Here is a 43,934-nt window from a genome sequence, read left to right on the forward strand (position 1 = left end):
GTGGCGTCGGTGGCGTCGGACCCGGCAGAGCTGTCGGAACTGTAGGAGCTGCCGTCCCGGTGCGACGACGGGGCGGCAGCGGCGACGGACGTCGTCGACCGCCCCTCGCTCCCCCACGCACCGGTCCCCACACCGACCGCGCACACCGTCACGAACACCAGCCCCAGCGTCAGCTGGAGCCGTAGCACGCGACGAGTTGGTGACATGGACGAAGAGTCTAGAGGCGAAGGCTCCGGCGACATGCCCGAAGACGACGAAAAGCCCCGGACGCAGTACGCGTTCCGGGGCTTGTCGTACGGTTTGATCAGCGGAGTTATCCGTGAGTTGTCGCTCCGTCAGACCTTCAGGTACTTCTGCAGGGTGAGGAAGGCAGCCAGCGAGGACATGCCGACACCGATCACCAGAAGCAGTGGCATGACCTGGACCACAGGCCCCCAACCGATGAAGCTGATCAGCGTGATCTGCTTCTTCAGCACCATGTCGATCAGCACGTACTTGCCGATCGCCAGCATGCCGGAGGCAAGGACCGCGCCCACCACGGCGGCGAAGGCCGCCTCGGCGATGAACGGCATCTGCACGTAGTAGTTGGAGGCGCCGACCAGTCGCATGATGCCGGTCTCGCGCTTACGGCTGAACGCCGACACACGAACGGTGTTGACGATCAGCAGCAGCGTCACGCCGAGCATGACGACCATCACCACGACCGCGACCCACTGGCCGGTGTCCATCAGGTTGAACAGCGGCTTCAGCACGGCGCTCTGGTCGTCGACCGAGGCCACGCCGGGCTGGCCCGCGACCAGACCGGCGATCTGGTCGTAGTCCTGGGGGTTGGTCAGCTTCACGCGCAGCGCGTTGTTGAACGCGTCGGCGGTGATGTACGGGGCGAGCGGCGAATCCGGGAACTGGGCCTTGAAGTTGACCAACGCCTGCTGCGGCGTCTCCGTGTAGACCGTCTCCACCAGGGAGTTCTTGTCCAGGTTCGCGTGGACCTGGTTGATCTCCGCCTGGGTCGCCACGCCGGAGGCGCAGTTGGGCGTCTTCCCCAGGTTGGTCGTGTCGTTCTTGTTGCAGAAGTAGATCGACACCTCGACCTTGTCGCCCCAGTACCCCTTCATCTGGCTGACCTGGGAGTTCAATAGCATGGCCGCGCCGGCGAGGGTGAGCGACAGGGCCACACTCACGATCACGGCGATGGTCATCGTCAGGTTGCGTCGGAGACCGATCCAGATCTCCGACATGACGAATTGGGCTCGCATGGACAGGTCCTCTAATCAGTGCTGGTAGCCGTAGACGCCGCGGGACTGGTCGCGGACCAGGTGTCCTTGGTCCAGCTCGATGACGCGCTTGCGCATCTGGTCGACGATCGCCTGGTCGTGGGTCGCCATCAGCACGGTGGTGCCGGTCCGGTTGATCCGGTCCAGCAGCTTCATGATGCCGACGGAGTTCTGCGGGTCGAGGTTTCCGGTCGGCTCGTCCGCGATCAGGAGCATCGGTCGGTTCACGAAGGCGCGGGCGATGGCCACACGCTGCTGCTCACCACCGGAGAGCTCACCAGGCATGCGGTCCTGCTTGCCGGCCAGGCCGACCAGTTCGAGGACCTCGGGGACGACCTTCTTGATGGTCCCGCGCGGCTTGCCGATGACTTCGAGGGCGAAGGCGACGTTCTGGCCGACGGTCTTGTTGGGGAGAAGGCGGAAGTCCTGGAACACGGTGCCCAACTGCCGCCGCATGTGCGGCACCTTCCAGTTGGACAGCTTGGACAGGTCCTTTCCGAGCACGTGCACACTTCCGGTGCTCGGACGCTCCTCACGCAGAATCAGGCGCAGGAAGGTCGACTTTCCCGAGCCGGAGGAACCGACGAGGAAGACGAACTCACCCTTCTCGATCTCGAGCGAGACATTGTCCAGCGCGGGACGGTTCTGCTTCGGATAGGTCTTGGATACGTTGTCGAATCGGATCACGGCTGCATCACGGTGGGCAGTGTAGGCGGACAGGGCTCGGCCGACCTTACGCGAAGCTCATGCGGACCCGCAGGTTCACGCCGCGAAAGGTGGGGGAGTTCACGGACAGTAGCGGACATTCCTGGACAATCCGTCAGGCAAAATCGGCCTACGCAGTCGGTCGATCACGGACGGCTACCAGGGGAAAGACCGGAATCACGCTGGATCGTGCGTGACGTGGCACAGTGGAGGGAACCACCCGGACCAGGTGGTGCGTTGTGCACATCGGAGGAGGAGATCGCGATGACGCTCGACCGTCTGGTGTGTGCCAACTGCTCGGGTCCCGTGAGCGAGGGCCGTTGCCCGACCTGCCGGGCGAGCCGACAGCGCATGATGCAGCAGCAGGGGCTGTTCGCCTCCCTGTCCCCCGCCGCCGTGATCGCCCTGGTGGCGGCACTGGTGGCCTGCGTGCTGATAGCACGGCACGCCTTCGCCTGAGGCAATAGACACCCGGAGGGCCCGGGTTCCGACCGACGGTCGGAACCCGGGCCCTCCGCGTTCGTGCGGGTGCTGCCCGCTCAGTGCTTGCGGGCGTTCGCCGCACGCGGGCCGAAGCGGAAGACGACGCCGCCCAGCACGAAGGTGAGGCCACCGACCAGGATCAGCGTGGTGTCCGCGCCGCCACCGGTCTCCGCGAGCTGGGTCCGCGGCGGGGCCTGGGTCGGCGCCGCGTAGCTCGGGGCCGCGCTGCCGCTCGCACTGTCCGAGGCCGAGGCCGACGCGGACGCGGAGCCCGAGGGCGAGGCGGAGGCCGATCCCGTGGCGGACGTCGAGCCGGAGGGCGTGCCGCTGTCGGACGGCGTCGCACTGGCGCTGCCGCCGAGGCCGCCGTCGTCACCGCCGCTGCCGCCCCCGAGGAGCCCGCCGAGGAGGCCCCCGTTGCTCGTCGCGGACGGGGCCGCGGTCGGAACGGGAGACGGGGTCGTGGCCGCGTTGGCAGCCCCCGCCACTGTCAGCCCCGCCCCCGCAAGCGCGAGCGCGACGCCCGCGACACGTATACCGCCGCTCTTTCTCCGGTGTCCCCGACCCACGTCCGCCCCTTCCGTACTTCGTGCGGCTTTCGCACAAAAGGCTCACTTAAGGCTCTGCCGCGCGACAGCATGGTGCGACGAGGGCCCGGCGGTCAACTTACGACCGCCGGGCCCCTTCTGACTCTCTGAACACCCCGTGGAGGGCTTGTCGGGGGCCCATGAAGGCCCCGTGAAGGGCGTTACGACGCTGCCTTCTCCTGCGCCTTGCGCCAGCGGATGCCGGCCTCGATGCTGTGCCGGTCGTTCATCTCGGCCGGCATCTACGAAGCAGCCTTCTCCTGCGCCTTGCGCCACCGGATGCCGGCCTCGATGAAGCCATCCAGCTCGCCGTCCAGCACCTGCTGCGGGTTGCCCACCTCGTACTCGGTGCGCAGGTCCTTGACCATCTGGTACGGGTGCAGCACGTACGAGCGCATCTGGTTGCCCCAGGAACTGCCGCCGTCCTTGAGGGCGTCCATCGCGGCGCGCTCCTCCTGGCGGCGGCGCTCCAGCAGCTTGGCCTGGAGGACGTTCATCGCCGAGGCCTTGTTCTGGATCTGCGAGCGCTCGTTCTGGCAGGAGACCACGATGCCGGTGGGGAGGTGGGTGATGCGCACCGCCGAGTCGGTGGTGTTGACGCCCTGGCCGCCGGGGCCGGAGGAGCGGTAGACGTCGACGCGGAGTTCCTTCTCGTCGATGTCGACATGGTCGCTGGACTCGACGACCGGCAGCACCTCGACGCCAGCGAACGACGTCTGACGGCGGCCCTGGTTGTCGAAGGGCGAGATGCGCACCAGGCGGTGGGTGCCCTGCTCGACCGAGAGGGTGCCGTAGGCGTAGGGCGCCTTGACCGCGAAGGTCGCGGACTTGATGCCCGCCTCCTCCGCGTAGGACGTGTCGTAGACCTCGGTCGGGTAGCCGTGGCGCTCGGCCCAGCGCATGTACATACGCATCAGCTGCTCGGCGAAGTCCGCCGCGTCGATGCCACCGGCCTCGGCGCGGATGTTGACCAGCGCCTCACGGGAGTCGTACTCACCGGCCAGGAGGGTGCGGACCTCCATCTCCTGGACGGACTTGCGGACCGACTCCAGCTCGCCCTCGGCCTCGCCGCGCGCGTCGGCGTCGCCCTCGGCCTCGGCCAGCTCGAAGAGGACCTCCAGGTCCTCGATCCGGCTGCGCAGGTTCTCGATCTTGCGCAGCTCGCCCTGGAGGTAGGAGAGCTTGGAGGTGACCTTCTGGGCATGGTCGACGTCGTCCCACAGGTCCGGTGCGGCGGCCTGCTCCTCGAAGACCGCGATGTCGGCCCGGAGCTTGTCCAGGTCGACGACTGCCTCGATCGACTGCATGGTCGATTCGAGGGACTTGAGCTCTTCGGAAGGATCAATGGCTGCCACAGGCCAAGCGTAATGCAGAGCGGGACGGGCTCTCCGTGCTTAACGGCCGTGGGTGAACTGGAGGCCGCCCGTGGGGGTCACCCGGAACAGCAGCAAACCGCCCGTGTCCGCGCAGGCGGCCGGTGCGAACGGGGAGTCCGGCGCGCCGGGCAGGGAGGCCCCGATCCAGGACTGCCCGGCCGCGTTGGACGCCGCGTAGTCGGTGCCGGTCGAGAAGACGAACAGCCCGCCCGAGGCGTCCTGCACCGCCTCCGCACGCTCGGCCGCCGTCACACCGGTGACCGTGCGGGCCAGGTGCCAGAGCCCACCGGAGAGCAGCGTGTGCTGGACCGTGCCCGAGGCCGTGCTGACGAAGGCGTCGACCCGGCCGCCGCTCTCCCCTATCAGCGTGGGCGTGCCGCTGACCGCGCCCACCGTGGAGACCGCCGCCCAGGCGGTCCACGCGCCGTTGACGTAGGAGGTGGTGGCCAGCCCGTTGCCGACCCGGGCGACCAGGTCGATCCGGGAGCCGGTGGCGACCGCCGCCGGGGGCGCGTCGACGTGCATCTGGCCGTCGAGCTGGCTCCACGGCGTCCAGGTGCCGCCGGGGGTGAGGTCGCGCAGGTAGATCAGGCCGTCGGTGCCGCGCGCGAACAGCCGCAGCGTCCCGTCGGACAGCGCCACCGGCGCGGGTTCACCGCTGACGTGTATGCCCGTCAGCTTGCCCCAGGGGCCGAAGGACTGGCCGCTGCGGGTGAGGTAGCGGACCGCGCCGGTCGCGTCGGTGCCGAAGACGAAGACGGTGCCGGTGGCGCCGAGCCGCAGCGCGCGGATGCCGCTGACCAGCGGGGCCGGCGGCGTGGGCGCGTCGGACCAGGAGGCCCAGCTCGGGAGGTGGGCGGTGCCGCCGGCGTCGGTGGCGTCGCTCTGGCCCGCGACCGGCGCCTGCGGCAGCCCGGCCGACCGCCCGTGGTGGGCGCTGGGCGAGGCGGCGTCGCCGGGGTTGTCCCGGTTCCCGTCGCCGGAGCCGGACAGCGCGGCGTAGCCGCCGAGCAGGGTGACCGCACAGACGACCACGGCTGCCGCGGCCAGCAGTCGGCGACGACGCCGGACCGCCGCACCGCCCACGCCGCTGCGCTGGGATCCGCCGGGGACGCGCTCCCGGCCGCCCAGGCTGTTGCCCAGCCCGTTGCCGAGCGCGCCGAGGCCGCCGAGCGCTCCGCCCAGTCCGCCGCGGGCGCTGCGCTGGGCCTCGGAGGCCTCGGCCAGCGCGGCCAGGTCCTCGGGGCGCGGGCGGCGCAGGTTGGTGTGGGTCTCGCGGGTCGAGTCGGGCGCGCTGCTGGGCACCAGCGGCACGGCCGCGCCCCGGCGACGGCGCTGCCCGGAGCCGCGGTGGGCGCCGTCGCCGGCGGGCCGGCCGTAGGCGTCCCGGCCGTCCCGGTGGTTCCGCTCGTCCCGGTCGTCCCGATCAGCCCGGTCGGTCCGGCCTGTCCGATCAGCCCGGTCGTCGTAGTCGTCGTCCTCGTCGTAGTCGCCCGGGACGTCGGGGTCGTAGCCGGGCAGCGGGGGGACGTCCGGGGCGTCGGGGTGGGCGACGCGCAGCACGGGCAGTCCGGCCAGGCCGGGCAGCAGGTCGCGCAGCGCGCCCGCGAGCTCGGTGGCGCGCAGGCGCGAGGCGGGTGCCTTGGCGAGGCACTGGGTCAGCACCTTCGACAGCGGCTCCGGCAGTCCGGGCAGCGGCGGCACGGTCTCGGTGACGTGGCGGCGCAGCACCGCGCCCGTGTGGCCGCCGCCGAAGGGGGTGAACCCGGCGAGCAGCTCGTACAGGACGGTGGCCAGCGCGTAGATGTCCACCGCGGCGCGCGGCTCCAGCCCCTCGATGATCTCCGGGGCCAGGTAGTCGGGCGTGCCGATGATCCGGGTGTTCCGGGTGCGGCGGGGCGCGTCGACCAGGCGGGCGATGCCGAAGTCGGAGAGCTTGGCGCGCGGCACTCCGCCGGGGCCGGGGCTGGAGGCCTGGTCGAGCAGGATGTTCTCGGGCTTCACGTCCCGGTGGATGATCCCGGCCGCGTGCGCGGCGGCCAGCCCCTCGGCGACGTCGGCGGCGACCGAGACGGCGGCCTGCGGGGTGAACGGGCCCTCCCGTTCGAGGCGTGAGCGCAGGTCGCTGCCGTGGACGAGTTCCATCACCAGGGCCAGGTCGTCACCGTCGACGACCAGGTCGTGGACGCCGACCACCCGGGGGTGGTCCAGGCTGGTGAGTGCGGTGCGCTCCTGCACGAACCGGCCGACCAGGACCTGGTCGGAGGCGAGGTCCTCGCGCAGGATCTTGATGGCGACCGGACCCTCCGGACCCTCGCCGAGCCAGACGGTGCCCGCCGAGCCACGGCCGATCACCGTGTGCGCGGTGTACCGGCTACCGATCTTGCGTGCCAAGGCTGCTCCGTGCGCGATCTGGGGCTGTCGGGACCGACGCACGCCGATAGGGACGACGGCTGCCGGTCGCCCGGCGTCGGTGTCAGCGACCAAAGTACGCGGCTTGGAGCCGTTTGGGGGAAAGCAGGGGGTGGACGGGCCGTCAGGTGTCGACAAATCGTCAAACCTGCTGCTCGGACCGGCCCTGCAACCCCTCGGGGTGGCGACAGCACTCCACCCGCCAGGCGGCTCCGACGCGGCGTCAGCCGCCGTTGCTGCCCGCGCCGGGGATCTGGTTGACGGTGTGCTTGACCTTGTTGGCCGTGTTGGTGATCTGCTGGAACCAGTTGGAGACCTGGTGCCACCAGCCCTCGACGGTGGCCACGATGTGGTCGATCCAGCCGTGCAGCGGCGAGAACTCCCAGATCAGGAACCCGGCGACGATCAGGACCAGCAGGAACTTGAGGCAGCCGCTGCCCGGGATGTGGTGCCGCCTCCGGGGCGCACGCTCACGCCGGGGTGCGGGCTCCGGCTCGCGTTCCCGCTCGCGCTCGGGCGCACGCTCGGGCGCGCGCTCTGCCATGCGGCGCGCGGGCTGGGGGGCGGGCTCCGGCTCGGGCCGGTAGACGGGCGGCGCGACCTGCGGCCGGCCACGCTGGGCCTGTGCCGCCTGCGGTGGCTGCGCCTGGGCTCGGGCCTGCTGCTGCCGGTAGGGCGCGGGCGCGACCTGCGGCGGCGCGGCGAACGGGTCGACCTCGAACTCGCCCAGCTGACCGAGCTGGGTCTGCTCGTTCCGGCTCCGGGCCGCGCGCAGCTGCGACTCCCACGGGTGCGGGCCGTCCAGCTGACCCTGCGGCAGCACGGCGGTGGGGTCCGCGGGTTGCCCGAGGCCGCGCCCCTGGTGTCCGGCAGGGCCCATGCCCTGACTCTGCGGCAGCAGCGCCGTCGGGTCGCCCGCCCCGTGCGCGGGCAGCACCTGGGTCGGGTCCGCGGCGGGGGCCGCGAAGCCGGCCAGCGTCGCCGCATTCGCAGCGTTCATCGCGCTCGCCGCGCCCGCCGCCTGGCCGTAGCCACCCTGCGGCAGCACCTCGGTCGGCGCGGAGGGCGACCAGCCGTCGGCGGAGGACGGGACGCCGCGCGGCAGCGTCGGGTCCTCCGAACCTGCCGGAGTGGGCTGGGGCGGCGGCGTGAGCAGCATGGCCACCGCGTTGGCCGCCTCGATCTCGGCGACCGAGGCGTGGACGCCGATGCCCGCCGCCACCGTGCGCAGCGCGGTCGCCAGCGCGACGGCGGAGGGGCGGCGTGCGGGATCCTTCTCCAGGCAGCGCTCGATCACGGTCCACAGCGGCTCGGGCATCGTCCGCGGGCGCTCCGGACGCTGCGACAGGTGCGCCTGCAGGATCTGCAGCGCGCCGTCGCCCTGGAACGGGGGCTGTCCGGTGAGCAGCTCGTAGAGCATGATCCCCGCGCCGTAGACGTCGACCGCGGCGGTCTGCGGCCGACCCTCGGCCGTCTCGGGCGCGACGTACGCGGGCGTGCCGACGAACTCGGCCGTGCGGGTGATGCCGGGCGAATCGGCGAGCCTGGCGATGCCGAAGTCGGTGAGCAGCGGGTGCATGGTGCCGCCGTCCGGTCCGTCGACCGAGGCCAGCAGCACGTTGGCGGGCTTGAGGTCGCGGTGCACGACGCCGTCGGCGTGGCTGGCCGCCAGCGCGTCGGCGATCTGCGCCATCAGCAGCGCGCCCGCCACCGGGCTCAGCGGGCCGTTGGCACGCAGGTAGCGGTGCAGGTCGGGACCGTCGACCAGGTCCATGACCAGGGCCAGCAGCTCCCCCTCGACCACCAGGTCGCGGACCCGGACCACGTTCGGGTGGACCAGGCGCAGCAGCACGGCGCGTTCGCGCAGGAAGCGCATGACCACGTCCGGGTCGGTGGCCAGCTCCTCCTTGAGGACCTTGATGGCCACGGCGGCACCAGGGATCACGCCCAGGGTGTGACCGTCGCCACTCGCCCTGGCGTCGAGGTCCTCGCGGACCCGCGCACGCCAGACCGTCCCGGTGGCGCCGCGTCCCAGCGGCTCCTCCAGCAGGTACTTACTGCCAACCGGCCGCACCGTGCGCTCCTCGTCGTGCCATTCGTCCCGCGCCGTGAGTGGCCGGTCCCCCCGGCCCCATGGGGGCTGCTCGCGTTTTCGGCAACTCTAACGGCGTTCGAAGCCGCCGTCGTGCCGTGACGGCGGCGATCCGGCCGAGATCCTGACACGGACCTGGCAGAACGCGCCGAGGGGACGACGACAGGGAGGTCGCCGAAGGGCGTTCCGCGTGCAAGGACGCCCGGAGCGCGCTGATACGTTCCGAAGATCATCCGATCGGGTGCTGTGCGCGAACTGTCGGTGGCGGATGGGAGGATGCATCCGACACCGTGGCGACGACCATCGCGTGCGGGCGGGAAGGGGCAGGGCGCATGCAGATCCGGCTGACCGTGCTTGGGCCGCGCGAGAGCGGCTCGCCGTCGCAGACGGCACACACGTCGCACCCGCATGCCGCAACAGCCCGCCACTCCGGCGGCGGCCCCTCCGCCCCTGCGGCGGACGTACTGGTCAGCGCCCCGGTGGGCACCACGCTCGGCGCGGTCGCGGGGGCGCTCGCGGGCGCCGTGGGGGCGCGCCCCGGCGGACGCGCCGGTCGCGCGGCCACGCACATCCATCTCTACGCCCAGGGCCGCCGCCTCGACGAGCACACCGTGCTCGGACACCCGCCGCTGGTCGACGGCGCGGTGCTGCGCCTGGACGCTCCCGACCCGGACGACGCGGCCGAGCCCGGCGGCACCACCACGGCCCTGCACGTGGTCGGCGGCCCCGACGCGGGCGGCATCCACCTGCTGCACCCGGGCCGGGTGGTCGTCGGCCGCTCCTCCGACGCCGACGTCCCGCTGGACGATCCGGACGTCTCCCGCTTCCACCTGGCGCTGGAGGTCGGCGCCGACGGGCGGGTCACTGTCGCCGACACCGGCTCCACCAACGGCACCGAGCTCGACGGCCGTACGGTCGGGTCGGAGCCGCGTCCGGTGCCGCCGGGCGCGCTGATCTCGCTGGGCGAGAGCGCGCTGCGGGTCGTCCCCGCCTCGCCGGACCGGGCCGAGGTCCTGCCCGACGGCCACGGCACGGTCCAAGTCCCCACCCGCGGCGGGGCGTTCGCGTCGGGCGGCGGTGCGGGCGGTCAAGGAGCCGGAGGCGGTTCAGGCAGTCAAGGCGGTCCGACGGGGCGCACCGCGTCCGGCACGGGCATGCTGCCGCCGGTTTCCGAGGCCGGCTCACCGCGCCCCCACAGTCCCGCTCCGCAGCGCCCCTCCGGGGCCTCGGCGGCCTCCGCGTCCGACGCCCCGTCAGGGCACCCCGTGGGTGGCTCTTCTGACAACCGACCGCAGCTGACACACGGGCGCGGCTTCCGGATCGGTCTCGGCCTGCGCCGTCCCGCGCAGCCCGCCGCCGTCGTCCCCGCACAGGCCCCGCCGCGCGACTCCGGCCGCTGGCCCGACCCGGCGGAGATGCTGCTCACCGCGATCGGCCCGGGCCCCCGGCTCTGGGAGCGCACGCTCGACCATCCCGACGCCCTGGTGCTCCGCCTCGGCACCCGCGCGCACACCCCCGTCACCCTCGACCTGCGCGCGGCAGGCAGCCTCGGCCTCACCGGCCCGCGTCCCCGGCTGACCGGCCTGGTCCGGGCGCTGCTGGCGCAGCTCGCGGTGCTGCACGCGCCGTCCGCGCTGGAGCTGGTGCTGATCTCGGCCGACGAGTCCCGTCCACTGGACGACCGTACGGACGCCTGGTCCTGGCTGCCCTGGCTGCCGCATCTGCGCCCCACCCACGGTCAGCCCTGCCGCGCCCTGACGGCCTTCGACTCCCAGCAGGCCCTGGCCCGGCTCGCCGAACTGGCCCCTGGTTGGGGCGAGGACGCCCAGGCGGGCGGTGCGGCCGGTCACGTGTCTAGCTCGGCGTCGGGTCACGGTCATCCGAGCCCGCGGGGCCGGGCCACCGTGGTCGTCATCGACGGCGACCCGGGCAGCGAGGACGCCCGCGAGGCCATCGCCGAACTGCTGGCCCACGGCCCCGCCCGCGGCATCCACGTGCTCCACCTCGACGAGTACCCGGAGGCGCTGCCGCAGGGCTGCGGGGCCGTCGTCCAGATCTCCGGCGAGGTCGGCACTCTGCTGGACATGGAGCGTCCGGTCCCCTCGGCCGGTTCAGCCGCGCGCGGCGCGGCCGGTCAGCACCGTGCCGCGCCGGAGCGGGAGTTGGTGGCCGGCGTCGCCCTGGACGCGGTCGGCGCCGCGTGGGCCGGCCGTCTGGCCCGCGCCCTCGCTCCCCTGCGCGAGCAGGACGCGGCCCGCCGTCCGGGCAGTGCCCGCACCGCCCTGCCCGAGGCCGCCCGCCTGCTCGACCTGCTCGGTCTCGACCTGGTCACCCCCGCCAAGATCTCCGCCCGCTGGGCCGACCTGCGGATCAGCTCCGGCGACGTGCCGACCGCGACGGTCGGCGTCGCCCGGGACGGCGGCTACTCCTTCGACCTGACCGACCACCTGCTGATCGGCGGCGCCCCTCAGTCGGGCCGTACCGAGCTGCTCCGCTCGCTGCTCGCGTCACTCGCCGTGGCGGAACGCCCCGACCGGCTGGGCCTGCTGCTGATCGAGGGCCGTCCACCGCAGGATCCGGCCCACGGCCTCGCCCCCGCCGTCGAACTCCCGCACGTCATCGGCCATGTGGCCACCACCGACGGCCCCTTGCTGCGCGACGCCGCGCAGGCGCTGAGCGCCGAACTGGACCGCCGCGCCTCGCTGTTGCAGGGCCGCTCGTTCGCCGCGTGGCACGCCGAGCGCGCGCTCGCGCGGCTGGCCCCGCCGCGCCGCCCCGCCGACGACTACCCGCAGCAGGCACCCCAGGGCACCCAGGGTGCGCAGGGCGCCGTCGCTGTCGAGGCGGAGCCGCTCCCCCACCTGATCGTGGCCGTCGACGACTGGGACGCGCTGCTCGGCTCCCCGCTGGCCCACGTCCTGGAGGACGTCGCCCAGCGCGGCCCCCGACTCGGCGTGCGCCTCGCCGTCACCACCGCTCACCCCGAGCGGGGCGCTGGCACGGCGGTCGACGAGGCCGCGCAGCTGCGGGTCGCCCTGCGGATCGACTCCCCGGTCGCCTCCGCCCTGCTGATCCACGTCGAGGACGCCGCGGCCCTCACCGACGACCAGCCCGGCCGCGGCCTGGCCCGCCACCCGGACGGCGGCGTCACCGCGTTCCAGTCCGCGCGCATCACCGGCCGCATTCCGCGTACCGCGACGCTGCGGCCGACGGTCACCCCGCTGGACTGGACGACCCTCGGCGAACCCCCGACCCAACGCCCGGTCCGCGAACTGGGCAACGGCCCAACGGATCTCGCGCTCCTCGCCAGCGCGCTGCAGCGCGCGGCGGAGTCGCTGGGGGCTCCGCCGATACCGCGGTTGCTGTAGGTGCGCTGCGGCTCCGCCGCAGGGGCGCGACAAGCCACCCTGTGCGGTGAGCCCCCCGAACGAGCAGGGCCATCCGCACAGGGTGGCTTGTCGCGCAGTTCCCCGCGCCCCTAGATAGTGCAACTCGCTCTATTGCACGAGCGAAGCGCGTCAGCCGCCGAAGCCGAGCGCCTTGTTCGCCGCGACCACGTACTGGTTGGTGTACGTGCCGGGGATGCTGACGCCGCTGAGGTTGTCGCCCTCGATCTTCGCCGTGGTCTGGACGGTCGCGGGGCCGTTGGACGGCATCATGCCGTCCGGGAGGAACTGGCCCAGGTCCTCCTGCAGCGTCGCGATGTAGTCCGACTTGGAGGTCAGACCGTTGCTCACGTAGGACTGCGGCAGCGCGTTGGCGATGTCCGCGGCCGTGTGGGTGTGGATCCAGTGCATCGTCGCGACCAGCGCGTCGACCACCTTCTGCACCGTGGCCTGGTTGTTCTTGACCCAGTCCGACTGCGCCAGCACCGCCGCGGCGGGCCAGGTGCCGCCCAGCCACTTGGTGGCGCCCTGCGGGCTGGAGAGGTCGAGGACGGAGACGCCGGCCCCGGCCTTCTCGACCGCGTTGACAGTCGGCTGGGTGGTGATGGCGCAGGCCACCCGGCCCTGCTGCAGCGAGGAGAGCAGGGTCGCGCCGTCGCCCACGCCAACCCGGTGGTACTCGCTGGTGTTGAGGCCGTAGTGCGAGGCCAGCTGCTGGATCAGGTCGTCGGTGCCGGAGCCGAGGTCCGTGACGCCGATGCTCTTGCCCTTGAAGTCGGCGGGGGTGGTGACGCCCGAGTTCTTGGAGCACATCACGCGCTCGCCGGGGGCGGCGCTCAACTGGGCGACGGAGATGACGTCCTTGCCCTTGGACTGGAAGTCGAAGGTGTGGACGTACCAGGCACCGGCGAAGTCGACCTGGCCGGAGGCCATCGCGTCCTCGGCACCGATACCGCCCTGGGTCTCGGTGCTGAGCTGCATGTTGACGCCGTACTTCTTGTAGAAGCCCAGGTTCTGGGCCAGCTCGTACGGCAGGTAGATCTGCTTGTCGATGCCGCCGACCATCATGGTGACCGTCGGCATGCCGTTGACCACCGGCGCGGAGCCGCTGCCGGAGGAGGAACCACAGGCCGAGAGGCCGAGGGTGGCGAGCAGAGTACCGGCGGCGGCCAGGGCGACGTTGCGGCGGGATCTGACGGAGAACTTCTTGGTGGACATCTTTGTCACTGCCTTTCGGGTGGGGATGCCGGGTGGGGAGGCGAACCGAAGGGGTCTTACGAACCGGCAGAGGCTCACGAACTGACGGAGCCTGCGAACTGACGGAGGCTTGCGCGTGCGGCCCGACGCGGGCTCACATGCCGGCCGTCTCCTGACGGGAGGCCGGGCGCCAGGCGAGCAGCTTCTTCTCCGCGAAGCTGATGCCGAACTCGGCGGTCAGCGCGATGGCGCCGATGATCACCATCGCGGCGAAGACGCCGTTGGGGTCGAAGTGGCCCTGAGCGCTGGAGATCACCAGGCCCAGGCCCTGCTGGGCCCCGAGGAACTCGCCGACGATCGCGCCGATGACGGCGAAGCCGAAGGCGACGTGGAGGCTGGCGGTGATCCAGGTGAGCGCCGAGGGGAGCACCACGTGGCGGATGATCTGCAGCCGGGAGGCGCCGAGGACCTTGGCGTTGTTCAGGAAGACGACGTCCACCTCGCGCACGCCCTGGAAGGCGTTGAAGAACACCACGAAGAACACCAGGACGGAGGCCAGCAGGACCTTGGCGGGGGTCCCGAGACCCAGCCAGACCACGAAGAGCGAGCCGAGCACGATGCGCGGGACCGCGTTCACGATCTTGATGTAGGGACCGATCACGTCGGCGAGGAACTTGAACTGGCCGAGTACGACGCCGAGTACCACGCCCGCCAGGACGCCGTAGACGAAGCCCAGCAGGGCCTCCTCCATCGTGACGCCGATCTGCGTCCAGATGGAGCCGAACTCGGTGCCGTGCTGGAACCAGTCGACCAGCTGCGAGACGACGCCCGTGGGGGTGCCGAAGAAGAACGGGTCGATGACCTTGTCGGTGGCGAGGATCTGCCAGCCGCCCAGGATCACGACGCCCAGCAGGAGTTGGGACACCCGGACCTTGATCTTGCGCATCCGGACCTGGCGCACGGCCCTGGCCTTGACCGCCGCCTCGTCGTTGGCGATCTCCGAGCGGAGCGCGGACCGGACCTGCTCGGACGACTGGACGGCACGTTCGCCGTCCCGGGGCGTTGCGAGGCTCTCGCCGTCTGCCTGCGATGTGTTGTTCATGAGGGCCATCTCCTTACGTCCTTACGCGGCAGACTCGGCGGCATGGCCGGAACGGGCGTGGGCGCGCTCCACCTCGTCCTTGAGGGACTCCCAGATCTGGTGGTGGAGTTCGAGGAAGCGCGGCTCGAAGCGGATCTCCTGGACTGCGCCGCGCGGACGGGGGAGATCGATGTCGTAGATCCCCTTGATCGTTCCGGGGCTGGAGGTCATGACGACCACGCGGTCGGCGAGCGCGACCGCCTCCTCCAGGTCGTGGGTGATGAAGAGGACGGAGGGCTTGAGCTCCTCCCACAGACCCAGCAGCTCGTTCGACATCATCGCCTTGGTCTGCACGTCCAGGGCGCCGAAGGGCTCGTCCATCAGCAGGATCGACGGCTCGTTGATGAGCGCGGCAGCCATGGCGACGCGCTTGCGCATGCCGCCGGACAGCTGGTGCGGGTGGTGGTCCTCGAAGCCCTTCAGGCCCACCCGGCGCAGCCAGTCGCGGGCGGCGGCCTGCGCCTGCTTCTTGCCCACGCCGCGGAAGACCGGGCCGAGGGCCACGTTGTCGAGCACCGTCTTCCACGGCAGCAGGGCGTCCTGCTGGAACATGAAGCTGACACCCGAGGTGATCCCGTCGACCTCTTTGCCGTCCACCCGCACCGAGCCGACGCTGGGCTTGTCCAGACCGGCGACCATGCCCAGCGTCGTCGACTTGCCACAGCCCGACGGGCCTACCACGGCGCAGAACTGCCCCGGTTCCACGGTGAAGTTCACATCGCGGATCGCCGTGAACACTTTGCCGGTCGGCGACGTGAAGCGCCTTGTCACATTGGCGAGTTCAATTCCCGCTGCCATCGCGCCCCGCTCCTTTCGTCCTCGCCATCGTTCTGAGAGCTATGACGCTAAGGCTGCGAGCAGGTGACATCCATGTTTCGCGATTAAGTCGGCGCAGTGCGCATAACTCGGCTTTCTGCGCATTCTGCTCAGTCCCGAAAGCCGTCGGGGAGCGGACCAGAGGCAGGCCGAAAACGCAGGTGGGGCCCGCGGCGAATCGCCGCGGGCCCCACCTGTTCACAGACTCAGCGCATCGACCCGGTCCGCAGCAGCGTGCGGATGACCCGCATCGCGACGCTGAGGTTGGCCAGGTCGTACGACTCCGACGTCCTTATGTCGTCGAGCGTCGTACGGGCGCGGTTGACCAGCGTGGCGTTGGCCTCGGACCAGGCCTGGAAGCGCTGCTCCGGGGTCGCGCCGGGCTCGCCATGGGCCAGCAGGTCCGCGGTGAGGGTGGCGTGGGCCGCGAAGAGGTCCTCGCGGATCGCCGCGCGGGCCATCGACTGCCACCGGTCCGTGCGCGGCAGTTCGACGATCCGGTCCAGCAGTTCGGCGATCTGCAGGCGCGAGCCGAGGTCGTAGTAGATCGCCGCGACGTCCAGGACGTCGGCGCCGGTGCGGTCCGCCGTCTCGATGATGTCGAGCGTCGGAAAGGCCGAGGAGAGACCGGCGATCTTGATCGCCAGCTCCTCCGGGACGCCCGACTCCAGCAGCTCGTCGCGCACCCGCTCGAACCACTCGCGGTCCGAACCCTGGAGCAGCTCGGGCAGCTTGCCCCAGACCAGGCGCACCCGCTCGCGGAAGACGTCGATGGTCTCCTGGATGTCGAGCGGCTGACGCCGGTTGTTGAGCAGCCAGCGGGTGGCGCGCTCGACCAGGCGGCGGGTGTGCAGGCGCATCCGCGTCTGGACATCCGCCGGGACCTGGTTGTCCAGGGCCTCGATGGCCTGCCAGATGCCCTTCAGGTCGAAGATCGCGCGGGCCGCGGTGTGCGAACGGACGATCTCCTCGAAGGTCGCGCCCGTCTCCTCACGGAGGCGGAAGGCGAAGGTCATGCCGCCGCGGTTGATGGTCTCGTTGACCACGACCGTGGTGATGATCTCCCGGCGCAGCGCGTGCGCGTCGATCTGGCTCTCGAACTCGTGCTGCAGCTGCGGCGGGAAGTAGCGGTGCAGCTTGCCGCGCAGGTACGGGTCGTCCGGCAGGTCGGAGGCCAGGATCTCGTCGGCCAGGGTGATCTTCTGGTAGGCGAGCAGGACCGCCAGCTCCGGCTGGGTCAGGCCGCGCCCGGCCGCCGCGCGCTCACGGATCTGCGGGCCGGACGGCAGGAACTCCAGCTCCCGGTTGAGGTGGCCCTCGCTGGCGAGCTTGCGCATCAGGCGCTGGTGGACGTTGAGCATGCTCGGCGCCTGCGCCACCGCGTTGGCCAGGGCCACGTTCTGGGCGTAGTTGTTCGTCAGCACGTGCTCGCCGACCTCGTCGGTCATCTCGGCCAGCAGCGCGTTGCGCTGCTTGACCGTCATGTCACCGTCGTTGACGACCTGGTTGAGCAGGATCTTGATATTGACCTCGTGGTCCGAGGTGTCCACGCCCGCCGAGTTGTCGATGGCGTCGGTGTTGACCTTGCCGCCCTCGCCGTTGTTGCCCAGCGTCGCGAACTCGATGCGGCCGAGCTGGGTCGCGCCCAGGTTGCCGCCCTCGCCGAGGACCTTGACCCGCAGGTCGCCGCCGTTGACGCGGATGGCGTCGTTGGCCTTGTCGCCGACCTCGGCGTTGTTCTCGGCCCTGGCCTTGACGTAGGTGCCGATGCCGCCGTTCCACAGCAGGTCGACCGGGGCGAGCAGGATCGCCTTCATCAGCTCGGCCGGGGTCATCCGGGAGACGCCCGCCTCGATGCCCAGCGCCTGGCGCATCTGCGGGGTGATGTTGATCGACTTGGCCCGGCGCGAGAAGACGCCGCCACCGGCCGAGATCAGCTCGGCGTTGTAGTCCTCCCAGGAGCTGCGCGGCAGGTCGAACATCCGCTTGCGCTCGGAGAAGGAGGTCGCCGAGTCCGGGTTCGGGTCGATGAAGATGTGGCGGTGGTCGAACGCGGCCACCAGCCGGATGTGCTCGCTGAGCAGCATGCCGTTGCCGAACACGTCGCCGGACATGTCGCCGACGCCGACGACGGTGAAGTCCTCCGCCTGGGTGTCGTGGCCCAGCTCGCGGAAGTGGCGCTTGACCGACTCCCAGGCGCCGCGGGCGGTGATGCCCATGCCCTTGTGGTCGTAGCCGGCCGAACCGCCGGAGGCGAACGCGTCGCCCAGCCAGAAGCCGTACTCGCCCGCGACGCCGTTGGCGATGTCCGAGAAGGTCGCGGTGCCCTTGTCGGCGGCGACGACCAGGTAGGTGTCGTCGGCGTCGTGGCGGACCACGTCCTTGGGCGGGACGACCTCGCCCGCGACCAGGTTGTCGGTGATGTCGAGCAGACCGGAGATGAAGGTCTTGTAGGAGGAGATGCCCTCCTCCATCCAGGCCTGACGGTCGACGGTCGGGTCGGGAAGCTGCTTGGCGAAGAAGCCGCCCTTGGAACCGACCGGCACGATGACGGTGTTCTTCACCATCTGCGCCTTGACCAGGCCGAGGACCTCGGTGCGGAAGTCCTCACGGCGGTCGGACCAGCGCAGACCGCCTCGGGCGACCTTGCCGAAGCGCAGGTGCACACCCTCGACCTGCGGCGAGTAGACCCAGATCTCGAAAGCGGGCCGCGGGGCCGGCAGGTCCGGGATGGCCTGCGGGTCGAACTTCATCGACATGTAGGCGTGCGGCGCGCCGCTCTCGTCGCGCTGGAAGAAGTTGGTGCGCAGGGTGGCCTTGATCAGCGAGAGGAAGGAGCGCAGGATGCGGTCCTCGTCCAGGCTGACGACCTGGTCCAGGGCGCCGGCCAGCTCCTCCAGGATGCCCTCGGTCAGCTCGGCCGCGCTGTGCGTGTGGGCCGGGGAGAGCCGGGCCTCGAAGAGGTTCACCAGCAGGCGGGTGACGTGGACGTTGTTGAGGAGCGCGTCCTCCATGTAGTCCTGCGAGAAGGCGACACCGGCCTGGCGCAGGTACTTGGCGTAGGAGCGCAGCACCATCGCCTGACGCCAGCTCAGACCGGCGCGCAGGACGAGGGAGTTGAAGCCGTCGTTCTCGGCCTTGCCGGTCCAGACGGCGGCGAAGGCCTCCTGGAACCGCTCGCGGCTCTCGTCGGTGATGGTGTCGGCGACCTCGGGACGCAGCCTCAGGCCGAAGTCGTAGACCCAGGCCAGCGTGCCGTCGGTGCGGCGCAGTTCGTACGGGTGCTCGTCGAGCACCTCGACGCCCAGGCGGGACAGGACCGGCAGCACCTCGGTCAGCGAGACCGAGCCGCCCTCCCAGTAGATCTTGAAGCGGCGCTCGTCGCCCTCGGCGTCGACCGGCTGGTAGAGGTTGAGCCGGAAGTCGCCCGGACCGGTCAGCGACTCCAGCTGGCGCAGGTCGGCGACGCCGGTGGCCGGGGTGAAGTCGGCGCGGTAGCCGTCGGGGAAGGCGTTGTTGTAGCGGCGCGCGGCCTCGGCGGCACGCTCCTCGCCGCACTCGCGGACCAGCACCTCGTTGAAGCCGTCCGCCCAGGAGCGGGCGGTCTCGGCCAGCTTGGCCTCCAGCCGCTCGATGTCGGCGTCGGTCAGGTGCGGCAGCTCGCTGCCGGTGGGCACGCGGATGACGAAGTGGAGCCGGGCCAGGACCGACTCGGTGTTCCAGGCCGTGTAGTCGATGGCCGAGCCGCCGAGCTCCTGCATCAGCTGGTCCATCAGACGCAGCCGGACGCGGGTGGTGTACCGGTCACGCGGCAGGTAGACCAGCGCGGAGAAGTAGCGGCCGTACTCGTCCTGGCGCAGGAAGAGCCGGAGCTTGCGGCGCTCCTGCAGGTACAGCACCGAGTGGGCGATGGAGAGCAGTTCGGTGACCGGGGTCTGGAACAGCTCGTCGCGCGGGTAGGTCTCCAGGATCTGCAGCAGGTCGCGGCCGTCGTGGCTCTCGGGGCTGAAGCCCGACTCGGCCAGCACCTCCTTCACCTTGCGGCGGGCCACCGGGACCCGGTTGACCGAGTCGGTGTAGGCGGCGGCGGACAGCAGACCGAGGAAGCGGCGCTCGCCGACCACGTTGCCCTCGGCGTCGAACTTCTTGACGCCGACGTAGTCGAGGTAGGACGGACGGTGCACGGTGGCGCGGCTGTTGGCCTTGGTCAGCACCAGCAGCTTCTTCTCGCGGGCCTTGGCGCGGGCCGGAGCGGTCAGGCGGCCGAAGGAGGAGGAGTCGCCGGCCTTCGGGTCGGAGCGCAGGATGCCGAGGCCGGTGCCGGCGACCGCGTGCAGCGCGTCCTCGCCGTCCGGGGTCTGCACCAGGTCGTACTCGCGGTAGCCGAGGAAGGTGAAGTGGTCGTCGGCCAGCCAGCGCAGCAGGTCCCAGGTCTCGGCGACCTCCTGCTCGCCCAGGCCGGCCGGCGGGGTCTGCTGGAGCTCGTCGGAGAGGCGCAGCGCGGACTCGCGCATCTTGCCCCAGTCCTCGACGACCTCGCGGACGTCGCCGAGGACGCGGCGCAGGTCGGTCTCGATGGCGTGCAGGTCGTCACGGTCGGTCTCACGGTCGATCTCGACGTGCATCCAGGACTCGACCAGCGCGTCGGCCGGGCGCTCGGCCGTTCCGCAGGCGTCGGCGTCGAGGACCTCGATCAGCTTGCCGGTGATGTCACGACGGACCAGCAGCTGCGGGTGGATCACGGTGTGGATGCCGCGGTCCTGGCGGGTCAGCTCCTGGGTGACCGAGTCGACCAGGAACGGCATGTCGTCGGTGACGATCTCGACCACGGTGTGACCGCAGGACCAGCTGTTCTCCTCGACGGTCGGGGTGTAGACCCGGACCTCGACGGCGCCCTGAGGGCGCTTGGCTGCCAGACGGTAGTGGGAGGCCGCCGCCCCGTAGACGTCGTTCGGGTCGCGGTCGAGCAGGTCCTCGGGGGCCGTGTGCAGGTAGTAGTGCTTCAGGTAGGAGGCAAGGGCGCCGTTGCCGAGCGCCTCTCCCTGAGCCGCCTTGCTGAGCAGTTCGGCCTTCGCTGCATCCAGCTGGGTCTGCATGACTATTTGGCTCCTGTCGCGCGCCGTTGCGTGACTCGGTGGGTGGCACGGTACGGATGGTGCGGTTTGTTCATGATCCACCGGGTCTGTCCCTATCTTCCCCCATCGGACGGGATGGTCGGGCAAGCCTTGGTGGTTCCGCTCGAGCCTAACTGGGGTAAGAGACACTGTCAGGGGCCGGATCGGTGCACTACGTCACGATCTTTGGTACTCGCTGTACGACTTGTCCAAGGTCAGAATCGCGAAGGTTCACCCCATGTGCGGATAGCGGTGATCGGTGGGCGGCACGAAGGTCTCCTTGACGGACCGGGTGGACGTCCAGCGGAGCAGGTTCTGCGCCGCGCCCGCCTTGTCGTTGGTGCCCGACGCCCTTCCTCCGCCGAAGGGCTGCTGGCCGACGACGGCTCCGGTCGGCTTGTCGTTGACGTAGAAGTTCCCGGCGGTGAACCGGAGTCGGGCGGTCGCGCGGGCGATCGCGGCCCGGTCCTGGGCGATCACCGAGCCGGTCAGCGCGTAGGGCGCGGCAGCGTCGACCAGGTCCATCGTCTGCTCCCAGCGCGAGTCCTCGTAGACGTGGACAGCGAGGATCGGCCCGAAGTACTCGGTCGCGAAGATCTCGTGGCGCGGGTCCGACGACGTGATCACGGTCGGGCTGACGAACCAGCCGATGGCGTCGTCGTGGTGGCCGCCGACGACGACGTCGAGGCTGTGGTCGTCGCGGGCCCGGGTGATCGCACCGGCGTTCTTGGCGTAGGCGCGGTCGTCGATCAGCGCCCCCATGAAGTTGGACAGGTCGGACACATCGCCTGCTGTGAGGGACCGCACCTCGTCGAGCAGGTCGTCCTTGATCGCCCGCCAGACGCTCCGAGGCAGGTAGGCGCGGGAGGCGGCCGAGCACTTCTGCCCCTGGTACTCGAAGGCTCCCCGGACCAGTGCGGTCCGGAGCACGGCGAGGTCGGCGCTGGGGTGGGCGAGGACGAAGTCCTTGCCGCCGGTCTCGCCGACCAGCCGCGGGTAGGCGGCGTAGCCGGCGATGTTCCGGCCGACCTGCTGCCACAGCCGCTGGAAGGTCCCGGTCGAGCCGGTGAAGTGGATCCCCGCCAGCGCCCGGTGGGCCAGCGCCACCTCGGAGACCGCCTGGCCGTCTCCCGTCACCATGTTGATCACACCGGGCGGCAGCCCCGCCGCCTCCAGCGCCCGCATCACGTACCAGGCGGAGAGCGTCTGCGTCGGCGAGGGCTTCCAGACCACGGTGTTACCCATCAGCGCGGGCGCGGTCGGCAGGTTGCCCGCGATCGCCGTGAAGTTGAACGGCGTGATCGCGCAGACGAAGCCCTCAAGCGGCCGGTGGTCCGCCCGGTTCCACACACCGGGCGAGGAGACCGGCTGCTCGGCCAGCACCTGCCGGGCGAAGTGGACGTTCCAGCGCCAGAAGTCCACCAGCTCGCAGGGTGCGTCGATCTCGGCCTGCTGCGCCGTCTTCGACTGCCCCAGCATCGTCGCCGCGGCGACCGTCTCCCGCCACGGGCCGGCCAACAGGTCGGCGGCCTTGAGGAAGACCGCCGCCCGGTCGTCGAAGGAGAGCGCCCGCCAGGCGGGAGCCGCCTTCAACGCGGCGTCCACCGCCCGTCCGACGTCCTCTGTCGTCGCGTTGCCCAACACCCCCAGGCGCGCGGAGTGGTGGTGGGGCTGCACCACGTCGATCCGCTCGCCACCGCCAAGCCGCTGGTCCCCGCCGATCGTCATGGTCAGCGGGGTGTCCGTGGCCGCGGCGAGCTCGTCCAGCTTCGCCACCAGGCGGGCCCGCTCGGGGCTGCCCGGCGCGTAGCCGTGCACCGGCTCGTTCAGCGGCGCGGGGACCCGGGTGATGCCGTCGAAGCCGGAATGGCCCGCAAGGGGGCTGTTTGCATACATATCTGACATGCGGTCATCATGCGCACAGCGCCTCCGCCCGAGCCACAGCCTCGGCCAGAGTGTCGGCGACCGGCACCCCCACGCGCGACAGCTCGCGCCGGGAACTCGCCCCGCCGGTGAACAGCACGGCCTTGATGCCGGCCTCGGCGGCGGCCGCAGCGTCGTCCGGAACGTCCCCGATGAGGACGGTCCGCGCCAGGTCCAGCGACGCCGACTCGGCAGCCAGCGCGGAGAGATGGCGGACCAGGTACTGCCCCTTGCCGGTAGTGCCGGACGTGCCGTCGCGGCCGTCCACCCGGCGGAAGTGGCCCTCGATCCCGAAGCTCCGCACCAGCGGCACGAGTTCGGTGTGCCCGTACATCGACAGCAGCGACTGCGACGGCCGGGCACGAAGTATCTCCAGCGCACCGGTGGCCAGCCCGCAGGCATCCCTGCGGGCCGTGTAGTGCTCGTGGAAGACCGCGTCCATCCGCTCCCACTCCGCCTGGGAGGGCATCCGGCCGAGCCGGTCGGCGTAGCACTCGATCACCGGGATCCGGTACCACTCCCGGTACTCGGCCACGCTCAACGGCGGCAACGCCTCGAGCTCCGCGAAGGCGGCGTTGCTCGCCCCGACGACGGCGTCGATGTCGTCGAAGAGGGTTCCGTTCCAGTCCCACACGATGTGTGCCTGCTGTGCGTGCATGCTCCGCACCGTATCTCCCCCCACTGACAGACGTCCGCTCCGGCCGCCCGACCGCTCAGGACAGCAGCCCCGGGATCTCCTGCGTCGCGTACCAGAGCAGCTCGTGGTCCTCGGCGCCGTCGACGGTGAACCGGGCGTCCTCGTCCCCTGTGTCCGCCGCCGCGAGCGCTGCGGCAGCGGCGGCGACGTCCTCGACCACCTCGGCATCGTCGTCGTCAGCGTGCACCGACGCGGCCTTCACCAACGCCAGCGGCTCGCCCAGCAGCACCGCGCCGAGGGCGGCCGCGTCCTCGTGCTCCGCCTGGACCTGCAGCGTCACGGTCGCGTCCGGCACGTCCGCGGCGACCACGACCCGACGCCGCGGCGCGCTGTCGTCCGCGGCCACCAGCCGCAGCGAGGCCTGCGCGGCGCGGACCAGCGCGGCGTACTCCAACTCCTCGATGTCGTCGCTGAGGTACCACTCGCGCAGCGCCGGGGTGACCGCGTAGGCCCGCAGCGGGGCGGGGGCGACGACGCCGTCGGCGTGCGCCTGCGCGAGTCCGTTCAGGGTGAGAGGCACGTACACGCGCATCGCTGGCGCTCCGGATCCGGGAGGAGGAGAGAGATCTGAGGTCAGGATAAGCGGTCAACGGGACGCCGCGGCAGCGGTCGCGCAGCGTCACCGATCGAGTGGCTTTTGATCGCGTTCCGTGACCGGCCCTTAGCTCGACGCGCACCCGTCGTTGCAGGTCAGAGGGGGTAAATCACTCGGATAAGTGAATTTTCCCGAGGCCCTCTCGGGGTCGCGGGCCTGCTTGTCCCTGTCAGTACCCGGCACTAGCACTGGTCCCGAGTTCCCCGCCCGCCACGCCACGGAGGTGCCCCATGACGACCGCCACGCCCGCGACACCCCACCACGCGACGACCGCCGCCCCGACGGTCCGCCTCGGCAGGATCCACAGCCTGAGCGCGACCCGCGCGTCCCATGCGGCCGGCCGGCCCCCGGTCCCGGGGACCACCCCGCACCATCGCCTGGCGGCGGCGTACGCACAACGCCTGCTCGAAGTGGTCACAGGGCGCCGCCCGCTGGAGCAGCTGCTCGCCTTCGCGACGGAGGACGTCTACGACCGTGTCCGCACGCTGCGCGCGCTCGGCGCGCTCCGCGGCGAGGGCGCCGTCCCCGTCCTCCAGCGCGTCTTCGACTCCGCGCCGCGCAGAGACGCCCTCGAAGTCACCGCCCTGGTCCGCATCGGCGACCGCACCGAGACCCTCGCCTTCCGCCTCGAATGCCGCGCCCTCACCCGCAGCCAACTCGCCACCTGGCGCTTCACCGCCCTGGAGTCCCGGTGGTGACCACCACCCGCACGCAGACAGGCAGTTGCAACAATCGCTTTGCTGCCGCAGGCAGTTGCAACACCAAAGGGCGCGAGGAACTGCGCGACAAGCCACCCACGCAGGTGGTTCGCCGAACGAGCAGGGCCATCCGCACCGGGTGGTTGCTCGCACAGTTCCTCGCGCCCCTCAAAAGCAAGAGCGCCGTGCAACTACTTCTTGCGGCGACGGCCGCCCTTCGCGGCCTTGCGGCGCTCGGCGCGGGTGAGGCCGTCGCCGGCCTCGGTCTCGTCGTCGACGTCGGTCTCGATGTCCGTCTCGACCACGCCGTCCGCCGTGTCCATCGTCGGCGCCTTGTAGTGCAGGCGGTCCGGACGCTGCGGAGCGTCCAGGCCCTTCGCGCGGATCTCGACGTGCTGCCGCGCATCGGCGACACCCGCCGCCACCGCGTCGACCGGCGCGGCCGCCTCGACCGGGACCTCCTCGACCTGCTGCTCGACCTGGACGTCGAGGTTGAACAGGTAGGAGACCGACTCCTCCTTGATCCCGTCCATCATCGCGTTGAACATGTCGAAGCCCTCACGCTGGTACTCCACCAGCGGGTCGCGCTGCGCGAGCGCGCGCATGCCGATGCCCTCCTGGAGGTAGTCCATCTCGTAGAGGTGCTCGCGCCAGCGACGGTCCAGCACCGAGAGCACCACCCGGCGCTCCAGCTCACGCATGACCGTCTCGCCGAGCTGGTCCTCACGCTCGACGTACTTGGCGTGGAGGTCCTCCTTGACCGCGTCCGCCAGCTCGTCGGCGGTGACGTTGGAGCGGTCGCCGGTCTCGTCCTCGAAGTCCTCGATCTTCAGGCTGATCGGGTACAGCTGGCCCAGCGCGGTCCAGAGCTTCTCCCAGTCCCACTCCTCGGCGAAGCCCTCCGACGTCGCGTCACGGATGTACGCGTCGATGGTGTCGTCCATGAAGTGGTCGACCTGCTCGTGCAGGTCCTCGCCCTCGAGGACGCGGCGGCGCTCGCCGTAGATGACCTCGCGCTGGCGGTTCAGGACCTCGTCGTACTTGAGGACGTTCTTGCGGATCTCGAAGTTCTGCTGCTCGACCTGCGTCTGCGCGGACGCGATCGCGCGGGTCACCATCTTCGACTCGATCGGCACGTCCTCGGGCACGTTGGCCATGGACAGCACACGCTCGACCATGCCGGCCTTGAAGAGACGCATCAGGTCGTCGCCCAGCGACAGGTAGAAGCGGGACTCGCCCGGGTCGCCCTGACGGCCGGAACGACCGCGCAGCTGGTTGTCGATGCGGCGCGACTCGTGGCGCTCGGTGCCCAGCACGTAGAGGCCGCCCAGATCCCGGACATCCTCCTGCTCGGCCTTGACGGCCTCCTTGGCCTTGTCCAGCGCGGAGCCCCACGCGGCCTCGTACTCCTCGGGGGTGTCCACCGGGGAGAGCCCGCGCTGCGCCAACTCGGCGGCGGCCAGGTGCTCAGGGTTGCCGCCGAGCATGATGTCGGTGCCACGACCGGCCATGTTGGTGGCCACGGTGACCGCGCCCTTGCGACCGGCCTGCGCGACGACCTGCGCCTCGCGCTCGTGGTTCTTCGCGTTGAGCACCTCGTGCTGGACGCCGCGCTTACGCAGCTCCTGCGAGAGGTACTCGGACTTCTCGACCGAGGTGGTGCCGACCAGGACCGGCTGACCCTTCTCGTGCTTGACGACAATGTCCTCGACGACCGCGGCGAACTTGGCCGGCTCCGACTTGTAGATCAGGTCCGCCTGGTCGACGCGCAGCGGCGGCTTGTTGGTCGGGATCGGGACGACGCCCAGCTTGTAGATCTGGTGGAACTCTGCGGCCTCGGTCGTCGCCGTACCGGTCATGCCGGAGAGCTTGTCGTAGAGGCGGAAGAAGTTCTGCAGGGTGATGGTGGCCAGGGTCTGGTTCTCGTTCTGGACCTCCACCCCCTCCTTGGCCTCGATCGCCTGGTGCATGCCCTCGTTGTAGCGACGACCGGCGAGGATACGGCCGGTGTGCTCGTCGACGATCATGACTTCGCCGTTCATGACGACGTAGTCCTTGTCCGCCTTGTAGAGCTCCTTCGCCTTGATGGCGTTGTTGAGGAACCCGACCAGCGGGGTGTTGGAGACGTCGTAGAGGTTCTCGATGCCGAGGTAGTCCTCGACCCGGGTGACACCGGCCTCCAGGACACCGACGGTGCGCTTCTTCTCGTCGACCTCGTAGTCGCGGTCGATCTTGAGGCGCTGCACCATCTTGGCGAAGTCGCCGTACCACTTGGTGGCGGCGTCCGCCGGGCCCGAGATGATCAGCGGGGTGCGCGCCTCGTCGATGAGGATCGAGTCGACCTCGTCGACAACCGCGAAGTTGTGGCCGCGCTGCACCAGTTCGTCCTTCGACCACGCCATGTTGTCGCGCAGGTAGTCGAAGCCGAACTCGTTGTTGGTGCCGTAGGTGATGTCGCAGTTGTACTGCTCACGCCGCTCGGCGGGCGGCATGTTCGCCAGGATGCAGCCGACCTCGAGACCGAGGAACCGGTGCACCCGGCCCATCCACTCCGAGTCACGCTCGGCGAGGTAGTCGTTGGTGGTGATGAGGTGGACGCCCTTGCCGGTGAGCGCGTTGAGGTAGGTCGGCAGCGTACCGACCAGGGTCTTGCCTTCGCCGGTGCGCATCTCGGCGACATAGCCGAAGTGCAGGGCGGCGCCACCCATCAGCTGCACGTCGTAGTGACGCTGGCCGAGGGTGCGCTTGGCGGCCTCACGCACGGCGGCGAAGGCCTCGGGGAGGATGTCGTCCAGCTTCTCGCCGTCCGCGAGGCGCTCCCGGAACTCGTCGGTGAGCGCGCGCAGCTCGGCGTCCGTCAGGTTGACGAAGTCCTCTTCGATGGAGTTGACCTGTTCTGCGATCTTGGACAGCTTGCGAAGGATCTTTCCTTCGCCTGCACGCAGGATCTTGTCGAAGACGGACACGTGGGCTGGCTCCTTGCCTGGGCGGACCGGGCGACTGGTTTCTGGCTCCTTGCTCGCGGGCGGATACACCCGCCGCGTGCCCATCGTATGCGAGGAGTCCATTCGGCCGGGAGGTCCGTCAGCACGCCGAAGGGTGTCGCCGGTGAGAGTGACATGAGTTTTATGGAAACAGCGGTAGAAAACGGACAGGTTACGGGCTTCCGAAAAATACGACGATCATCGCCGAGAGCTTGGGGATACTCCTGCAATGGAACCGACCACGCTGGAAACACCCCGGCTGCACCTTCGCCAGTTCACCGAGGCGGACATCGACACGATCACCGAGGTGTGCCAGGACGTCCAACTCCAGCGGATGACGTCCGTTCCCGTCCCCTATACCCGGGCCCACGCCGAGGGCTTCGTCCGCGAGATCATCCCGCAGGGGTGGATCACGGAGACGCTGCTGAACTTCGGCGTCTTCCGCAAGGACACCGACGCGCTGGTCGCCTCGGTCGGCATCCACGGCCACCGGTTCCGCACCGACGGCAACGCCGAGATCGGCTACTGGACGGCGCCCGAGCAGCGCCGTCAGGGCTTCACCGCCGAGGCGGTCGCGGTCGTCTGCGACTGGGCCTTCACGGAGTTGGACGTGGTCCGGATGGAGTGGCGGGCCGTCGCGGGCAACGTCGGATCGCGCGCGGTCGCCGAGAAGGTCGGCTTCCGCTTCGAGGGCACACTGCGCGGCGCCACCGTCCACCGTGGCCGGCGCCGCGACGCCTGGATCGGCGGCCTGCTCAGCACGGATCGCGTCGCCGCGGACCGCCTCAGCACGGATCACGCCAGGCGTCCAGGGCGAGGTGCTTGAGCATCGCGCTGAACCGGAGCCGTCGCGCCTGCGGGCAGAAGGCGCTGGTCGGCAGGTTGTACTCGGTCTCGAACACCGCCTTCCCGGCGGCGACGAAGGGCGTCAACTCGGCGCACTCCTGGTACTCGGCGCACTGCTCGTCGATCGCGAAGTCGAAGTCCGGGAGCAGCTGCGGGATCTGGTCGAGGTCGTTCTTGAGCGCCACGGCTAGGCCGCGCGCGTGCGCAAGGCCCGCCACCAAGCGGTTGAAGGCCAGTTGGTCGGCGGCGGTGAGCGGAAAGCCGGTGTCGTTGGCGTATCCGTCGAGCTGGTCCGGCTCGACGGCGTCGAAGCCCTTCGCCTTGCAGACGTCGAGGCGCTGCGCGATCAGCGGCCGCAGCACGTCCAAGCGCCGAATGTCCAACCACCGCTCGTCCGGCCACCCGTCGAGCGGCTTGCCGAGCAGGCTGCTCGGGAATCTAGCCGCGTCGGGCCGGTAGGGCTCCCACGCGCCGACGTTGACGTAACAGACCACCTTCCGCCCGGCGGCGTGCAGGGCTGCGACGACCTGGGCGGAGTTGTCGACGGAGTCGATGTCATAGACGTCGGCGACGACCGACACGTCGACGGGCGTGGTCAGCTGCCACTGCCAGGTGAGACCAGGACGTGGCTGCCAACGGCCACCCCCCGCAACGCGCATGGGCGGTGAAGGTGACAGTGTCGTTGACGGCAGCGGTGGCGGTGGTGCGGTGGTCCGTCGGGTCGGCCCAGGGCCAGGCGCGGAGGTGCTGGGTGCGGAGGTGCCGGGCGCGCCCGAACAGCCGGCCAGCAGGCAGAGGCAGAAGCCGAGGCAGACAGCCAACCACAGCCGGGTCCCCGCCTGGATCGGCGGTTGCTTCCTCATCCGTACCCCGTCACCTGTGCCTCGTGGCGGTGCCCACCGCCTGCGCGGTGGCGAGGAGCAGGACGAGCGCCGCCACCGCGCTGACCGTCGACTGTGCGGCCCCGGCCGGGACCCCAGCCGCCCTCGCCACGACGACCGCCGCTCCCGCCGTCGCCACCGCGATCGTCGCCCGACCCAACAGACCGAGCGACTGCAGCAGTTGGGCGCTCCATATCGCCGCGGCCAAGGCCGCCAGGGCCACCAGTCCCGGGCCGCCGGCCTCCGGCCACAGCAACGCCGTCGCCGCCACAAGCGCGGCGACCAGCACCAGGTAGCCGCAGAGGCAGCGCACCAGCGCGCTCAGCACCAGGCGGTGGAACCGCCGCTTCGAGCCCGTTCGGCTGAGCGCCAGCTCGGTGGTGGCGCGGCACCGGGCCAGAAACCATTCCGCGCCCCCCATGCTCAACGTCAGGGCGAGGGTGGTCGAACCGATCTGAGCCAGCGTCAGTACGGCGACGCCCAGCCCGAAGACTCCGGCGCCCGCCGCCTGCCACCACTCCGACCGGCTCACCCGCACGCGCGCGTGGTCGGCTCGGCCCGACCGGAGCGTCGGGACGGTCTCCTGCCAGCCGGCCGTCAGCGCCAGCGCCAGAGCCAGCAGGATCAGCCCCGCGCCCGCCCAGCGCGGTGGCGCGCCCCCGAGACGTCGCGACACGACCACCCACACCGCGCCCAGCACGACCGGCGTGAGCGCCCGCAGCAGCAGCCGTTCCCGTCCGAGGACCAACAGCGCCGTCGCGGCAGCGAAGTAGAGCGCCTGGCCGGCCGCGTAGGCGACGGTCGGCGCGGTGGCCCCCGGCATCACCGACGCGGCCAGTGGAGCGAGCACGACCCCGGCAGCACCACCGAGGAGAAGGAACGCAGCCGCACCCACCTGGTCCTCCTGGCCCCGCCGCAGATAGGCGAGGTGCGCCACAGCCTGGCTCCAGCCCCAGCTCAGCAGCAGAGCCGCACCGATGCTCCCGTCCAGACCGTGCGGCGGCCGGTAGAGCAGGTAGGCCAGGCCGGGGAGGGCGAAGAGGACTCCGCGCAGGGCGCAGCGCGGCGCCGAGACGTCCCATGCCGACGCTCCCACCGAACGGAACCGACTCGGAAGGTTCTTCGACACCTTCGCTGCCCGCGCCGCGTCCGTTGCGCTCGCCGCATTCGCTGCGTTCCGCGTGTTCGGCACCGCCGCATCGGCCCCCGCGTCACCGGCCTCGCCGTGCGCCCGGCTGAAGAGCTCCTCGCCCAACTCGAACGCGTCCCGTCGGCCGTAGCGCTGCTGGATCTGCGAATCGGTGAGCCCGTCCGCCTCGATGGCTGCGACGACCTCCAGCGGATGCACCGCCGTCGCGGCGATCTCGCCGAACCGTTCCGCCAACTCGTCGGCCGGATCCGTTGCGAGGGTGTGCGGCCTCGGCCCTGAGACGGGATCCAGCCGCAGGCCCGGCAGCAACTCCACCAGCCCGCTCATGCGGCCACCCGGTCATCGGCGTCCGTCGCGCGCCGCGTCGCGGCAACCGCGCCGGACGGGCCGAGCGTCGTGGTCCCCGCCAACTCGCAGTACAGCGACCGGAACTCGGAGACCGTGCGCTCGACGGTGAACTGCTGCTCCACCCTCCGGCGTGCCGCCGCGCCCAGCCGCGCCCGCTCCACCGGGTCACGGAGCAGAGCCAGCGTCGCCGCCGCCAACGCCTCGGGTTCGCGCGGCGGGACCACCAGGCCGGTGTCGCCGACGGCCTCGCGGACGCCGCCGACATCGGTGGAGACCGTGGCGCGTCCGCAGGCCATCGCCTCGATCAGGCTGAACGGGAAACCCTCCGAGATGCTGGAGAGCAGCACCACCGAGCCCGCCGCGTAGGCGTCCTTGACCGCGTCGATCCGACCCTCGAAGGTGACGGCGTCCGCCACGCCGAGCTCGGCGGTCAGCGCCTTCAGCCGCTGTCGGTAGCCCTCTCCCCCGGCCGGGGGATCGCCGAAGAGGCGCAGTCTGGCCCGGGGCAGGTCGAGCCGGACCAGGGCGAAGGCGCGGATCAGCGTCTCCAGGTCCTTGATCGGGTCGATCCGCCCGGCCCAACTGACCGTCGGCTCCTCGGGTTCGTCGCCGGCGACGGGGAACTGCCGCAGGTCAACGCCGTTGTAGACGGTGCGGATACGACGCGGGTCGCAGCCACCGTGCTCCTCCCAACGACGGTTGTACCGGTTGACGGGCGCGACCACGTCGGCGCAGCGGTAGCTCTCCGCCGCCAGCATCCGGTAGAAGCCCAGCACCAGCGTCTTGACCGGCCGGGAGAAGGGCGCCGCACGAAAGCCGAGGAACCGTTCCCGCAGATAGATGCCGTGCTCGGAGAGGAGCAGCGGCACCCCGTGGAAGCGGCGCGCGGTCAGGCCGGGCAACGCCGCCAGCCCGCCCGTGGCGACGTGGACCACGCCCCGCGCGGGCGGCTGCACCGCGAGCGCCCGCAGCGCGTGCTCCAGCAGATCGGTTGCCTGCAGGGCATCGCGAAAGCTGGGCCGGTCCCGACTGGTCGCCACGAACGGCAGCCGCCACACCCGCTGCAGCGAACGCAATGCCCCCTCGCTGCGCAGCGCGGCGGTCAACGACCCTCCGGTGAGTGCGAACTCCGCTATCTCGTACAGCTCGTCGGCGAAGTAGGGCTCGAAGTCCGGGTCGAGCAACGAGAGCAGGAAGCGCTCGTACCCTGCGAGGAAACGGCGTAGCGCACGTCCGCGCGGCGCGCGCCCGCTGGTGGGTGGCCCCCAGAGCGGGACCGTGCTGTGCGAAGCGATCTGCTCCGGCAGCGGCCAGATCACCGGCTCCCGGCCGCTGCCGGTGATCCCCAGGATGTGGAAACGGACGTCCGGCATCCCGCGCACCAGCTGGTCGCACCAGGTGCTGACGCCGCCGTGGATGTAGGGATAGGTGCCCTCCGTCAGCAAGGTGACCTCCAGCGCCACCGGGCTGTTCATTTACGCTGTCCCCCCTCAGGGCAGTCAGGGCATTTCGTCAGGGTGTCGAGCGACCGCGTCCGGGACAGCCACTCGCTCTGTGCTGTCCCGGACGCGGTCGTGGTGCCGCGGTCGCCTCGGCTACCCGGCCGTGTGCGGAAGCTTGGCGACCCCGGCCGGCGTCAGCGGGACCTTCTTTGCCACGGACGCGAGTTGCTTCGGCGTGATCGCCGCCGGGGCGACGTGTGCCGCGTTCACCTTCACCGGGCCGCGCATCGGCGGCACGATCGGCATGGCCGCCGAGGCGAGCCGGAGCGTGACCGCCGACTGCAGGCTGCCAGGGCTCATCCAGCCGGACAGCTCGCCCGCGTAGGACGTGCCGACCGCACGCGTGCCGAGGAGCAGCGTCTGCGTCGTGCCGGTGGGCATGGTGACCGGGATCTTCACCCCGGCCGGTGCCTGCAGCGTGACCACGTTGCCCACCCGGTACGCGGTGACCCGCCCCGAGGAGACGGCGTTCTGCCAGGCCGAGCGCTGCTGCAGCTCCGTGCCGATGGCGGATTCGCGCAGGTTGACGATGGGTGCGTCGGCGGCCATCAGGTTGCCGTAGTCGCTCAACAGCGTGTCCAGCACCGGGTAGAGGATCCGGTCCTCGGCCAGGTTGGACTGGTGTGCGTAGTGCGGATCGGGGTCGTCACCGAGGATGTGGCCCATGTCGATCCGGGCCTCCAGCGGGACGACGTAGTCCGCGTAGCCGGTGGTCTCGTCCAGCGGCGCGGGCAGGCAGGTGGTGGTGGCCGGGTTGGCCGTGCAGATGCCGCTGCCGCCCTGGGCGGTCGCGGTGTAGAGCCAGTTGTACTCGTCGACCTCGTCCGCGACCTTGCCCGCGTTGTAGTAGACGCTCATCGGGTAGCGCGGCACCGTGAGCGCGCTGCCGACGGCCCGCTGCTGCGGCTCGCGGGAGTGGTCGCTGCCGGTCCACTTGACGCCGGCGGCGGCCAGCGCCGGGGCCAGACCGGGGTTGTCGACCGGTTGCTGCGGCAGCGTCTTCAGGCCCGAGTGCTCACCGGTGACCAACTCCGTCGGGTCGATGCTGATCCCGCGCTTCTCGGCCCACTGGACGTTCTGGGTGATCGCCGTCTCGATGGTCTGCTGGCTCACCCACTCGGTGGCGCCGGTCGCGCTGGTCGTGCAGGACCAGGGCACGGTCGCGGTGTTCTGCACGCAGCCCAGGAACGGGTGGTCGTAGGTGTGGTTGACCCAGCGGAAGGAGGTCTTGTCCGCCAGCAGGGCATCCGTCAACGGGTCGTCGACGGTGCCGTTCTGGGTGGCGTCGTCGCTGCCGCCGCCGTTGAAGAAGAAGTCGAAGGTGAAGTTGTGCGCCTGCTCCCACTGCTTGGCGTAGGCGACGTCGGCCGGGCTCATCCGGATCTCCGACGCGGCCGGGGTGCCCTTGCACGCGGAGGCGGCGTCGCCCGGCGTGCACTTGGCGGTGCTGCTCCACCTGTCGTCCGGCAGGAAGACGTCGTCGATGTCCTGCTCGAAGTAGTTGCGGTCGAACCCGATGTGGACGCCCTGGGTCATCCAGTCGACGATGCCGCGCGCCAGCAGCCGGTACTGCTGCTGGTACTGGTTGTAGGCGAAGGTGAGCACCATCTCGGAGACGCCGTTGTGGTCGTACTCACCCGCCAGCACGCCCTGTGTGCCGCCCGCGCCCGGGATCGGCATGGTGACGAGCGGGGTGAACGTGGCGCCGGCCGCCTGCGCGGCCAGCGGGGTGGCCAGGTATCCGTAGCTCTCGACGACGTTCGGGTCGTTGTTCTCGAACGGGACGCTGCCCTTGAGGTACCGGAACGGGCCGCTGAGGCCGGCCGTGGTGACCTGGCCGTCCATGCCGTCCAGAGCGCCGATGTAGCCGGGGTTGCTGGCCCAGTTGAGCCCGACGGCGGGCTGGGCGTAGGTGTAGGCGTCGACCTGGCGGATGCCGAAGGTCTGCTCGTAGCCGACGATCGCGGCCATCTCGGCCGAACCGGCCGGGAACGGCGCGTTGTTGGGCAGCACCACGGCCTGGTACTTCGCCTCGGCGCGGCCGAGGGAGTCGGTGCCGCTCAGAAAGGCGGCGGTGATGGTCGGCCGCTTGGGGTCCGAGAGGACCACGCGCGTGTACGGCGTGCCGGTCAGGTCCAGCTCGTTGACGATGGCGGCGACCGAGGGGCCGCCGTCGTCGACCACGAGGACCTTGAGATCGATGCGCTGCGATGCGCTCACAGCCTGCGCCCCGACCGTCGGCGCGGCGAACGCCAACAGCCCCGCCGCGGTGAGCGCGGCGGCCCAACGGGTCCTGCGACCCATGTCGTCCCCTCCCGGGCATGCCGATGCCCGGGGAGCGGGCAGGCATGCCGAAGAATCGAGTGAAATCGTGTGAAGTCGAAAAGAAAACAGAGACAGAAGTGCGAAGTACGAGATACGAAGCACGAGAAGCAAGTCGAAACACCGGGAGGACGGACCTCCGGGACCCCCATGAAGCAGCTCCCTCACTGCGGGAACCAGGCTAGGAGCGCCGGGAGCAGCGCACCCAGCAGGTTGGCCGATCTCCACTCTCATCAGTGAGGTTCTGAACGGCAGTTTGATTGCCGTCGCTCGACAGAGTGAGTGGTGTCAGTGGTCGGGCATAGGCTCGCCGACATGACGACCGAGTCGCAGTTGCTCGAACTCTCCGCCGACCAGGCGCGTCGGATCGCCCTGCGCGCCCAGGGGTTGCTCGGCGTGCCGGACCGCCGGGCGGGTGTGCGCGGCATGCTGCGCAGCCTGGGTTCGGTCCAGCTGGACACCATCTCGGTGCTCGCCCGCTCCCACGAGCTGATCCCCTACGCCCGGCTCGGTCCGGTGGGCCGCGACGCCGTCGAGCAGGCCTACTGGAGCGGCGGCCGTTCCTTCGAGTACTGGTCGCACGCCGCCTGCATCCTGCCGGTCGAGGAGTGGCCGCTCTTCGCCTTCCGCCGGCGGCACTTCCTGGAGCGCGGCCACCGCTGGCACCGGATGGAGGACGCGGAGCGATCCTCCGCCGAGATCGTCGCCAAGCTGCGCGCCGAGGGCCCGCTGACGGCCACGGACCTGGGCGGTGCCAAGAAGGGCGGCGTCTGGTGGGACTGGTCCGAGTCCAAGATCGCCGTCGAGTGGCTGCTGGACACCGGCGTCGTGGTCTGCGCCGAGCGGCGCGGCTGGCGTCGCGTCTACACCCTGGCCGAACAGGCCGTCCCCGCCGAGCTGTTGAACACCGAGCTGGACGACGAGGCGTGCCTGCGGCAGCTGGTGCGCCAGTCCGGCACGGCCCTGGGCGTGGCCACGGAGAAGGATCTGGCCGATTACCACCGGCTCAAGGTCGAGCAGGTCTCCGCAGCACTTCCGGAGTCCGGCCTGGTACCGGTCCGCGTCGCCGGCTGGGGGCGCAACGGCGGCCGGGCCAACGGTCACAACGGCGGTCGTGTCGCGGAGAACTCGGCACTCGCCTGGGCCGATCCGGCCGCGCTCGCGGAGGAGCCGCGCGGTCGTCACCGGACCACCCTGCTCTCGCCGTTCGACTCGCTGATCTGGGACCGGGCCCGCACCGAGCGCGTCTTCGGCTTCACGCACCGCCTGGAGGCCTACACGCCCAAGGACAAGCGGGTCCACGGCTACTTCGCCATGCCGCTGCTCGCCGGCGGCAAGCTGGTCGGCCGGGTCGACCCGGCCCGTGAGAAGGGCACGCTGGTGGCCCGTCAGGTCTCGCTGACCACGCCGAAGGCGGTCGAACCCCTCGCTGCGGCGCTGCGCGAGGCCGCCGAGTGGGTGGGCTGCGACGCGGTCCGCGTCGAGCGGCTCCACGACGAGTCCCTGCGCACGCCCTTGGAGAAGCTGCTGGCGGCGTGAGCCGAGGGGCGAGGTCAGCCTATTTCGAGGATCTTCTCCCGCATCGCATAGACCACGGCCTCCATCCGGGAGTGGAGCTGCAGCTTCTCCAGGATGTTCCGGACGTGGTTCTTCACGGTGTTCTCGCTGATGAAGAGCTGCTTGGCAATGTCCCGGTTGTTGAGGCCGGTGGCCACCAGCTTGAGGACCTCCATCTCACGGTCCGTCAGGCGCGGTGCAGGCAACAGCTCCTGCTGGTCCGTCCGCTTCTGGATCATCGACTTGAACTCGGTCAGCAGCTTGGCCGCCATCGACGGGCTGATCTGCGACTGGCCGTCGGCGACCGCGCGGATGGCGGTGGCCACCTCGTCCGTGGAGATCTCCTTGAGCAGGTAGCCGGTAGCACCCGCCTTGATCGCCTCGTAGAGGTCGGCCTCCTCGTCGCTGATGGTCAGCATGATGATCTTCGTGCTCGGCGCGACCTCCTTGATGGCCGTGCACGCCTCGATCCCGCTGCGGCGCGGCATCCGCACGTCCATCAGGATGATGTCGGGCAGCAGATCCGCTGCCTTGACCACGGCCTCGGCCCCGTCACCGGCCTCGCCGACGACCGCGATGTCCTCCTCCTGGGCAAGGACGATCTCCAGTCCGCGCCGGAAAAGCGCGTGGTCGTCCACGACCAGTACCCGGATCGGCTCCACCATCCGGTCCCTCCCCCTTGGTGGGCGGCTTTCTGCGACATGATTCCACGCTTCGCGGATGTCGCGATCACCCGCCCACAGTGGGTTCCCCCGGAAGTGTGCCCGGGGGAACCCTTGATCTCCGTGGTCGTCCCTCCGTGAGCGGAGTACGTCAGCCGTCAGCCGAGTACGTCCGCGGAGACCTAGACGCCGACCTTCAGGTGGATCACACCGTAGTCGTAGGCGTGGCGGCGGTAGACCACGCTCGGCTGCTTGGTCTCCGCGTCCACGAACAGGTAGAAGTCGTGGCCGACCAGCTCCATCTCGTACAGCGCCTGGTCGAGGGCCATCGGCTCGGCGGGGTGGGTCTTCTCGCGGACCACCAGCGGCCCGTCGCCCTCCACCTCCACCGATCCCTGCATCGTCTTCCTGTGCTCCGGGCCGAGCTCCTCGGGGGAAGCCTGCCCGGGCGTGTCCGACAGCGCGGCGGTCGCGGCCGCGACGCTCAGCGGCGCCCGCGGGCCCTTGCAGATCCGCCGCCGGTCGGCGGCCTTGCGCAGTTGCGCGTCCAGCTTGGCCGAGGCCAGGTCAAGAGCGGAGTACGGGTCGGAGGAGCTCGCCTCCGCCCGGATCACCGGGCCACGGCTGCGCAGCGTGATCTCGACCTGGTCGGAGTGCTCGGCCTGGCGCGGGTTGCGCTCCTTGGAGACCTCCACGTCGACGCTGATCACCTTGCCGTCGAGCTTGTTGATCCGCTCCAGCTTCTCGGCGACGTGCCTGCGGAACCGCTCCGGAACCTCGGTCTTGCGACCCTTGACGACGATGTCCACGCAGAACTCCGATCCTTCGCGCTTCATGCCCAGGGACCCGAAGGTCCACCGGGCCCATCGAGAACGCAGCGCCGCCCACTCGGAGTCGGGCGGTACCGCCCCTCAGTCCCCTTCATCCCCATTCGAAACGGTGGGAACCCCATGGAACAACGGTTCCCCGGGTTCCGCCCGTCCCATTCGGAGCCGAAGGTCCCGGCTGAGGGAGCCATACGTCCTGACCTCCCAAACTCGCCGCGTTGGCGGGGCTTGTACAGCCCCCGCGCGGGTCCTACCCCCGTTCGGATGAACATCACGTAAATGTCCCTCGTCAACGAGGTGCACGCGGCACTCTGAGGACTCCCCTCAACCTTCTCTCGGAGTCGCCGATGGAGCCATTCGTAGGGGCAGTTCCAGCCACTGAATCCGCACCCGTTCCGGCATCAACACCAGCATCAGCGCCGAGCACGACACCGATCCGGGCCACGCCGTTGCCGGTCCGGCTGCTCGACGCCGCGCTCGATCTGCTGCTCCCCGCCGCCTGCGTCGGCTGCGGCGTCGCCCGCACGCAACTGTGCCCTGACTGCCGGGGGCAGCTGACGGCCGCCGAGCCGCTTCGGGCACGTCCCGCGCACCCGCCACCGGGGCTTCCCGAGATCTACGCGGCGGTCCGCTACGGCGACCCGGCCCGCCAGGTACTGCTTGCCCACAAGGAACGCGGAGCGCTACGGCTGGCCGCCCCACTCGGCCAGGCCCTGGCGTTGGCCGTGCGCGCCGCGTTCCCCGCCACTCCGCGCCAGGAACGCCCGTTGCTGCTGGTCCCCATGCCGAGCACGACGCACACCACGCGCGCCCGTGGCCACAACCCCACCCTGCGCGTCGCCCGCGCGGCCGCGTCGGCGCTGCGCGGAGCAGGCGTCCCCACCCGGGTCGTTCCCGCGTTGCGCCACGCCCGCGCGGTGGCCGACCAGTCCGGCCTCGACGCGGCGGCGCGGCAACGGAACCTGCGCGGCGCGCTCACCGTCCACGCCCACCGCACCAGGCTCCGCGAGGGCCACGTCCTGGTCGTCGACGACCTTGTCACCACCGGCGCCAGCATCGTCGAGGCAACCCGTGCCCTCGCCGAGGCGGGCGCGGACGTCCTCGCGGGCGCCGTCGTGGCGGCGACGCAGCTCCGCGACTGAGCGACTGAGCGCGCGTCGACCAGGCGGCATCAGCCGCCTGGTCCGGACATCAGCCCGGGAAGCGGGGAGCGCTTCCCTTGTCCGTGCCGGAGGTGCCGTTGCCCACGGGGGCCCAGCTGGCAGCGGACAGCATCCGGAAGACCGAGTCAGCCGATGAGGCCGAGTCCGCCGAGGAGGCCACCAGTCGCGGCGTCGGCCCCGGGAATGCCGTGATGTCGACGATGCCGTTGAGCGCCGGGAGAATCCCGTTGTCCGTGCCCGAGGGCGAGCCGTCGATCTCGACCGAGATCGGCGTCAGGGTGTGCGTCGTCGACGGAAGGCCCAGCACGACCAGGCTGTCGCCGTCGGTCCACGCCATCGACGAGATCGAGCTGATCGACTGCGCGATCGTGCGCAGTCCGTCGATCGTCAGCTGGGGCGACGCCTCCGTGCCGATCCGGTGGACCCGCCCGATCACGACCGAGGTGTCCGAGGTGGTGGGGTCCGCGACCAGAAGGGCGATCCGGGCCCCGTCAGCGGCGACGCGGACCTGCTTGACCGTGCCCTGCAGGCCCGTCACGGTCACCGGGACCTCGTGGCCGTTCTCCACCGCGCGAAGCGAGGGGTTGTTCGGATCCGAGTCCGCCGCCCAGAGCGTGCCCGTGCCGTCCCAGCTCGGCGAGGAGAGCCCACCGGTCGCGCTGGTCAGGACCGGCTGAGTCGGCGCGGTGGTCGCGTGCAACGAACTGACGTAGACCGCACCGCCGTTCTTCGTCACGGTCGCCACGGCACCGTCGCTGCGCGGCGACACCGCGAAGCTGCCGATCCCGCCGCCTGCGGCGGACGCGGCGGACGACAACAGCGCACCCGTGACCGGCTGCGGGTCCGCCTGCCCGCCGGAACCGGAAGCCGGCGGGGGGACGCTGACGAGATGGCGGTCGGCGTTCAGGTAGTACACCGTGCCGGCCGGGTCGGGCAGATTCGGAGCGATGGCCTGGTACTTGTTGCCGCTGTCCGCGTTGCACTGCTCCGGGCCGTTGTGGCCCGCGTAGAGCGCTACGGACTGCACCGGGACGGAGGGCTCACCCGCAGCGGAGACGTCGACCTCGCTCAGCGTGTCGTACAGCTGCGCGGCCATCGCGTCGCACGACTCGTCCGCCCACTGCGCGCCCTGGCCCAGCGTGAGGTACGCCTTGATCTGGGAGCCGCTCGTGTCCAGGTCGACGGAGGAGCCCGGCGGGAAGGCGTTGGCCACCACCGGCGACAGCCACTTGCTCGGCCCGGCGAGCAACTGGCGCGCCGCGTAGGTCATCGGGTCGATGTGGCTGCGGATGTAGACCGGGTCGGCAACCAGCGGGCTTCGACCACCGCTGGTGGTGCCGCCGTCGGCCGGGTAGTACAGGTTGACCGACTCGTATATCCCGGGAAAGTCCTGCTCGGTGAGCAGGATGCCCTGCGGCAGCGAGGTGATCCGCCACTGGCCCTGGGCGTTCTTCTCGAAGACGAAGTTCTCGGTCACCGTCTGCTGGTCGCCCGGCGTGTACGAGCCGTGCGCGTCCAGGGTCGCCACCCGGCGGCCGGTGACCGAGACGGTCAACTGCTTGCCGTTGTTGGACGCCTGCGCGGCCTCACGCTGGTCCAGCACCGTGAGCTGCGCCCCGGGGTCCCATGACGTGCCGGGCGCCAGGTACTTGCGGGCGTTGGTGTAGTCCGCCTCGTCGCTGGCGAGGTCGTCGAGGAAGCCGGTGAGCAGCGCCGGCGGCGACTCGTTCTCCTTCGGCGGCACGGCGATGAGCTGCACCGTCGAGTCCTGCGCGGTACCGGTCTGCTGGCCGCCGACGGAGGGGATCGGCCCGCTGGAGGGCATGGCGGCGCACCCGACGACCAACAGCGCGCTGCCGGTCACCGCCACCATGCTCACCGTGCGACGACGGCTGTTCGCCTGGCCCATCTCACTTCTCTCCATCGTTGCCGCCGTTGCGGGACGTGGCCTCGCCGCCGATGTGGTCGGCTGCCGCGCCGTCCGACGGCGGAACTGCGACGTCGGCACCGGTCTCGGCACCGGGCGCAGGCTCGCACGCCTCCTTCGGCACGACCACCTGCGCTCCGCCCGAACCGAGCGCGAACCCGGGGACCGTGCCCAGATCCGCCGGATTGCTGGCCGGTCCCGGTCGCCCCGGACCCGGCAGCGTGGGAATCACCGAACCGTACCCCAGCACCCCGCCCAGCCCCGGACCGAGGCTCGGCTGCTGCCCGGACAGCTCGGTCTCCCCGACGCCGTCCACACCGCCGACGCTCCCTGCGCCCGCAGCACGCACGTGACCGGAGGCATGGCCGCCGGTGGCTCCCGCCGCCAGCACCGCCGTCGCCCCAGCCGGACGGGCCCGCCGGTACGGACTGCCGGACACGTCGAGACCGCGGTTGCCCCGGGAGTCCCCCGGCTCCAACGGGATCGGCGACCGCGAGATCTCCGCCCCGGCATTGCGCGGAATGGTCAGCCGGAACTGAGAACCTCCGCCAGGCTCACCCCACGCATGCAGCCAGCCGCCGTGCAGCGCGGCGTCCTCCAGGGCGATGGACAGGCCCAGGCCGGTGCCACCGGTGGTACGCGCCCGAGCCGGGTCCGCGCGCCAGAAGCGGTTGAAGACGCGCGCCGCCTCACCGGGCTTGAGCCCGATGCCACGGTCCCGCACCGCCACGGCCACCGCGCCGTCACCGGCGGCGAGCCGGACGTCGATGTCCCGGCCCTCACCGTGCTCCAGCGCGTTGACGACCAGGTTGCGCAGAATGCGCTCGATACGACGCGGGTCCACCTCAGCCACGACGGGTTCGTCCCCGCCGAGCACGTGGATCGTGCTGCCCTTCCGCTTGGCCAGCGGGTCGGCCCCCTCGATCACGCGGGCGACCACGTCGCGCAGGTCCGCCGGCTCCGAGTCGAGGATGGCCGCGCCCGCGTCGAAGCGGCTGATCTCCAGCAGGTCGGCAAGGAGCGACTCGAAACGGTCCAGCTGGTTCTGCAGCAGCTCGGCCGAGCGCGCGGCAGCCGGGTCGTCGAAGTCCTCGCGTGACTCGTAGAGCAGGTCGGCGGCCATTCGCACCGTGGTGAGCGGCGTCCGCAGCTCGTGCGAGACGTCGGAGACGAATCGACGCTGCACCCGGGAGAGCTCCTCCAGCTGCCGGATCTGCGCCTGGAGCGCCCCGGCCATCCGGTTGAACGACTCTCCGAGCCGGGTGATGTCGTCCGTCCCCGAGACCTTCATCCGCTCTTCCAGCCGCCCGGAGGCGAGCTGCTCGGAGATCTCCGCGGCCATCCGGATCGGCGTGACGACCTGGCGCACCACCAGCCAGGAGATCGCCCCCAGCAGGATCACCACGAAGACCCCGGCGGTGGCCAGCGTCCCCGAGACCAGGCTGAGGGTCTTGGTCTCCTGGGTGAACGGGAAGACGTAGTAGAGCTGGTACGAGTTCTGGTACGAGCTGCCGTCCGGCACCGCTATCTGCTCGCCCAGCACCATCCCCGGCTCGCTCGGCGTGCCGTTCAGGTACGTGACCGTGGAGAACGAGCCCTGCGGCGTCCCGTTGCCCTCGGCGACCCGAGCCTGAAGCTCCGCCGGGATCGTCTGCGGGTCCACGTGGCCGGTGTCGCGCACCGCCCGCAGCGCGGGACTGGTGTCGCTCGCCTGGGTGTCGTCGGGCAGCATGCCCAGCACGTAGTAGGAGCCCGCGCCGCTGGCCGCCAGCGAGTGGACCTGCTCGGTCATCACGTCGCCGACGTCGACCGAGTACGTCGAGCCGGGGGTCGTGGCGGAACCCGGAACGGCCTTGTGGGTGTCCGCTCCGAGGCTGCTGGTCGCGGCCTTGGCCGCGGCGAAGCCGCTGTCGGCCTGTGTCTGCGCGGACTGCAGCTTGGCCTGAAGCAGACCGTTGCGGACCTGGTTCATCACCACGACGCCCAGCAGCGCGACGACGCCCACGGACAACACCAGAGTGGTCGCCACGACACGCAGCTGAATGGAACGTCGGTACAGCCCCACGGCACGCCGGAACGGGCTGCGCAGGCGTCGGCCGACCACGACGAGCAGCGCACGGGTGCTGCCGTCGGTGGCGCTAGCACCGCTCCTGCTTCTCCGACCGTCCGTACTCTTCCGGCCGGCCACGGTGTCTCGGCTGTCCGCAGCGTTCCGGCTGTCATCGGTACCGGTCGACTGCCCGCCGTCCTGGTCGGGCAGGACGGCGGGCGTCTGACCAGTCATCTCAGTTCGGTCCCGCCTTGTAGCCGACACCACGCACGGTCACCACGATCTCGGGACGCTCAGGGTCCCGCTCGATCTTCGACCGCAGTCGCTGCACATGGACGTTGACGAGGCGGGTGTCCGCGGCGTGGCGGTAGCCCCAGACCTGCTCCAGCAGCACCTCACGGGTGAAGACCTGCCACGGCTTGCGCGCCAGCGCGACCAGCAGGTCGAACTCCAACGGCGTCAGCGGAATGCTGCGGCCGTCACGCTTGACCGAGTGGCCGGCGACGTCGATGACCAGGTCACCGATGGCCAGCTGCTCCGGGCTCGGCTCCTCGGCGCGACGCAGACGCGCGCGCACACGGGCGACGAGCTCCTTCGGCTTGAACGGCTTGGTCATGTAGTCGTCCGCGCCGGACTCGAGACCCACGACCACGTCGACGGTGTCCGTCTTCGCGGTCAGCATCACGATCGGCACGCCAGACTCGGCACGGATCTGCCGACAGACGTCGATCCCGTCCCTGCCAGGCAGCATCAGGTCCAAAAGCACGAGGTCAGGCTTGACCTCACGGAATACGGCCAGTGCCTTGTCGCCATCAGCGACGAAGCTCGGCTCGAATCCCTCCCCGCGCAGCACGATGCCAAGCATCTCCGCCAGAGCAGTGTCGTCATCGACGATCAGGACGCGTCCCTTCATGGTCTCCATGCTCTCATCTCTGAAACGTGACCTGGGGCACAGTCGGGGAGACTTCCGCCACTCGTTCGACCAACGAGCGGGTGGCGGGCCCGACAACAAGTGTGACAGGTGGGGCAAGGGACAGTATCGGAACGCAGTGAAGCCCCCTGACACGAGGTCAGGGGGCTTCACTGGAAAGATTGTTCGGCGGCGTCCTACTCTCCCACAGGGTCCCCCCTGCAGTACCATCGGCGCTGTGAGGCTTAGCTTCCGGGTTCGGAATGTAACCGGGCGTTTCCCTCACGCTATGACCACCGAAACACGATG

Annotated in this window: 30 protein-coding genes and 1 rRNA gene (1 of these 31 cut by a window edge); 6 read left to right on the plus strand and 25 right to left on the minus strand. The window is 70.7% G+C overall.

The features are described 5' to 3' along the window. The 3 genes from I2501_RS31110 to ftsE all read right to left on the minus strand — a co-directional run. Nucleotides 1-206: the beginning of a S41 family peptidase gene (locus I2501_RS31110; protein WP_236047568.1), read on the minus strand. The gene continues 964 nt to the left of window position 1, outside the view; 206 of the gene's 1,170 nt are visible here — the first part of the coding sequence; the start codon lies at nt 204-206; its stop codon lies off the left edge, out of view. Between the two features lie 129 nt (nt 207-335). Then, nucleotides 336-1,256, minus strand: a complete 921-nt coding sequence (gene ftsX, locus I2501_RS31115) for a permease-like cell division protein FtsX (protein ID WP_196197637.1) — start codon at nt 1,254-1,256, stop codon at nt 336-338. Nucleotides 1,257-1,271: 15 nt separating this feature from the next. Continuing rightward, entirely contained in the window at nt 1,272-1,961 is a 690-nt protein-coding gene (ftsE, locus tag I2501_RS31120; RefSeq protein WP_196197638.1) for a cell division ATP-binding protein FtsE, read from the minus strand. Nucleotides 1,962-2,243: 282 nt separating this feature from the next. Here ftsE and I2501_RS31125 point away from each other — a divergent pair, with 282 nt between their 5' ends. Continuing rightward, on the plus strand, nt 2,244-2,438 hold the full coding sequence (locus I2501_RS31125; protein WP_196197639.1) for a hypothetical protein: 195 nt from the start codon (nt 2,244-2,246) through the stop codon (nt 2,436-2,438). 80 nt (nt 2,439-2,518) lie between these two features. Here the strand turns inward: I2501_RS31125 and I2501_RS31130 are convergent, their stop codons facing one another. The 4 genes from I2501_RS31130 to I2501_RS31145 all read right to left on the minus strand — a co-directional run bounded on the left by I2501_RS31130 (nt 2,519) and on the right by I2501_RS31145 (nt 8,911). Next, nucleotides 2,519-3,031, minus strand: a complete 513-nt coding sequence (locus I2501_RS31130) for a hypothetical protein (RefSeq protein ID WP_196197640.1) — start codon at nt 3,029-3,031, stop codon at nt 2,519-2,521. A 260-nt stretch (nt 3,032-3,291) separates the two neighbouring features. Continuing rightward, nucleotides 3,292-4,404, minus strand: a complete 1,113-nt coding sequence (gene prfB / locus I2501_RS31135; RefSeq protein WP_196197641.1) for a peptide chain release factor 2 — start codon at nt 4,402-4,404, stop codon at nt 3,292-3,294. Nucleotides 4,405-4,443: 39 nt separating this feature from the next. Then, the gene (locus I2501_RS40990) at nt 4,444-6,819 is read right to left on the minus strand and encodes a protein kinase domain-containing protein (RefSeq protein WP_408022803.1); all 2,376 of its coding nucleotides are present in this window, start codon (nt 6,817-6,819) and stop codon (nt 4,444-4,446) included. Between the two features lie 241 nt (nt 6,820-7,060). Further along, a complete protein-coding gene (locus I2501_RS31145) occupies nt 7,061-8,911 on the minus strand; it encodes a serine/threonine-protein kinase (protein ID WP_196197642.1) in 1,851 nt (616 codons plus the stop codon). 350 nt (nt 8,912-9,261) lie between these two features. Between I2501_RS31145 and I2501_RS31150 the strand changes: the two genes are divergently transcribed. Further along, nucleotides 9,262-12,297, plus strand: a complete 3,036-nt coding sequence (locus I2501_RS31150) for an FHA domain-containing protein (protein WP_196197643.1) — start codon at nt 9,262-9,264, stop codon at nt 12,295-12,297. Between the two features lie 150 nt (nt 12,298-12,447). On the opposite strand, the gene I2501_RS31155 is transcribed toward I2501_RS31150, so the two are convergent. The 7 genes from I2501_RS31155 to I2501_RS31185 all read right to left on the minus strand — a co-directional run bounded on the left by I2501_RS31155 (nt 12,448) and on the right by I2501_RS31185 (nt 23,735). Then, a complete protein-coding gene (locus I2501_RS31155; protein WP_196197644.1) occupies nt 12,448-13,533 on the minus strand; it encodes an ABC transporter substrate-binding protein in 1,086 nt (361 codons plus the stop codon). Between the two features lie 133 nt (nt 13,534-13,666). Then, nucleotides 13,667-14,614, minus strand: a complete 948-nt coding sequence (locus I2501_RS31160; RefSeq protein WP_196197645.1) for an ABC transporter permease — start codon at nt 14,612-14,614, stop codon at nt 13,667-13,669. A 21-nt stretch (nt 14,615-14,635) separates the two neighbouring features. After that, nucleotides 14,636-15,451: an ABC transporter ATP-binding protein gene (locus I2501_RS31165; RefSeq protein WP_196197646.1), complete on the minus strand. Its 816-nt coding sequence runs from the start codon at nt 15,449-15,451 to the stop codon at nt 14,636-14,638. A 224-nt stretch (nt 15,452-15,675) separates the two neighbouring features. Further along, nucleotides 15,676-20,565, minus strand: a complete 4,890-nt coding sequence (locus I2501_RS31170) for an NAD-glutamate dehydrogenase (RefSeq protein WP_196197647.1) — start codon at nt 20,563-20,565, stop codon at nt 15,676-15,678. A gap of 249 nt (nt 20,566-20,814) precedes the next feature. Continuing rightward, nucleotides 20,815-22,479 carry an L-glutamate gamma-semialdehyde dehydrogenase gene (pruA, locus tag I2501_RS31175; protein WP_196197689.1) on the minus strand — a complete coding sequence of 555 codons (1,665 nt, stop codon included), beginning with the start codon at nt 22,477-22,479 and terminating at the stop codon, nt 20,815-20,817. A 16-nt stretch (nt 22,480-22,495) separates the two neighbouring features. Continuing rightward, nucleotides 22,496-23,164 (minus strand): HAD family hydrolase, encoded by a 669-nt coding sequence (locus I2501_RS31180; RefSeq protein ID WP_196197648.1) that lies wholly within the window; start codon nt 23,162-23,164, stop codon nt 22,496-22,498. A 55-nt stretch (nt 23,165-23,219) separates the two neighbouring features. Continuing rightward, nucleotides 23,220-23,735, minus strand: a complete 516-nt coding sequence (locus I2501_RS31185; protein ID WP_196197649.1) for a DUF6912 family protein — start codon at nt 23,733-23,735, stop codon at nt 23,220-23,222. A 293-nt stretch (nt 23,736-24,028) separates the two neighbouring features. On the opposite strand from I2501_RS31185, the gene I2501_RS31190 reads away from it, so the two are divergent. Continuing rightward, nucleotides 24,029-24,496 carry an Rv3235 family protein gene (locus I2501_RS31190; RefSeq protein WP_196197650.1) on the plus strand — a complete coding sequence of 156 codons (468 nt, stop codon included), beginning with the start codon at nt 24,029-24,031 and terminating at the stop codon, nt 24,494-24,496. 191 nt (nt 24,497-24,687) lie between these two features. Here the strand turns inward: I2501_RS31190 and secA are convergent, their stop codons facing one another. Continuing rightward, nucleotides 24,688-27,462 carry a preprotein translocase subunit SecA gene (secA, locus tag I2501_RS31195; protein WP_196197651.1) on the minus strand — a complete coding sequence of 925 codons (2,775 nt, stop codon included), beginning with the start codon at nt 27,460-27,462 and terminating at the stop codon, nt 24,688-24,690. Nucleotides 27,463-27,709: 247 nt separating this feature from the next. Here secA and I2501_RS31200 point away from each other — a divergent pair, with 247 nt between their 5' ends. Then, the gene (locus I2501_RS31200) at nt 27,710-28,306 is read left to right on the plus strand and encodes a GNAT family N-acetyltransferase (RefSeq protein WP_196197652.1); all 597 of its coding nucleotides are present in this window, start codon (nt 27,710-27,712) and stop codon (nt 28,304-28,306) included. On the opposite strand, the gene I2501_RS31205 is transcribed toward I2501_RS31200, so the two are convergent. The 4 genes from I2501_RS31205 to I2501_RS31220 form a co-directional block, all read right to left on the minus strand. Continuing rightward, nucleotides 28,266-29,189 (minus strand): endo alpha-1,4 polygalactosaminidase, encoded by a 924-nt coding sequence (locus I2501_RS31205; RefSeq protein ID WP_408022804.1) that lies wholly within the window; start codon nt 29,187-29,189, stop codon nt 28,266-28,268. The two genes, I2501_RS31200 and I2501_RS31205, sit on opposite strands and share 41 nt — an antisense overlap. A gap of 10 nt (nt 29,190-29,199) precedes the next feature. Beyond that, complete coding sequence (locus I2501_RS31210; protein WP_196197654.1) at nt 29,200-30,684, minus strand: hypothetical protein; 1,485 nt, start codon at nt 30,682-30,684, stop codon at nt 29,200-29,202. Then, a complete protein-coding gene (gene pelF / locus I2501_RS31215) occupies nt 30,681-32,180 on the minus strand; it encodes a GT4 family glycosyltransferase PelF (protein WP_196197655.1) in 1,500 nt (499 codons plus the stop codon). Before pelF ends, I2501_RS31210 begins: the two co-directional genes overlap by 4 nt. 120 nt (nt 32,181-32,300) lie before the next feature. Next, the gene (locus I2501_RS31220) at nt 32,301-34,511 is read right to left on the minus strand and encodes a hypothetical protein (RefSeq protein WP_196197656.1); all 2,211 of its coding nucleotides are present in this window, start codon (nt 34,509-34,511) and stop codon (nt 32,301-32,303) included. Between the two features lie 333 nt (nt 34,512-34,844). On the opposite strand from I2501_RS31220, the gene I2501_RS31225 reads away from it, so the two are divergent. After that, a complete protein-coding gene (locus I2501_RS31225) occupies nt 34,845-36,068 on the plus strand; it encodes a winged helix-turn-helix domain-containing protein (RefSeq protein ID WP_196197657.1) in 1,224 nt (407 codons plus the stop codon). A gap of 14 nt (nt 36,069-36,082) precedes the next feature. On the opposite strand, the gene I2501_RS31230 is transcribed toward I2501_RS31225, so the two are convergent. Beyond that, a complete protein-coding gene (locus I2501_RS31230; protein WP_215910158.1) occupies nt 36,083-36,751 on the minus strand; it encodes a response regulator in 669 nt (222 codons plus the stop codon). A 179-nt stretch (nt 36,752-36,930) separates the two neighbouring features. Continuing rightward, nucleotides 36,931-37,557: a ribosome hibernation-promoting factor, HPF/YfiA family gene (gene hpf / locus I2501_RS31235; RefSeq protein WP_408022805.1), complete on the minus strand. Its 627-nt coding sequence runs from the start codon at nt 37,555-37,557 to the stop codon at nt 36,931-36,933. Nucleotides 37,558-38,024: 467 nt separating this feature from the next. On the opposite strand from hpf, the gene I2501_RS31240 reads away from it, so the two are divergent. Further along, nucleotides 38,025-38,717 carry a ComF family protein gene (locus I2501_RS31240; protein WP_236047570.1) on the plus strand — a complete coding sequence of 231 codons (693 nt, stop codon included), beginning with the start codon at nt 38,025-38,027 and terminating at the stop codon, nt 38,715-38,717. 49 nt (nt 38,718-38,766) lie between these two features. Here the strand turns inward: I2501_RS31240 and I2501_RS31245 are convergent, their stop codons facing one another. From I2501_RS31245 to rrf, 4 genes are all read right to left on the minus strand, one after another. Continuing rightward, entirely contained in the window at nt 38,767-40,647 is a 1,881-nt protein-coding gene (locus I2501_RS31245; RefSeq protein WP_196197660.1) for an LpqB family beta-propeller domain-containing protein, read from the minus strand. Between the two features lies 1 nt (nt 40,648). Next, a complete protein-coding gene (gene mtrB, locus I2501_RS31250) occupies nt 40,649-42,949 on the minus strand; it encodes an MtrAB system histidine kinase MtrB (protein WP_196197661.1) in 2,301 nt (766 codons plus the stop codon). A gap of 1 nt (nt 42,950) precedes the next feature. After that, nucleotides 42,951-43,628, minus strand: a complete 678-nt coding sequence (gene mtrA / locus I2501_RS31255; RefSeq protein WP_037605443.1) for an MtrAB system response regulator MtrA — start codon at nt 43,626-43,628, stop codon at nt 42,951-42,953. A 181-nt stretch (nt 43,629-43,809) separates the two neighbouring features. After that, nucleotides 43,810-43,926, minus strand: a 5S ribosomal RNA gene (rrf, locus tag I2501_RS31260). Nucleotides 43,927-43,934: the final 8 nt, after the last annotated feature.

This window comes from Streptacidiphilus fuscans, assembly GCF_015690355.1.
In the GTDB taxonomy this organism is placed as follows: Bacteria; Actinomycetota; Actinomycetes; order Streptomycetales; family Streptomycetaceae; genus Streptacidiphilus; species Streptacidiphilus fuscans.

Coding starts and splice junctions, on each gene's coding strand:
- I2501_RS31165 (WP_196197646.1), bottom strand. CDS start 15,451: ATGGCAGCGGGAATTGAACTCGCCAATGTGACAAGGCGCTTCACGTCG.
- mtrB (WP_196197661.1), bottom strand. CDS start 42,949: ATGACTGGTCAGACGCCCGCCGTCCTGCCCGACCAGGACGGCGGGCAG.
- I2501_RS31160 (WP_196197645.1), bottom strand. CDS start 14,614: ATGAACAACACATCGCAGGCAGACGGCGAGAGCCTCGCAACGCCCCGG.
- pelF (WP_196197655.1), bottom strand. CDS start 32,180: ATGAACAGCCCGGTGGCGCTGGAGGTCACCTTGCTGACGGAGGGCACC.
- I2501_RS31245 (WP_196197660.1), bottom strand. CDS start 40,647: ATGGGCCAGGCGAACAGCCGTCGTCGCACGGTGAGCATGGTGGCGGTG.
- I2501_RS31185 (WP_196197649.1), bottom strand. CDS start 23,735: ATGCGCGTGTACGTGCCTCTCACCCTGAACGGACTCGCGCAGGCGCAC.
- I2501_RS31150 (WP_196197643.1), top strand. CDS start 9,262: ATGCAGATCCGGCTGACCGTGCTTGGGCCGCGCGAGAGCGGCTCGCCG.
- I2501_RS31220 (WP_196197656.1), bottom strand. CDS start 34,511: ATGGGTCGCAGGACCCGTTGGGCCGCCGCGCTCACCGCGGCGGGGCTG.
- I2501_RS31230 (WP_215910158.1), bottom strand. CDS start 36,751: ATGGTGGAGCCGATCCGGGTACTGGTCGTGGACGACCACGCGCTTTTC.
- I2501_RS31205 (WP_408022804.1), bottom strand. CDS start 29,189: ATGAGGAAGCAACCGCCGATCCAGGCGGGGACCCGGCTGTGGTTGGCT.
- I2501_RS31170 (WP_196197647.1), bottom strand. CDS start 20,565: ATGCAGACCCAGCTGGATGCAGCGAAGGCCGAACTGCTCAGCAAGGCG.
- I2501_RS31190 (WP_196197650.1), top strand. CDS start 24,029: ATGACGACCGCCACGCCCGCGACACCCCACCACGCGACGACCGCCGCC.
- I2501_RS31200 (WP_196197652.1), top strand. CDS start 27,710: ATGGAACCGACCACGCTGGAAACACCCCGGCTGCACCTTCGCCAGTTC.
- I2501_RS31225 (WP_196197657.1), top strand. CDS start 34,845: ATGACGACCGAGTCGCAGTTGCTCGAACTCTCCGCCGACCAGGCGCGT.
- mtrA (WP_037605443.1), bottom strand. CDS start 43,628: ATGAAGGGACGCGTCCTGATCGTCGATGACGACACTGCTCTGGCGGAG.
- I2501_RS31180 (WP_196197648.1), bottom strand. CDS start 23,164: ATGCACGCACAGCAGGCACACATCGTGTGGGACTGGAACGGAACCCTC.
- I2501_RS31210 (WP_196197654.1), bottom strand. CDS start 30,684: ATGAGCGGGCTGGTGGAGTTGCTGCCGGGCCTGCGGCTGGATCCCGTC.
- ftsX (WP_196197637.1), bottom strand. CDS start 1,256: ATGCGAGCCCAATTCGTCATGTCGGAGATCTGGATCGGTCTCCGACGC.
- pruA (WP_196197689.1), bottom strand. CDS start 22,479: ATGTATGCAAACAGCCCCCTTGCGGGCCATTCCGGCTTCGACGGCATC.
- I2501_RS31125 (WP_196197639.1), top strand. CDS start 2,244: ATGACGCTCGACCGTCTGGTGTGTGCCAACTGCTCGGGTCCCGTGAGC.
- I2501_RS31155 (WP_196197644.1), bottom strand. CDS start 13,533: ATGTCCACCAAGAAGTTCTCCGTCAGATCCCGCCGCAACGTCGCCCTG.